Origin of the sequence: Methylobacterium sp. Leaf99, assembly GCF_001422375.1 — a bacterium.
GTDB lineage: Bacteria > Pseudomonadota > Alphaproteobacteria > Rhizobiales > Beijerinckiaceae > Methylobacterium.
In genome coordinates, this window is record NZ_LMMU01000009.1 from 108,859 (window position 1) to 165,446 (window position 56,588).

Here is a 56,588-nt window from a genome sequence, read left to right on the forward strand (position 1 = left end):
CCTGCACGGATGCCGTCACGCCTTCGGACGTCTCCAGGGCTACTGGGGTCACCAGGACTTCTGGCGTCTCCAGGATTTGGGGCGCCTCCGGAACGTCCGGCGTGTCCGAGGGTTCGGGCGTCGCCGACAGGTCGAGGATGTCCCGGTGTCCGGTGATCGCCGCGGTCTCCGCCAGTGTCTGGCTCAGGGCTGCCGCGTGGCGAGGCACCGCCCTGGGGGCTTCGTCACGAGGAGCTTGCCGCTTCGCCTCGCGCCACTCGGCGTCGAGGATCTCCGCCGCCACCGCGACGGCCTCCGCCTCGGGAAACGCTTCGGTCGTCGGCGCCGCCAGGGCCGGCTGCGCCGCCATCGCCCGGGTCACGGTCCTGGCGGCATCGCGGGCGGCCTCGGCCTCGAACCGGGCGAGCAGGGCCATGACGCCCTGAGCGTCGGCGAACGGCATAGTCTCGCAGGCGGTGAGCGCCCGCTCGATCATCAGGCGCGACAGGGCCGCACCCCGCGCGGTGCTCTCGCCCCGGCCGGCCTCGCGCCAGGCCGAGAGGGCGGCGGTGAAGGCCGGCAGCAGCATGGCCGGCAGGCCCGCCTTGCGGTGGAGGGCGGCGTAGGCGGCGCTCGATCCCTCGTGCATCAGGCCGGCGACGCGGGCCGGGGCGAGGCCGGCGAGGTCGGCCAGGGCGGTCTCGGCGAACGGCATGTGGCCCGACAGGATCGCCCGCAGGATCAGGCCGGCATTGAGCTGGCCGTGGGTGCGGAGGTGGGCGACGAAGCGGGCGAGGTCGATGGGATGCGCCCCGGTGCTGAATTCCAGGGTCGCCCGCTCGCGCGCCTCCCGGCCGGCCCGTTCGCCCCGGGCCGGGGTGAGCCATCCGGACGCGACGGCATGGCGCGACAGGACCTCGGCGAGCCGATCCGTGCAGGCCTGGCGCACTTCGAGGGGCAGGTGGGGCCGGGCCAGCACCGCCTCGCGCAGGGACGCGTCGTCGCCGTGGCGCGCGACGAGGCGCAGGAGGCTGCCGGCGGTGATGCGGGCGCTGCGGTTCCGCACCATCGCGGCGAGGGCCTCCGGTCCGGCGATCTCCGCCATGGCGCCCGCCACCGCGTGCGACAGGTCGCGCCGCTCGGCGATGGCGACGCGCGCCGCCTCGCAGCCGATGGCGATGCCGTCGACGAGGTCGGCATCCGTGAGCACGGGCGAGCGCCTGAGGACGAGGCAGGCGATGTCCGGCAGGTCGCCGGCCAGGGCCACCACGAGGGAGCGCGGCGTCGCGGGGCTGGTCGCGCAGGCCACGGCCAGGGCGCGCCGCACCATCGGGGCCGGGTCGTCGAGGAGCGCGAGGATCGTGGCCTCCGCCTGCCCCGCCGTGTCGGGGGCGAGGCCCCCGTGCAGGATGGCCTGGACCAGGGCGCCGGCCGCCTCCGCCCGGCGCTCGGCCGAGGCGTGCTGCGTCCAGGCGAGGAACTGGCGGATGATCATGGGCCGCTCCGGGCGGTGAGGAGGGAGGGATCGAGGGCTGTGCCGGTCCGGGCCGCCAACGTCGTGGTGAATTCGGCCGGCCGGCGCGGCGGCAGCGGCGCCCCGACGAGGGCGGGGGAGGCCGCCGTCGCCGTGCCGGAGGCCTCCGCGGCGGTGGCTTGCGCCGGAGCAGGCTGCGCCGGGGTGGTGGTTTGCACCGCCGCCAGGACGGTGTCCGCCGTCCCGTCCGAGCGCGGGAAGTAGGTGGGGGCGCTGCGGACCGTGTCCGTGGCCGCCCGGCCCTGCCAGAGCTTGGCGACCCCGTCCGAGACCGCGCCCTGGCGCTTGTCGGTCTGGAACAGGGAGCGCAGGCCACCGTCGAGGGAGGCGTAGGCGGTGGTCCCCTCCGGCGGCACGAGGGGGCTGGCAGCGGCCGTCGGGGCCGCCGCCGGGGCACCCGTGGAGCGGGCCGTCGACAGGAGGGCGTAGAGTTCGGCGGCCCCCCGCGCCCGGCCGGTCTTGTCGTAGAACAGGTTGCGGTTGGCCGCGGCCGCCTCCGGCATGTCGAGGGCGGCGGCGCGGGCCGGGCTCGCCTGGGCGGTGTTGATGAGGGCGGCGGCCCCGCGGGCCCCGAGGACGTGGGCGGCGTAGAGGTCGCCCCCCGTGGGTTCGCGGCCCAAAGCCGCCGTCAGGGCCTCGCCGTTGCGCTGGGTCAGGGCGCCGGCGAGGGTCGCGGCGGTCTTAGGATCGCGGCGGAGATCCAAGATCGTTTGGCGCGCGTCGGGGTCGGTGACGGCGTAGGTGCCGTCGGGGCGCGCCGTGATGGCGTCGGCATAGGTCTGGAGGCCGAGCTTCGGCCCGGCGTTCTTCATGGTGCCGAGCCAGGTCTGCTCGATGAACTGGAACAGGCCCGTGGCCGAGGAGGTGCCGGCCTTCGCCGTGGGATCGAGGGCGGATTCGCGCCGGGCCGTCGCCAGGAGGTAGTCGAAGCCCACGCCCGAACTCTGCGCCCCGTCGCGGATCGCCGCGACGACGGCCGAGCCCGAATTCGTCCCCGAAGTCGTGCCCGAAACCGCGCGCGTCCCCGCATCCCGGGCGGCGCCGGTGTCGCGGGTGGTGGCGGGGGGCGTGGTGAACAGGAACATGCGCCGTCCGGCTGAAGGCACGGCGCCATGATGGCGGCCTGTCCTTCGGGCCTGACTTTGCTCAACTATGGTAAAGGAAGCTTAAAGAGCCGGGGACCGCGCCCCTGTTCAGTCCGGAGCAAGATAGCGTCGGCGCGCCCAGCCGAGGATCGGGCCGGCCTTGACCCGGCACCAGGTCAGGCCGCTCGGGGTGTCGCTGGTGCAGCCGAAGCCCCGGATGCGCGCGCCGGCCGGCACCTGCCCGAGGGCGGGCGCGGCGGCGTCCGGCGTCTCGCGGAGGGTCAGGCCCTCGCCGCGGGGCAGGCCGTCGACGCGAAACGCCTCCACGGCGAAAGCCGGGCCCGCCAGGGCGAGGACGGCGAGGGCGAGGGGAAGGCGCATGGCGGGTCTCGGGAGCGCGGATCTCGGGAGCGCGGGTCTCAGGAGCGGTGCACGCCCATCATCGCAGTGAGGCCGCCGTCCACGGGGAGGACCGCGCCGGTGATGTAGGCCGCCCCCTCCCCCATGAGGAAGGCGGCCAGCGCCGCGACCTCCTCCGGCCGGGCAAAGCGTCCGGCGGGGATCTGGCGCTCCATGCCGGCCCGGTGGGCGGCGTAGGGCGCCATCATGTCCGTGTCGATGAAGCCCGGGGCGATGACGTTCACGGTGACCCCGCGCTTGGCCGACTCGATGGCGAGCGTCCGGCAATAGGCGATGAGCGCGCCCTTGCTCGCCGCGTAGGCGGCGTTGCCGGGGTTCGCCCGAAGGGCCGCCACCGAGCCGATGGCGACGATGCGCCCCGAGCGCGCGCGGATCATGCCCCGCACCAGGGATTTGGCGAGGCGGGTCAGGGACCAGAAGTTCACCTGCATGGCCGCCTCGGCCCGGTCCTGGTCGAGCATCGCCGCGAGCGCGTCGGAGGACTGGCCGGCATTGTGGACGAGGCCGTAGAAGGCCTCGTCCTCCAGGGACTCGCAGAAGGCGTCGAGGGCGGCGCGGTCGGCGAGGTCGAGGGCGTGGGCCGTCACCATCCGCGCCGGATGGGCGGCGGCGAGCTCGGCCACCAGGGCCTCGGCGGCCTCGCCCGACGAGCGGTAGGTGAAGGCGACGTCGTGGCCGGCGCCGACGAGGGCCCGCACCAGGGCGGCGCCGAGGCCGGAGGCGCCCCCGGTGACGAGGATGCGGGTGCTCATGCGGGCTCGTCCCCGAGCACGAGGCAGGTGTTCTGCCCGCCGAAGCCGAAGGAGTTCGAGAGCACGCGGGAGACCCGGGCGTCGCGGGCGGTGGCGACGACGTCCAGCGGGATCGCCGGGTCCGGCACGGCGTAGTTGATGGTTGGCGGGATGCGCCCGTGGGCGATGGTCAGCAGCGAGACCACCGCCTCGATGGCCCCGGCCGCCGTCAGGGTGTGGCCGATCATCGACTTGTTGGACGAGATCGGCAGGCGGCCGATGCGGTCGCCGAACACCGCGGCGCAGCCCATGGCCTCCATCTTGTCGTTCTCCGGCGTCGAGGTGCCGTGGGCGTTGACGGTGTCGATGGCGTCGGGGCCCGTGCCGGCATCGTCCAGGGCCGCGCGGATCGCCGCGATGCCGGGGGCGCCGTCGGGGCTGGAGCGGGTGCGGTGGAAGCCGTCGCCCTTCTCGCCGCAGCCGAGCACGTAGCCGAGGATTTTTGCCCCCCGCGCCCGTGCGGCCCCGGCCTCCTCCAGCACGAGGGCGCCGGCGCCCTCGCCCATGACGAAGCCGTCGCGATTCTTCGAGAACGGCTTCGAGGCGGCCTCCGGCGGGTCGTTCTGGGTCGAGAGGGCCGAGAGCAGGGAGAACCGGATCAGGGATTCGGGGTTCACCGAGCCGTCGGTGCCGATGCAGAGGGCGGCGCTCACCTCGCCCCGGCGGATGGCTTCGACGCCGAGCTGGATCGCCGTCGCCCCCGACGAGCAGGCGGTGGAGAGCGAGATCGGCGAGCCCTTCGTGCCGAAGCGGTCGGCGATGTTTTCGGCCACGGTGCCGAAGATGAACAGGTCGTGCCAGGCGTCGAACCGGCGGCTGGCGGCGGCGCGCTGGAGGTCCGAATAGGTGATCGGCCCGTCCTGGCCCGACGCCTCGGCCATGGCCCGGCGCTGGGGCCATTCCATCTCGACGGGGGGCACGGCGATGAACAGGGCGCCGGGAAAATCGCCCCGCGCGCCGAGGCCCGATTGCGCGATGGCTTCCTCGGCGGCGGCTTCGGCGAAGCGCTGCGACAGGGCCGGGGCCACCAGCGGATCGGTGTCGAGGAAGTCGACGGTGCCGGCGATGCGCGTGCGCAGGCCCTCCGTCGGGAAGCGCTTGATGGCGTGGATGCCCGAGCGCCCGGCGGTCAGGGCCGCCCAGTTGTCGGCCTGGCCCTGGCCCAGGGAGGTGACGATGCCGAGGCCCGTGACCGCCACCAGGGGGCGGCCCTTGCTGTCGCGAAAGGAATCGTTGGTCATCGCGCCGTTCTACACCGTTTCACGGGGTCCGCCCGGTCAGGCCGCGCAGACGCGGATCACGCCCTCGCCGCGGCGGTGGCCGACCGTGGTGATCGCGACCTCGCGGGCCCGGCCCTCCGCCACGAGGCCGGCGGCCAGGGCGGCGCCGAAGGGGGCCGTCACCTCCAGGGTGTGGCCGATGATGTCGCCCAGAGCCGTCACGGGCACGCCGCCCGCGAGGCGGGCCAGGGCCGCGCCTTCCTCCGCCGTGATGCCGGTGACGCCCGTGGCGCCCGAGATCACTTGGTCGGGCGTCTCCGCCCCCGAGGCCCGCCACAGGGCTTCGACGCTCCGCGCCGTGGCGCCGGGCTCGCGCCGGGTGCGGTCGCTCCGGACCGGCATGAGCCGGGCGAGGGCTTTCGCGCCGCGGGCGCGGGCGTGGTCCGCCGATTCGAGGACGAGGAAGGCGGCGCCGCTGCCGAGGATGAACCCGGCCTCGGCCTCGGGCTCCCGCGAAAACACCGGCCGGAACGGTTTGGCGCGCAGGTATCCGCCCATCTCGTGGATCACCATCACGTCCGGGCGCTCGGCGCTGTAGGAGCCGCCCACCAGCATGCAGTCGACCTGACCCGAGGCGATGCGACCTTGCGCGATGCGCAGGGCGTCGGTGCCGGCGGCCTCCTCGCCCATGAAGGTGCGGGACGCCCCCGTGACCCCGTGGACGATGGCGATGTTGCCGGCGAGCAGGTTCGAGAGCTGGGCGAGGAACAGGGTCGGGCGCAGGTCGTTGAGCAGGCGCTCGTTGAGGTAGGCGCCGGCATCCTCCGCGCCGCGAAGCCCCGTGAGGATCGCCCCGTCCACCGCCGTGTCGCGCTCGCCGCCGCCGCAGGCGACGACGAGGTGCATGGCGCCCTTCAGGGCCGCGTCGCCCTTCAGCCCGGCGGAGTCGAGGGCGAGGCCGGCGGCGTAGACCCCGAGCCGCTGCCACGGCTCCATCTGGCGCTGGTCGGATTTTTTGGGGATCTGCCCGTCGAGGGCCAGGGGCGCCACGGGATGCACCGTGTAGGGCGCGAAGCGCTCCGTGTCGGTCCGCGCCGGCGCGCCCGCCGCGAGGGCGTCGAGATGGGCCGCGATGCCCTCCCCCGCGCAGGAGACGAGGCCGAGGCCGGTGACGACGACGTCGTTCATGCTGGCTCCGGTTCCGTCGTGATCCCCGCGAGATCCAGGAGGCCGATCCGCCGCGCCCGTGCCCGCATGGGCCCGTCGAGGCCGTCGGGGAACGGCATGGTGCGGAAGCGCAGTTCGGCGTTGCAGAGCGGCTTGCCGTCGTGGCGGATGGCCGCCTTGGTCACGGCGTAGCCCGAGCCGTCATGCTCGAGGGTCGCCTCGACCGCGAGCTCGGCGCCGGGGCCGACGAAGGACCGGAACCGCGCCTTGTCCACCCCCATGAGGAACGGCATCTGCCGGAAGCCGAGATGGGCCAGGATGAGGTAGCCCGAGGCCTGGGCCATGGTCTCGGTGAGCAGCACGCCCGGCACCAGGGGATGGCCGGGAAAGTGCCCCTCGAAGACCGGGCTCTCCATCGGCACGCGGGCCACGGCCTCGATCCGGCCGGCGGCCCGGTCCAGGACCGTCACCGCGTCGATCATCTCGAAATATTCGAGCCGCATGGCTGGGGTTCCGGCGGCTTTAAGAGGCTTTGGCGGCCTTCTCGGCGACGAGGGCGTCGATGCGGGCGCAGAGGTTCTTGAGGACGAAGTACTCCTCGGCCGGGACCTTGCCCTCGTTGACCTCCTGGGTCCAGCGCTCCAGGGGCAGCTTGATCCCGAAGGCCTTGTCCACCGCGAAGGCGATGTCGAGGAAGGCGAGGGAATCGATGCCGAGATCGTCGATGGCGTGGCTTTCCGGCGTGATGGTGTCGCGCGGAATGTCGGCGGTGTCGGCGATGATCTCGGCGACGCGGTCGAAGGTGGCGGTCTGGGTCAGGTCGGACATGCGTTCTCGCCGTGTTTGCTGGATATCCCGCCACCCCGGCCCGCGCCGGCGATGGCCGGACCTTGAGGCCGGCCCACGATGCCCGGCGCCCCCCGGTCGCGCAGCATGTCCCGCCGGACGACGCCGCGCGCCGTCCTCGAAAGATGAAGGCGGTCCCTTACACGAGGGGGGTAGGCCGGGCAACCGTGCGGGTTTTTCGGTGGTGTCTCAGTCAGGATTTGGTTCGCCTTCAGGGGCGGGATTTCCACGTCTCCATGAAAGTGCAGGACGCTTCAGCATAAGCATGAGTGCCCGGACACATCGCAGCTACTGCGCGCTGGAGGTCACGGTGTCGTTGCTCCAACGGCAGATGAAAAATTGGTTCGTGATGGGCAATACGATTCCGCAAAGAAAGGAGTTCGTCTGAGATGGTCCAGGCGGATCGCGCATCGAGAGCGTTGTCATGCGGAAAGATGCGCGTGAGATTGTGTCTCCAAGCATAGGGGATGTCGTAGCTTTTCGAGAGTTGTGACACCCAGAACCCTGCAGACAAATCCGCCACGATCGCGGGTAGCGGGGCGGGCTTTATGTCGCGAGATTTCTCTTGACGATCAAGCGCATCTAGCAGTCGCACCTGATCCATCCGCGTTAACTGCCTGCGCGCCCTTTTCTCGTCATATGGCCAATTGCTGTTATACTTCCAGCACAGAAACTCGTTCAGGCGGTTTCGAAAGCAAATCTCCCATGCCTGCAAATAAGTGTAAAGCGACTGCGAAAGCCTTGCGTTCCAATGATAAATTTCTATCGCCCTTAAGTCATCGCCTTTGGCTTCAGCGCTATACCTAGCGAACCTGGCAGGACTTAGGGATGCCTTAAAAGACTGCTTAAGCAGCGGGGTTTTGGAGAAAACCTCTTGCATGACCCTGGCTGCTGCCCTATGTTGGCCGAGTGAGCCTCGGGAAACGGTCACTGCGACTTGTCGCACACCCCCCTTGGACGGGATTAAGGCGAGGGCGGGCTCATCAGAGTCCGCCCTTTGCTTTATGCACTTATAAACTTTGAAATGAAAACTTCATTCCGGTAGAATCTCAAGACGAAGTTTTACGCGCGATGCGGGCACGCCATTAAAGTCGCTCTTCTTAGTTCAGCTAACCTAATTGTCTCAGCCGGCGCTTGGTCTGGCTGTTGCTCGTAGAAGAACTGCCGTTTAAAATATAGTCTTGTTAAAATATAGTCGTGGCTGACCCCAAGAACTCTTGCAATCTCCCGAAGAACATTTTTACGAGGCCTCGAGTCGTTTTCTTCCCAGTTCCAAACCGCCGTCGGTGATACGCCCACAGCCTTTGCCAAGTCGGTTTTAGACAGGTCGAGTTCTTCTCTTTTTAGCTTAATTCCCGCGGCCATTTTTGCGGCCATAACGATCTCCATAAGTCGATGAAACATACAGGGAGGTTGGCCGAAGGCCCGTCAAGCGAGAACTACAAAAACTTTGGCTTGGGTGCGTGATGTGTACGGGCCACGTTTCCCTGGTCTGGGCGCGGAGGCTTCAACGCGGCTTGCCCCGTCTTTCTTGCCCCGGAGCCGATCCAAGATGCCGGCGGCCATTGCCGGGCTCACCTGGTGCCTCTTGTGCATTTCTACGAAGCTGTACCAGAACGTGTCGAGAGCGACCATGTGGGCGTGGTTCTCGAACGTCTTCGAAAAGGCGTTTGAAAGGCGGATGGGCCGCTTTCATCCGCATCCGTATCGTGAGGTTCTGACGCTCCACGTCAAAGTCGAGCTGAGACACTACCGCTTTTTCCGGAGGTGCCCCGATCGTGAGCGCGAGGTCATTCCGCACGCGCTCACGGAAGCCTACATGGATGATTTTCGGGCCTCGGCCGTGCTGGCCGCCGCCGCCCCTCATCGAGGCTTCCGTACCCATGGCCCTGCCCCCCCGCGCCGCCGATCCGGCCGCGCCGCCCCCGCCCGGTGCCCTGACGCCGCGCGCCCAGGGCGTCGCCCGCATCCTCCTCGTGGCCGGGCTCGCCGCCCTCGGGCTCTGGGTGCTGCACCCGTTCCTGCCGGCTTTGGCCTGGGCGGTGATCCTCGCCATCGCCCTGGGTCCCCTCTACGCCCGGGCCGAACGGCGCTGGCCGCCGGGCCGGCACAACCTGCTGCTGCCGAGCCTGTTCACCCTCGCCGTCGCCCTGGTGTTCCTGCTGCCCCTGGTGGTGCTCGGCATCCAGGCGGCGCGGGAGGCCCACGACGTTGTCGCCCTGGCGCGCGCGGCCGAGGAAACCGGCCTGCCGGTGCCGGAGGTGTTTTCGCGGCTGCCGTTCGGCGGTGCGCAGGCGAGCGCGTGGTGGGCCGAGAACCTGAGCCACCCGAAGGCGGGCGTCGACCTCCTGCACCACCTCGACAATTCCACCGCCATCGGCCTGTCGCGCAGCCTCGGGGCGCAGATCGTCCGGCGCAGCGTGCTGTTCGGCTTCAGCCTCGTCGCCCTGTTCTTCCTGTTCCGGGACGGGAAGCTGGTAGCCGCCCAGGTGCTGACGGCGAGCGCCCGCCTGTTCGGCCCGCGCGGCGAGCGCGTCGCCCGCCAGATGGTGGCCTCGGTCCACGGCACCGTCGACGGCCTCGTCCTCGTCGGCCTCGGCGAGGGCGTGCTGCTCGGGATCGTCTACTACTTCGCCGGGGTGCCGCACCCGGTGCTCCTCGGTGCCTTGACCGCGGTGGCGGCCATGATCCCGTTCGGCGCGCCCCTGGTCTTCGGCGCCGCCGCCCTGGTGCTCCTCGCCGCGGGCTCCGTGGTTCCGGCGGCGGTCGTCGTCGCGGCGGGCTTCGTCGTGACGTTCGTGGCCGACCACTTCGTCCGCCCCGCCCTCATCGGCGGCACCACGCAGCTGCCCTTCCTCTGGGTGCTTTTGGGAATTCTGGGGGGCGTCGAGACGTTCGGGCTGCTCGGCCTGTTCCTCGGTCCCGCCGTGATGGCGGCGCTGATCCTGCTGTGGCGGGAGTTTACGGGCGGGGCGGGTGCGGCACCGGTGGCGTGAACAGCCTTCCTGCGTCCCAGCCGGCCACGCAGGGGCCGCGAAGCAGACTTCCTGGTCGCGTTGCGGAGCCGGGCGTTCTCCTTCAAGGCGGCCGCAGGGCACCTGCACCGCGAGGAGGAGGTCGCCCGGTGGACGTCCGGCCCCATGATCGAAAAAGCTCTGCCACTGATGGTTCGGAGACCGATGCATCGTGCCCACTCACGCCGATAGAGATGCCGTCATCGGTGTCGGGCTCGCCTTCGTCGCGGGCTTCGTCGACACCGCCGCCTTCATCACCCTGACCGGCCTCTTCACGGCCCACGTCACCGGCAACTTCGTCCTGATCGGTGCGGAGTTGATCTCGACCTCGACCGGCGTCCTCGCCAAGCTGCTTGCCCTTCCGGTGTTCATCCTGGCCGTGGCTGTCACGCGCCTGATCGCCCTGGCCCTGGAGCGGCGAGGCTCGCCGCCCCTGCGCCCTCTGCTGGCCCTCGAAGCCGCCGTCCTCATCGCCTTCGCGATGGCGGGCGCCGCCATGTCGCCCCTCGGCTCACCGGATGGCGCGAGGGCGATCGGCGTGGGCATGCTCGGGGTTGCCGCGATGGGTATCCAGAACGGCATCGGGCGTCTGGTGATCGGCCACTTGGCGGCGACGACCGTGATGACCGTGAACGTCACGCAGGCCGTGATCGACCTGACCGACCGTCTGTGCGGGGCGAAGCTCAGTGAGCAGGTCGGCACCCGCCTGCGGCGCACCCTGTCCGCCGTGCTGGCGTTCGCGACGGGCGCACTGGCCGGGGCATTCGGGGTTGCGGCCGTGTCGTTCTGGTGCGTGCTCGTGCCCGCCTTCATCCTCGTCGGATTGCTGTTCGTTCCCGACCGGAAATCGCATCCGTGACCCGCCGCCCTGGGTCGGAGACGAACCCAGGGCGAGGGTCCATCCCTCCGACCTTGGCCCCTAGACCTGGAACACCGGATCGTTGGCGGAAGCCTTGTTGAGCTTGATGCCGTTTTCGCAATCGGACCTGGCGACGTAGCTCTCGCTGCTCTTCGAGATCTCTTCGCCGTTCTTGGCATAGTAGACCCAGTACCACTGGCCCCGGACGTCCTTCTTCAGCTTGTAGCAGGGATAGGTTACGGCGCTCATCGTTCTCTCCATGACCATAGGCTCCGCAGCCGTGCGGCGCCTCTCACTATCCAAACCTAAGATTGGATAGTGAGATATTTATTAACTTGAACGATGGTTTTCAAGGCATCCGAAACGGAAAAGGCCCCGCCCTTTCGGGCGGAGCCTTTCGTCATCGCAGGGCCGCCGGTGTTACGCCGCGAGGGAGCGCAGCACGTAGGGCAGAATGCCGCCGTTCCGATAATACTCGAGCTCGTCGAGGGTATCGATCCGGCAGGTGAGCGGCACGTCCTGTACGGTGCCGTCGGCCGATTTGATCTGCGCCACCATGGTCTGGCGGGGTTTCAGATCACCCGACAGGCCCAGCAGGGTCACGGTCTCGTCGCCCTTCAGGCCGAGGGAGGCCCAGGACGTCTCGCCCTGGAACACCAGGGGCACGATGCCCATGCCGACGAGGTTCGAGCGGTGGATGCGCTCGAAGCTCTCGGCCACCACGGCGCGGACGCCGAGCAGCTTGGTGCCCTTGGCCGCCCAGTCGCGCGACGAGCCGGTGCCGTATTCCTTGCCGGCGAAGACGACGAGGGGCGTGCCCTCGGCCTGATACTTCTGCGCGGCGTCGTAGATGAACATCCGCTCGCCGGAGGGCTGGAACAGGGTCCAGCCGCCCTCGACCACGGCGCCGGATTCGTCGCGGACCATCTGGTTCTTGATGCGGATGTTGGCGAAGGTGCCGCGCATCATGACTTCGTGGTTGCCGCGGCGGGTGCCGTACTGGTTGAAGTCCTGCACCCGGACCTGATGCTCCTGCAGGTAGGCGCCCGCCGGGGAATTCGCCCGGATGTTGCCCGCCGGCGAGATGTGGTCGGTGGTGATGGAATCGAGGAACAGGCCGAGGATGCGGGCATCGACCACGTCCTCGACGGGGGCCGGAACCTTGGTCATGCCCTCGAAATAGGGCGGGTTCTGCACGTAGGTCGACGTCGAATCCCAGGCGAAGGTCTCGGCCTCGGTGACCTCGACGGCCTTCCAGTAATCGTCGCCGCCGAACACGTCGGCGTAGCGCGACTTGAACAGGGCCGAGGTGATGTTGGCCTCGATGAACTCCGCCACCTCCGCCGTCGAGGGCCAGATGTCCTTGAGGTAGACGGGCTGGCCGTCCGAGCCGGTGCCGAGGGGCTCCGTGGCGAGGTCGATCTGCATGGAGCCGGCCAGGGCGTAGGCCACCACCAGGGGCGGCGAGGCGAGGTAGTTCGCCCGGACATCCGGGTTCACCCGGCCCTCGAAGTTGCGGTTGCCCGAGAGCACGGCGGCGGCGACCACGTCGTTGTCGTTGATGGCCTTCGAGATCGCCGCCGGCAGCGGGCCGGAATTGCCGATGCAGGTGGTGCAGCCGAAGCCGACGAGGTTGAAGCCCAGGGCATCGAGGGGCTGCTGCAGGCCGGCGCTTTCGAGGTACTCGGCCACCACCTGGGAGCCGGGGGCGAGGGACGTCTTCACCCACGGCTTCGAGCGCAGGCCCTTGGCCACGGCGTTGCGGGCGAGGAGGCCGGCGCCGATCATCACGCTCGGGTTCGAGGTGTTGGTGCAGCTCGTGATGGCGGCGATGACCACGTCGCCGTGGCCGATGTCGAAGTTGGCGCCCTCCACCGGGTAGCGCCGGGCGATGTCGGCGGCGCGCTTGAACTCGGTCTCCATGGAGCCGGCGAAGCCGGGTTTGGCCGCATCGAGGAGCACCCGGTCCTGCGGGCGCTTGGGGCCAGCCAGCGACGGGCGCACGTCGCTCATGTCGAGCTCCAGGGTGTCGGTGAAGACCGGGTCGGGGGTCTGGGCGTCGCGCCACATGCCCTGCGCCTTGGCGTAGGCCTCCACCAGGGCGATGCGCTCGTCCGTGCGGCTCGTGACCGTGAGGAAGTCGATGGTCTTCCGGTCGATGGGGAAGAAGCCGCAGGTGGCGCCGTATTCCGGGGCCATGTTGGAGATGGTGGCGCGGTCGGCCACCGCCATGTCGTCGAGGCCGGGGCCGTAGAATTCCACGAACTTGCCGACCACGCCCTTCTTGCGCAGCATCTGCGTGACCGTGAGCACGAGGTCGGTGGCCGTGGTGCCCTCGGGCAGCTTGCCCGACAGCTTGAAGCCGACGACCTCGGGGATCAGCATGGACAGGGGCTGGCCGAGCATGGCGGCCTCGGCCTCGATGCCGCCGACGCCCCAGCCGAGCACGGCCAGACCGTTGACCATGGTGGTGTGCGAATCGGTGCCGACGAGGCTGTCCGGATAGGCGATTTCGGTGCCGTCTTCGGCCTTGGTCCACACGGTCTGCGACAGGTACTCGAGGTTGACCTGGTGGCAGATGCCGGTGCCGGGGGGGACGACGGAGAAATTGTCGAAGGCCGACTGGCCCCATTTCAGGAAGGTGTAGCGCTCGCCATTGCGCGAATATTCGAGCGCCACGTTGTCGGCCAGGGCCTTCGGGGTGCCGAACTCGTCGACGATGACCGAGTGGTCGATGACGAGGTCGACGGGCACCAGGGGGTTGATCTTTTGGGGGTCACCCCCGAGGGCGACCATGGCGTCGCGCATGGCGGCGAGATCCACGACCGCCGGCACGCCCGTAAAATCCTGCATGAGGACGCGGGCGGGGCGGAAGGCGATCTCGGTCTCGGTCTTGCCGCGGTTGTCCAGCCACGCGACGGTGGCGGAGATGTCGGCCTTCTTCACCGAACGGTCGTCCTCGAACCGCAGGAGGTTCTCGAGGATCACCTTCATGGAGAACGGCAGGGCGGTGGCGTCGGCCAGGCCCGCCTTCTCCGCATGGGCGATCGAGTAGTAGGTGTAGGACTTGTCCCCGACGGTGAGGGTCTGGCGGGACTGGAAGCTGTCGAGCGATGCCACGGCGTTATTGATCCTCGCGAGCGGTTGGTCGAACACGCGCAGGCATAACCTGCGCCACGAAATTCGTGCTCGGCTGGGTGCGCTGGTGAGCGCGCGCCGCTCCGGGGGTGCCCGGACAGGTTGTTGCGCGAAGGGCGATTTGGACGCCCTGAGACTCGCGCGGCGCAGCCTGGGCTCGGTATAGAACACTTCGAAACTGGCCGCTACGGGTGGGCCGTGACACGGCCGTGGGTCTGTCGCCGGCGGGAGGGGCTATGCTGCGACGAGGTGCGCGAAATCCGCGCCTTCGGCCACGTGTTCGGAGGCATCGAGGATTTCGATCCCGACGACCCGTCCGGCCGCATCGAAATCGAGCATGATGCCCGGGCGCACCTCCTCGCTCCCGACGATCGTGGCGTCGGCGAGCTGCACGTAGAGTGCGTCCGCCTCACGGTCATACCAGGATTTCATGCGTGCCGGGTCTCCGCCCACGATCGAGGAAGGCTGTGATCCCGTGAAAGGTCGCGGCCGAGCGTACCACATAAACCACGCGAAGCACGCGGCCGTCCCGTTCCGGCAGGGCGCGGAAGGCCCGCCTTCGATCCGGATGCCGGGGATCGGGCTCCACGGCATCCGGGGCCAGGATCGTGCGCTCCACCCAGGCCTGGTCGAGAGAACGCAGCGCGATCTGGTCCCGCGCGTGTTGCGTGTAGGTGAAGATCGGGACCAGCATGAGACCCGCCCGGCGCAGCCTGAACCCGGCATAGAACACGTCGAACCTGGCCGCTACCGGCGGCCCGACAGAGCGCCGCGTCTGTTGGCTGTGGGGGGCGCCCACCTGCCGGCTGCGTGGACGTCATGGGTGGAAGCGCGCTAGATTGGGCTCTGGACCGGAGATGCCGATGATCGCCCTTCGCCTGCCGCATGAGATCGAGGATCGCCTCGCAGCCCTGGCACGGCGCACGGGCCGCAGCACGGACGACTACGCTCGGGACGCGATCCTCGATCACCTGAAGGATATCGAGCAAGATATCGAGGATGTGGAATTGGCCGAAAGCCGGCTCGAAGCCATTCAGCGCGGAGAAGCTGGTACGATTCCGCTTTCCGAGGCGATGGCCCGGTATGGCCTGGCGGATTGAGTTCGACCGTTCGGCCGAACGGGAACTCGCCAAACTCGATCCCGCCTCGGCCGAACGGATCCTCAGGTTCCTACGCCACCGGATTTCGCCCCTCGACAATCCCCGGGTGATCGGCAGTGCCCTCACGGGCACCCGGCTCGGGCACCTCTGGCGGTATCGCGTGGGTGATCGTCGGTATCGAGGACCACGCCTTGCGAATCCTCGTGGTGAACGTCGGAAATCGCCGCTCGGTCTATCGCTGAGATCGTTTTGCGGTAGACGCGTCTTCGACGACGCGTGATAGCGCGGTCACACCTTCCCTGAAGGCTTACGGACAGGCGCTTGATCCAGACAATCCCGTGCGGCTGACCGCCCAAAACCTCACCGTCCGCCGCTCCGGCCGCCGCATCTTTTCGGACGTGTCGTTCACCGTCGATGCCGGCGAGGCCCTGATGGTCACCGGGCGCAACGGCGCCGGCAAGTCGACCTTGCTCGCCGTGCTCGCCGGCCGCCTCAAGCCCGAGGCCGGGACCCTCACGGTGGCGGGGGTCGGCGAGGCGACCCTGCCCGAATGCCTGCACGTAGTCGGCCACCGCGACGGGCTGAAGAGCCCGCTCACGGCGGAAGAGAACCTCGCCTTCGCCCGTGACCTCCTGGGGATGCCCACCGCGAGCCCGCGCGCGGCCCTGGAGGAACTCGGCCTCGGCCACGCGTTGAAGCTGCCGGTGGCCTACCTGTCCGCCGGGCAGCGCCGGCGGGTGGCGCTCGCCCGCCTCCTGGTGTGCCGGCGGCCGCTCTGGCTCCTCGACGAGCCGACGGCGGCCCTCGACGTCGCCTCGCAGGGGGTGCTCTCCGGCATGATGGCGCGCCACCGGGCGGAAGGCGGCCTCGTCATCGCGGCGACTCACCAGGCCCTCGGCCTCGACGGCGCCCGCGAGCTCCGCATCGAGCCGGCCCGACCCGACGCACGGGCGTCCCAAGCCGCCGCGGCCGGAGACGTGTGGTGGTGATGCGCGCCCTGAAAGCCCTCGTCGCCCGCGACTTGGCACTCGCCGCCCGGGTCGGCGGCTCGGGGGCCCTGTCCCTGGTGTTCTTCCTCATGATCGTGGCCGTGGTGCCGTTCGCCCTCGGGCCCGACCTCAACCTGCTGTCGCGGATCGGCCCCGCCATCCTGTGGCTGGCGGCGGTGCTCGCCACCCTCATCGGCCTCGACCGCCTGTTCCAGGCCGACGAAGAGGACGGCTCCCTGGACCTCATGACCGGCGCGCCGGTGCCCATGGAGCTCGTGGTTCTGGCCAAGGTCCTGGCCCACTGGCTGACCACCGGCCTGCCCCTCGCGCTGGCCGCCCCCCTGTTCGGCCTGCTCGTGGCGCTCGACGGCACGGCCATGGCCGCCACCAGCCTGACCCTGCTGGTGGGCACCCCGGCCCTGACCTTCATCGGCGCCGTCGGCTCGGCCCTCACCGCCTCGATCCGGCGCGGCGGGCTGATTCTGGCCGTGGTGGTGCTGCCCCTGATGATCCCGACCCTGATCTTCGGCGTCTCGGCGAGCGAGGCGGCCCTCGGCGGCACGGTGCCGTTCACGACGCCGCTCGCCATCCTCGCCGGCCTCACCCTCATCGCCGGGGTGGTCGGCACCGTGGCGGCGGCGGCGGCCCTGCGCTGGAGCGAATGACGGGTCTGTGACCTTCGGTCCGGCGAACCGGGCCGGGGCCCGGCGCTTGTCCCGTCGAAGGCCCCCGACGGGGGCCGCCCGACGGAGTTCCCATGGTCGATTACCCCAAGCCCCCGTTCCCGCAGCCGCCGATTCCCTATCCGGGCCGGTCCGGTGAGATGAATCCGAAGCCGGACCACGGCGAGGACAGCTACCGGGGCTCGGGCAAGCTCACCGGCAAGGTCGCACTCATCACCGGCGGCGACAGCGGCATCGGCCGGGCGGTGGCCATCGCCTATGCCCGCGAGGGCGCCGACATCGCGCTCAGCTACCTCGACGAGCACGACGACGCCAAGGACACCGCCGCCTGGGTCGAGCGCGCCGGCCGCCGCGTCGTCCTGCTGCCCGGCGACGTCGCCGATCACCGCCACTGCGCGAGCCTCGTCGAGAAGACCGTCGCGGAATTCGGCCGCCTCGACATCGTGGTGAACAACGCGGCGTTCCAGAAGCTCGCCGACACCCTGGAGGACATTGAGATCGCCGACTGGGACCGGCACTACGCCGTCAACGTCCACGCGATGTTCTACATCCTCAAGGCCGCCTCGCCGCACCTGAAGCCGGGGGCGTCCATCATCAACACCTCGTCGGTGAACGCCAAGAACCCGGTGGAGCAGCAGCTCGCCTACTCGTCCACCAAGGCGGCCATCGCCAACATGACCACCAACCTCGCCAAGACCCTCGGGCCGCGCGGCATCCGCGCCAACGCGGTGCTGCCGGGGCCGATCTGGACGCCCCTGATCCCCGCGACCATGTACACGGAGCAGGTCGAGACCTTCGGCTCGAAGACGCCGCTCGGCCGCCCCGGCCAGCCGGCCGAACTCGCCGGCGCCTACGTGCTCCTGGCCTCGGACGAAGGCAGCTACATGAGCGGCGCGATGATCGCCGTGACGGGCGGCATGGTCACGATCTGATGTCCCTCCGGTGCCTCCCCGGCCGGGGAGGCACCGTCGACGGCGTCACACCACGGGGTCGGCGTCGATCCGAATCTTCAGGATGGCGTAGGGCGGCGTCTGCGCGTCGGTTCCGCCATTGTATTCCGGCCGGCGGTTCACCTGGGCCGACGAGATGTGGAGCCAGCGGTCGGGGGTGATCCAGAACGTGTCGGCCCAGATCAGGCGCGGGTCGGAGGCCAGGATCTCGACGGTGCCGTCGGGGTTGCGCCGGCCCACCGCGTTGAACTCCTGCAGGGCGAGGTAGACCCGGTCCTTGGAATCCGTGGTGAGGCCGCCGGTCATGCCCTTCTCGCCGAGGTCCTCGACGCTGGCCGCCACCGCGGCGTCGGTGGCCTGCGGATCAAGGAGGGTGGCGGTGTCCACGGCGTAGAGGTGCCGGCCGATGAGGGGGGCGTAGTACAGGCGCCGTCCGTCGGGGCTGAGGGCGATGCCGTTGGCGCCGCCCTGGACCGGGCGGGGCGGGCTGTTCGCCTTGCGCTGGACCACGGCCCGGCCTTCAACGAACTTCGTCAGCCCCTTCTGCGACTTGGTGCTGGCATGGCCGTGGAGGCGCCGCACCACCCGCCCGGTGGCGAGGTCGACGGCGAGGATCGCGCCCTCCCCGTCCTGGCCCTGGTCGGTGATGTAGGCGCGGGCATACCCGTCGCGGATGTCGATGCGCAGGTCGTTGAGGGACGAGGTCGGAGCGATGCCGGATTCGAGCGGCACCATCCGGAGGATGCGGTTCTGCACGATGTCCATCTGCACCAGCTTGGCGCCGCCCTTCACCGGCGGCCCGGAGCCGTCGGGCAGGCCGGCATCGAGGAGCCACAGGGTGTCGTCCCGATCGAACACGCCGTTGGGCACGTGGAACAGGCTCGCCTGGGGTTTGGTCGTATCGGGCTGGTTGGTCGCCAGGTCGGGATAGGCCCGCACGGCCCCGCCCGGAAGCACCTCGCCGAGGGTGTAGGGCACCTTGGCGTCGAAGCGCGGCATCATGATGAAGGCCCGGCCCCCGCGCGCGATGGCGAGGCCCGTCGGCGTCGAGGGCGCGTCGGCGGTGAAGGCGAGTTCGAGGCCGCCGGGCGTGCGATCCGTCGTGACGGGCCCAGGGGCCATCGCGGCAGGTTCGGATTTCGCCGTCGCGCCGGAGGCGGACAGCACGGCGGCCCCGGTGAGGCCGGCGGCACCGCCGAAGCCGGCGGCGAGGAGGTCGCGTCGGGCAAGCGTCATGATGGATCTCGGATGTTCGAACGAAACAAAAATCACCCGTGGGCCGCGCCGCGGACCTTGAGGTCGATGGCCAGGATGGCGGGGCCGGAGGCGATGAAGAGGCGGCGCCCGTCGGGGCCGCCGAAGGTGACGTTGGCGGCATCCATGGCCGTGGCGATCCGGCCGAGGCGCCGGCCGTCCGGTGCGTAGACCCGCACGCCGTCGCCGCAGGCGGCGTAGACCCGCCCGTCGGCGTCGACGGTGAGCCCATCGGGCACGCCCGCCTCCACGGTGGCGAAGGGGCGCGGGGTCCCGAGGGTGCGCCCGTTCTCCACGGGGAAGGCCATGACGGCGCGGGCACCCTCGGGATTGAGGGAGCCGCCGGTGTCGGTGACGTAGAGGAGGCGCCCGTCCGGGCTGAAGGCGAGGCCGTTGGGCTGGTCGAGGGCGTCGCTCATGCCCGTGAGCGTGCCGTCGGGGTCGATGCGGTAGACCCGCCGGGCGGCCTGTGCCGGCGTGCGCACGATCCCCTCGTCCGGCATGGCGATGCCGAAGATCGGATCGGTGAACCAGATCGCGCCGTCGGGGGCCAGGACCGCGTCGTTGGGCGAGTTCAGGGGCTGACCGCCGTAGCGGTCGGCCAGGACGGTGAGCGACCCGTCGGCCTCGGCCCGCACCACCCGCCGGCCCCGGTGCTCGCAGGTGACGAGGCGGCCCCCGGCGTCGAGGGTGTTGCCGTTGGCGTTGGCCGACGGGTCGCGGACGGTTTCGACCCGGCCGTCGTCGCCGATGACGAGCATGCGATTGGCCCTGACGTCGCTGAAGACGAGGCCGCCGAGGGCGGGCGCGTAGCACGGACCCTCGCACCAGCGCCCCCCGGAATACAGGGTGGCGAGGCGCGCCTCCGCATCGACCACGGCGGCGAAGGCCGGATCGTCGGCCCGCAGGGCTTCGGCGAGGGCGCCCCGCGGGGCGGCCGCGAGGGCGAGGCCGAGGCCGGCCCGGCGGAGGAAGCTGCGTCGGAGCATCGTCGCCCAGAATTCGAGGAATGAGATTCGAGGAATGGGGTTCGGGGACCGGGCGGCCCGCGGCCGCCCGGTCCGTCGGGTCAGCGCGCCGGCTTGGTCGAGCCGGTGGCGTCCCCGGTCGGCTTGAAGCTCCACAGGTCGGTGGGCAGGGCCGCCGGGGCGTCGGGCTTGTAGAAGGCCGAATCCTGGATGCGCGAGGTGGTGACGTAGAGCGTCCCGTCCGGGCCCTCGCCGAAGGTGTCGGGCCAGCGCAGGCGCGCGTCCTTGATCACGGTGGCGGTCGCCGAGCCCTTGGCCGAGAGGTCGCGCACCTTGATGGAATCGTCCTGGGGCGAGGTGATGTACATCCGCCCGTCGTGCCGCGAGATGATGAGCCCGTCCGCCGGGCCGTTCTCGCCCACGACGGCGATCTTGCCCGCCAGGCTCTTGTCGGCGAGCCCCGTCGGCATCAGGGCCGTGGCGACGCCGTCGGCCAGGGCCTCCGTCGGCAGGCTGTAGAGGGTCTTGCCCTTGATCGCCTGCCAGTAGAGGGTCTTGCCGTCCGGCGAGAGGGCGAGGCCGTCGGCGGCGAACTCGACGCCGCGCCCGTCGGGCCGGCGCAGGGGCTTGCCGTCATAGGTCACGGTCACGCCCTTGTCGGGCTGCGTCGAGGGATCGCCGTCGAGGACGCGGCGGGACACGCCGCTGTCGAGGTCCACCACCACCAGGGCCCCCCGTGCGCCCGAATCCGTGAGGTAGGCGGTCTTGCCGTCGGGCGAGAAGCGCACGTCGTTGAGGTAGGAGCCCTGGGGCGCCACCGTGTCGTCGAACGCGATGGTCCGGCCCGGCTGGTTGGTCTTCAGGTCGATCTCGACGAGCTTGGCGCCGCCCGGCACCAGCGCCCCCATGGCGGGGGCGGCGGGATCGAGCACCCAGACGTTGCCGTCGGGGCTCGCGACCACGCTCTGGACGCAGATCCAGTGATCCTTGGCCGAGACCTCGTCCTTCTTCGCGTTGCGCCAGGAATTCCACGCGGCGTCGGGGAAGGGCATGACCTTGCCGTCCTTCACCTCGGCGACGGACACCTCCGTGTCCTCGGTCCAGCGCGGAAAATTGACGAAGATCCGGCCGTCCTTCGACACGGTGACGCCGGTGACCTGATGCTCGAAGCTCGCGACCTTGGTCAGCGCCGCCCCGGCGGGGGCCGGCTGCGCCACCGCGGGGGCGCCCCCCGGAACGGTGCCGGCGACGAGGGCCGCCAGGAGGGGGACGGCCAGGGAGACGAGCGGGGTGGCGGTGCGGGCCGAAGTTGCGGTGCGGGCCGAAGGAGATGTCATGTGTTGAGGCATCGCGATCTCATGGACGAGGATCTGACGAACGGGACGTTCGGGGTTCGGGCGGACAACGCACGGACCCGCGGCCAAGCTTCATCGGATTTCCCGGGCCGGTTCGACGCATGTTCGACGCATGGCAAACCGGCGCCGCGACGGCGCGAACCGCCGCGATCCCGTCGGATCGTCGGCGAAGCATGATGTGCGGAACCGGAATTCCAGTAACGGATCCGTGATGAGTTTCGCTTGCCGGGCACGGTGTTTGAAATACCAAATCCAGATCTCCCTTTATTTCCATATTAGGGGATTATTAGGGATGTTCGTCATACTGGTTCGGAAACGCGATGGAGCAAGTCCGGCGTGGGGGGATCTATGTTGTTTGATTCGGGCGCACGCGCGACACTGGACGCCATCGATCGATCGCAGGCCCGGATTGAATTCGATCTCGACGGCACAGTCCTCGACGCGAACGCCCTCTTTCTCGGAGTCGTCGACTACGGCCTCGACGAGGTGAAGGGCCGGCATCACAGCCTCTTCGTCACCCCCGAGGAGCGGGAGAGCGCGGCCTACAAGACCTTCTGGGCGGACCTGCGCGCCGGCCGGCATCAGGCGCGGGAGTTCATGCGGATCGCCAAGGGCGGTCGCGAGGTCTGGATCCAGGGCTCGTACAACCCGGTCCTGAACCGGAGCGGCAAGGTCGTGCGGGTCGTCAAGTTCGCCACCGACATCACCGCGCAGAAGCTGCGCGCCGTCCTCGACGCCGGCCAGATCGCGGCGATCCACCGGTCCCAGGCCGTCATCCACTTCACCCTCGACGGCGTCGTCACCGACGCCAACGCGAACTTCCTCGCCGCCCTCGGCTACCGCCTCGACGAGATCAAGGGGCGGCACCACAGCCTGTTCGTGGCGCCGGACGAGCGCGACGGTTCGGCCTATGCCGGATTCTGGCGCGCCCTGGCCGACGGCGAGCACCAGTCGGGCGAGTTCAAGCGCTTCGCCAAGGGCGGGCGCGAGGTCTGGATCTACGGGGCCTACAATCCGGTCCTCGGGGCGGACGGCAAGCCCTACGCGGTGGTGAAGTTCGCCACCGACGTCACGGCCCGGGTCAACGAACGCAACCGGCGTCTCCAGGGTCAGCGCGCCATCGACCGCGACCTCGGCCAGATCACGCAAGCCATCTCCGACGTGAGCCAGCGGGCGGCGACCACGGCGGAGGCCGCGGCGCAGACCTCCGGCAACGTCCAGGCCGTGGCGGCGGGCGCCGAGGAATTCTCGTCCTCCATCGAGGAACTGAGCCGGCACGCCGTCGAGGCCAAGGGCGCGGCCGACGAGGCCGTGGCCCGGGCGGGCGAGGCCGGGACGATCATCTCCGGGCTCACCGCCTCGGCCGAGAAGATCGGCGAGGTCATCGGGGTGATCCGCTCCATCGCCGACCAGACCAACCTGCTGGCGCTGAACGCCACCATCGAGGCGGCGCGCGCCGGCGAGGCGGGCCGGGGCTTCGCCGTGGTGGCGGCGGAGGTGAAGGCGCTGGCCAACCAGTCGTCCCGCGCCACGGAGGAGATCGGCACGCAGATCGCTGCGGTGCAGAATTCGACCAACCAGGCCGTGCGCGCCATCGAGGCCATCGGCCGGACCATCGGGCATCTCAGCGAGATCTCCCTCAGCGTCTCCTCGGCGGTGACGGAGCAGGCGGCGGTGACCCGCGACATGTCGGTGAACATGCACAACGCCGCCCAGAGCGTCGAACTCGTCCGCCAGACCATGGACGGCATCGCCCGGGCGGCCCACGACGTCGACGCCTCGGTCCAGGCGGTGAGCGGAGCGGCCCGCGCCCTGGCGTGACGCCGCGAGGGGGCTGCCCGACACCGTGCGGCAGCCTTCTCATCCGATCCTCCGGAGTGCCCATGTCGCTTGCGGGATGTGTCGCTTGCGGGATGTGGTGAAGCGCGGGTCCCCTCTCCTGGAAGGAGAGGGACAGGGTGAGGTGTGTGGATTCTCCGGACAGTTCACGACCCTCACCCCAACCCTCTCCCAAACAGGCGAGGGAGTTCTGGTGCGATCACTCGATCCGAAGCGATCCGTTGAAGTTCCGTCCTATTCCAGGTCCTGCAGGTGGCGGGCGGCGATGAGGGAGGCCGCCGTGCGGTTCTCGACGCCGAGCTTGGCGTAGATGCCCTCCAGGTGCTTCGTCACCGTGCGGGGGCTCAGGCCCAGGATCTCGCCGATGTCGCGGCTGGCCTTGCCGCGGGACAGCCACAGCAGCACCTCGGCCTCGCGCCCGGTGATGGGCAGGCGCGTGCGCAGGCGTTCGAGCCCGGCCTCCGTCGGGTCCCGGGCGAGGCGCAGGAGGATCTCGTCGCCGGTCCCGCCGATGAAGCTCACGGTGTGGGCGACCCCGCCCCGGTCGGTCAGGGCCAGGGGGGGCGAGGCCGTGCCGGCGAGGCAGGCCCGCAGCCAGGACAGACCCCGGGGCGGAAGGCCGTCCGGGTCGGTGAGCCCCGCGAGCAGGCGCGCGGCCTGGGGCGTCGACCACAGGACCGCGCCCCGCCCGTCCACGGCGAACAAGGTGCGGCCGGTGGTGTCGAGGGCGGCCCGCGCGCTCTGGGCCGCCCGGGCCCCGGCGAGGTGGACCCGGATGCGCGCCAAAATCTCGTCCGGCGCGATGGGCTTCGTGACGTAGTCGACCCCGCCCGCTTCCAGGCCCTTCACGATGTGCTCGGTCTCCGACAGGCCGGTCATGAAGATCACCGGCACGTGGGCGAGGTGGCCCCTGGCCTTGAGGCGCCGGCAGGTCTCGAACCCGTCCATGCCGGGCATCACCGCGTCGAGCAGGATGATGTCGGGGGTGATCTCGTCGACGAGCGCCAGGGCGAGGTCGCCGGCCACCGCCACCAGCACCGTGGCGCCCGAGCGCTCGATGGCCTCGGTGAGGAAGCTCAGGGTGTCGGGGGAATCGTCGACCACGAGGACGATGTCGCGGTGGGGCTCACGCATCGGCGGCGGGCTCCGCCACCGCCTGCGCGTCGCGCAGGGCTTCGAGCACGCTCAAGACGCGGCGCAGGTCGTAGGCCTCCACGAGGCCGCGCAGCTGCACCAGAAAGGCCGTCGGCGGGTCGGGTTCGTCCGCCAGGGCGGCGAGCTTCGCCGACAGGCCGCGGACGTGGCCGATCCGGGCGAGGCGCAGGAGATCGGCCACGGCCTCGGGCCGGGGGGGCGGCCCCGCGGCCGTGGCGGGGGCGCGCGCCGGCTCCGGCGCGCTCCAGGCGAGGCCGAGCAGACCGGTGACGACCTCGAGGAAATCGCGCAGGTCGAACGGTTTCGCGATGATGGCGTCGTGGGGGGCGTCGTGCCCCCGCGACGGGCTGATCTCGTGGACGTTGGCCGACATCATGGCGATCCGGGCGGTCTGGCCGGCCTCACGCAAGGCCCTGGCCAGGACCCAGCCGGTCATGCCCGGCATGGCGATGTCGAGGAGGAACAGGTCGGGGGGATGCGCGGCGGCGAGCGCCAGGCAGGCCGGGCCGTCTTCGGCTTCGAGGACCACGAGGCCGAGGGGTTCGAGGATGTCGCGCATGAGGCCGCGATGGGCGGCGTCGTCGTCGGCGACCAGGATGGTGCGGCGGGCGCCCGAATAGGTCCGGGCCGCGTCGGGCGCCTGGGCCGGCAGCCGCACGGGCTTCGGCCGGGCCACGGAGGCGAGCATGAGGCGCAGGCGAAAGCAGGTGCCCTGCCCCACCGTGCTCTCCACGGTGATCTCGCCGCCCATGATCTGCGCCAGGAGATGCGCGATGGTGAGCCCGAGCCCGGTGCCGGGGGTGGTCAGCGCCGCCGCCATGGAGCCGCGCTCGAACGGCTCGAACACCCGCTGCAGGTCGGCCTCCGGGATGCCGAGGCCGGTGTCGCGGATGGTGAACACGGCGATCTGGCTGCGATAGGCGAGATCGAGGGCGATGTGCCCGCGCGGCGTGAACTTCACGGCGTTGGAGAGAAGGTTGAGCAGGATCTGGCGCAGGCGCTTCTCGTCGGTGGCCACCACCGTGGGCAGGGTGGCCGGCCGGGTGAAGCGGAACTCGAGGCCGGCGCCCTCGGCCTGCAGGCGGATCATGTCGCCGATCTGGTCGAGGAAGTCGGACAGCCGGATCTCGTCGCGGTGGATCTGCAGGCGCCCGGCCTCCATGCGGGAGATGTCGAGCAAGCCGTCGATGAGGCCGGACAGGTGCTGGGCCGAGCGCCGGATCACCCGGATGCCGTTCCGGCGCGGCGCCGGGATGGAAGGGTCGCCCTCTAGCAGCTGGGCGTAGCCCAGCACGGCGTTGAGGGGCGTGCGCAATTCGTGGCTGATGCCGACGACGTAGCGGCTTTTCGCGAGGTTCGCCGCCTCCGCCGTCTCCTTCGCCTCCTGGAGCTTGCGGTCCGTGACCTTATGGGCGGCGATCTCGGCCTGGTAGAGCCCGGTCTGGCGGGCGGTCTCCTCCAGGGCGACGTGCCGGCTCTCCTGGGCCAGCACGAACAGCCACGCGACGATGCCGAGGATCACGATGAGGATGAGGAACACGGAGGTCAGCGCGGCGGCCAGCATCTCGCGGTGTTCGGGGTGTTCGGCCACTGCGCCCGCATGGACGATGCCGAGGATCAGCGCCACGGCGCCGACCAGGGTGAGCATCAGGGCGAGGTAGCGCCCGAGGGGCGCGCCGATCCAGATCGCCGTGCGCGCCGGCAGGATTCCGGCCAGAACGCCCTGGGCCTGGGCCTCGAGGCGGCCGTGCGGCTTGCACAGGTCGCCGCAGCGGGCGTCCAGGGAGCAGCAGAGCGAGCAGATCGCCCCGCCATAGGCCGGGCACTGGGCCATGTCCTCGGGCTCGAACGGGTGCTCGCACACCCGGCAGGTGATGGCGGTCCCGGTCCAGTCGGTTTTGGGCGTCCGGGCGAGGTAGTAGCGGCCGCCCGTGGCCCACGCGATGGCGGGGGCGGCCACGAAGGCGACGACCAGGGCCAGCATCGGGCCGAACGGGGTGAGGGTGACGCCGAGCCAGCCGAGATGGGCGGAGAAGCCCGACAGCATCGACAGGGCCATGGCGCCGGTGCCGACGGGGTTGATGGCGTAGAGGTGGGCCCGCTTGAACTCGATGCCGGGGGGCGACAGGCCGAGCGGCTTGTTGACGGCGAGATCGGCACTGAGCGCCCCGACCCAGGCCGAGACCACCACGGCGTAGAGGCTGAGCGTGCTCGCCAGGGTCTTGTCGATGCCGAGCTCCATGAGCAGGAGCGCGATGGCGACGTTGAACACCAGCCAGACGACGCGGCCCGGATGGCTGTGGGTGAGGCGGGAGAAGAAGTTCGACCAGGCGATGGAGCCCGCATAGGCGTTGGTGACGTTGATCTTGATCTGCGAGACCACGACGAACACGGTCATCAGGGCGATGGCGGCGGGGCCGGGCGCGACCACGTAGCCGAAGGCGATCGTGTACATCTGCGTCGGCTCGGCCGCCCGGTCGGCCGGCACGCCGTGGCGCAGGGCCAGGATGGCGAGGAACGAGCCGAGCAGGATCTTGAGGAAGCCCGGGACGATCCAGCCCGCCCCCGCCCCGAGGACGGCGGCCCACCAGCGGCGCTCCCTTCCGGGTTCCATCGCGGGGACAAATCGCAAAAAGTCGACCTGCTCGCCGACCTGCGCCAGGAGGGCGAGGAGGATGCCGGTGGCGAGGCCGAAGCGGGCGAGGTCGAACCCGCCGCCCGAATCGCCGGGGTAGCCGAGCCAGTCGTCCACCGGCGCCCCGCCCTGCCAGACGATGCAGGCCAGCGGCAGCAGGTTGAGGACGATCCACAGGGGCTGGGTCCAGATCTGGAACCGGCTGATCAGGGTGATGCCGTAGACGACGAGGGGAATCACCGCCACGGCGCTGACGAGGTAGCCCAGCGCCAGGGGCAGGCCGAAGCACAGGTGCAGGGCCATCGCCATGATGGCCGCCTCGATGGCGAAGAATAGGAAGGTGAAGCTCGCATAGACCAGGGAGGTCACCGTCGAGCCGATGTAGCCGAAGCCGGCGCCGCGGGTGAGCAGGTCGATGTCGACGCCGTAGCGGGCGGCGTAGGCGCAGATCGGCACCGCCGTGGCGAAGATGATGAGGGCCACCACCACGAGGGCGGCGAGGGTGTTGGTGAAGCCGAGGCCCAGCACCAGGGTGCCGCCGATGGCCTCCAGCGCCAGGAACGACACGGAGCCCAGCGCCGTCTGCGCCACCCGCAGGCCCGACCACCGCCGCGCCGATTTGGCGGTGAAGCGCAGGGCGTAGTCCTCCAGCGTCTCGTCGGCGACGAAGCGGTTGTAGTCGCGCCGGATCGGCAGGATGCGCTGGTGCTGGGGCATGGCTCGGCAGAGGGGTAGCACGTGCGGGCCGCGCCGCCGAAAGGTCCCGCATGACAGGGTCGTGGTCCAAGCCCCTTGGACGAAGGGTTTCGGACGATGCGCCTCCGTCCGGGTCCGCTCCATACGCAAGACTGCGTATCGACCGCATCGCAATCCACGGCCTAGCCTTTGCGTATCGATCCACGGCTCTTCCGACGGGCCATGCGACGGCGATCAGGGATTTTGGGCACGATGGCAGACAGCAAGGGCAACGGCCTGCAATCGGCGCTGCGGCGCAGGCTTCTCATGGGGCTGGCCGGCGTGCCGGCCATGGCCCTGATGCCGCGCATGAGCTTCGCGGCGGGGCCGGCGACGGCCACCGTGAACACCACCGGCCTCGCGGTGACCGACACCGAGGTCACGGTGGGCATCCTGCATTCGGCCACCGGCACCATGGCGATCTCCGAGACCGGCTCGATCCAGGCGGAAAAGCTCGCGATCTCGCAGATCAACGAGGCCGGCGGCGTGCTCGGCCGCAAGATCAAGATCATCCAGGAGGACGGCGCCTCCGACTGGCCGACCTTCGCCGAGAAGGCCAAGAAGCTCCTGGTCAACGACCATTGCGCCGCCGTGATGGGCTGCTGGACCTCGGCCTCCCGCAAGGCCGCCCTGCCGGTGTTCGAGCAGTACAACGGGCTCCTCTACTACCCGACCTTCTACGAGGGCCTGGAGCAGTCGAAGAACGTCATCTACACCGGCCAGGAGGCCACCCAGCAGATCCTCGAATCCCTGAACTGGGTCGCCAAGGAGAAGGGCGCCAAGACGTACTTCTTCATCGGCTCCGACTACATCTGGCCCCGCACCTCGAACAAGATCGCCCGCAAGCACATCGAGAACGTGCTCAAGACCAAGGTCGTGGGCGAGGAATATTTCCCCCTCGGCCACACCCAGTTCAACTCGGTGATCAACAAGCTCAAGCTCACCAAGCCCGACGTGATCTTCACCGACGTCGTCGGCGGTTCGAACGTGGCGTTCTACAAGCAGCTCAAGGCGGCGGGCATCGACCTCTCGAAGCAGACCCTGCTGACCATCTCGGTGACCGAGGACGAGATCGACGGCATCGGCGGCGACAATATCGCGGGCGCCTATTCCTGCATGAAGTACTTCCAGTCGCTCAAGAATCCCAACAACGAAAAGTTCGTCGCCGCCTTCCACAAGATGTGGGGCGAGAAGACCGTCATCGGCGACGTGACCCAGGCGGCCTATCTCGGGCCGTTCCTGTGGAAGATGGCCGTGGAGAAGGCCGGCTCCTTCGACGTCGACAAGGTGGCCGCCGCCTCCGCCGACATCGAGTTCAAGGAGGCCCCCGAGGGCTACGTCAAGATCCACCCGAACCATCACCTCTGGTCGAAGACCCGCGTCGCCAAGGCGCTCCCGTCCGGCCAGTTCGAGGTGGTCTACGAGAGCCCCGCGCTCATCGAGCCGAACCCCTTCCCGAAGGGCTACCAGTAGGCCCCCCCCGCGCGCGCGCTGGATCGGGTCCAGCGGGCGCGGGTCCCCTCTCCTGGAAGGAGAGGGACAGGGTGAGGTGTGAGACCTTTTCGGAGAGTTCGCACACCTCACCCCAACCCTCTCCTTTCAGGAGAGGGAGCGCGTCGCGGCCCTTCAGCGGAGGGCCGCGTCCGCTCCGAACGGCCTGATGCTTGCAGAGCCGTCGCTGAATCCTTCGGAAGGTCGAAAAGAATGCTCGGCGACTATTCCCTCACGGACCTCAGCTCGATCTTCGTGATGCAGGGCTTCGCCGGGCTGATCCTGTTCTCGGTCTACACCCTGATGGCCCTGGGGCTGGCGATCATCTTCGGCCAGATGGGGGTGATCAACATGGCGCACGGGGAGTTCATGATCCTCGGCGCCTACATGACCTACTTGTGCTCGGGCTTCTTCCAGACCTACCTGCCGGCCCTGTTCCCGGCCTACTTCTTCGTTGCCATGGGGCTGGCCTTCGTGGCGTCCGGGGCGCTCGGCATGCTGGTGGAATGGACGCTGATCCGCCACCTCTACAAGCGGCCGCTGGACACCCTGCTCGCCACCTGGGGCCTGTCGCTGATCCTGCAGCAGGCCTACCGGACGATCTTCGGCGCCCGCGAGGTCGGCGTCGAGCTGCCGTCCTGGCTCATCGGCTCAGTGCAGGTCACCGACACCATCGAGATCCCCATCAACGGCATGTTCGTGATGGCGATCACCCTGCTCATCACCGCCGGCGTCGCGCTCCTGATGTACCGCTCGCGCTTCGGCGCCCAGGTCCGCGCCGTGGTGCAGAACCGGCCCATGGCGGGGGCGGTGGGCATCGACACCGAGCGGGTCGACCGCCTGACCTTCGGCCTCGGCTGCGGCATTGCCGGCGTCGCCGGGTCGGCCTTCACCATGGTGGGCTCGACGGGGCCGACCTCGGGCCAGCTCTACATCGTCGACACCTTCCTCATCGTGGTCTTCGGCGGCGCCGCCTCCCTGCTCGGCACCATCGCGTCGGCCTTCTCGATCTCGCAGACCCAGTCGACCCTCGAATTCTTCCTGTCGGGCTCCACCGCCAAGGTGATCACGCTGCTGGCCGTCGTCGGCATCCTGATGCTGCGGCCGCAGGGCCTCTTCACCCTCAAAGTCCGGCGCTGAGGAGCTCTTTGCCATGACCCGCGCCCCATCCCAGAGCGTCCACGACAACCCGTTCATGAAGCCCATGGAGTGGGTGAGCCTCGCGCTCCTGGCCGCCGTGATCTTCCTCGTGCTGCCGATGCTCCTCGACGCCTTCCGCCTCAACCTGGTGGGCAAGTACCTCACCTACTCGTTCGTGGCTCTGGGCCTCGTCATCTGCTGGGGCTTCGGCGGCATCCTGTCCCTCGGGCAGGGCGTGTTCTTCGGCCTCGGCGGCTACCTCATGGCCATGTACCTGAAGCTCGAAGCCTCCAGCGTCGCGAACACCAAGATCCAGTCGACGCCGGGCATCCCCGACTTCATGGACTGGAACCAGATCACCGAACTGCCGTGGTTCTGGAAGCCGTTCACCAGCCTGCCGTTCACGATCCTGGCCGTCCTCGTGGTGCCGGCGTTCTTCGCCTTCGTCATCGGCTCGGCCATGTTCCGCCGCCGCGTCGGCGGCACCTACTTCGCCATCATCACCCAGGCCATCGCCGCCATCCTGACCATCCTCATCGTCGGCCAGCAGGGCTATACCGGCGGCATCAACGGCATCACGGACCTGCGCACCCTGAACGGCTGGGACATCCGCACGGACCGCGCCCACAACATCCTCTACTTCCTCAACGGCGGCCTGCTCGTCGCCTGCATCCTGTTCGCCCAGTACGTGAAGCGCTCGAAGCTCGGGCGCATCCTCGTCGCCATGCGCGACAAGGAGGACCGGGTCCGCTTCTCCGGCTACCAGGTCGCCAGCTTCAAGACCTTCGCGTTCTGCCTCGCGGCGGTGTTCGCCGCCATCGGCGGGGCGATGTTCACCCTGCAGGTCGGGTTCATGTCGCCGTCCTTCGTCGGCATCGTGCCCTCCATCGAGATGGTGATCTACGCCGCCGTCGGCGGGCGCCTGTCCCTGTTCGGCGCCGTCTGGGGCACGCTCCTGGTCAACTGGGCCAAGACCAGCTTCTCGGAGAGCTTTCCGGAGCTGTGGCTGTTCGGCCTCGGCGGCCTGTTCATCCTCGTGGTCCTGGCCTTCCCCAACGGATTGGCCGGCATCTACCGGACCTACGTCGAGCCCCGCCTGACCCGGCGCGTGAAGGCCCTCGCGCCCGCGCCCGCCGTCGCCCTCCCCCACGCGGCCGAGTAGGATTTTTTCGGAATGAACGCCGCGCTCCTCCCCTCGCACATCATCGGTGCCGCCCCGGCGGAAAAGGACTTCCTGCTGGCGGTGGAGGCGCTCACTGTCTCCTTCGACGGGTTCAAGGCGGTGAACGACGTCTCGTTCTACGTCGACCCGAACGAGATCCGCGTCATCATCGGCCCCAACGGCGCCGGCAAGACCACGGTGCTCGATCTCATCTGCGGGCGGACCAAGGCCAGCTCCGGCTCCATCAAGTACAAGGGCCAGGAACTCACCAAGCTGTCCGAGAGCGCCATCGTCCAGGCCGGCGTCGGGCGGAAATTCCAGACGCCGTCGATCTACGACGACCTCACGGTGTTCGAGAACCTGGAGATCTCGTTCCCGCGCGGCCGCTCAGTGTTCGGGGCGCTGACCTTCAAGCGCGACGCCGAGGTCCGCGACCGCATCGAGGAGGTCGCCCACATGATCTTCCTCAAGGACCAGCTCTTGGAGCGGGCCGAGTTCCTCAGCCACGGCCAGAAGCAGTGGCTCGAGATCGGCATGCTGCTGATCCAGGACCCGGAGCTGCTCATGCTCGACGAGCCCGTGGCCGGCATGAGCGTCGGCGAGCGCATCAAGACCGCCGAATTGCTCAACCAGATCATCGTCGGCCGCTCGGTGCTGGTCATCGAGCACGACATGAAGTTCGTCGAGGACATCGCCCACCGGGTCACCGTGCTGCACCAGGGCAAGGTTCTGTCGGAGGGCTCGATGGAGCGGGTCAAGAACGACCCGAAGGTCATCGAAGTCTATCTCGGCCACTGAGGGGGAACGGGTTCATGCTCCAGACCACGCCTGCCCCCTCCCCTGCACCCCATCTTCAGGGCGGCGTCCAGCCGATGCTGGCGATTACCGATCTCCACGCCGCCTACGGCCAGAGCGAGGTGCTGCACGGCCTCGATATCGCCATCGCGCCCGGCGAAATCGTCGCCGTCATGGGCCGCAACGGCATGGGCAAGACCACCCTGATGAAGACCCTGATGGGCATCGTGCCGGTGAAATCCGGGTCGATCCGGGTCGACGGCACCGAGGTCGCGGCCCTGAAGAGCCACCAGCGCGTGGCGCGCGGCCTCGCCTACGTGCCCCAGGGCCGCATGATCTTCTCGGCCATGACCGTGCAGGAGAACATCGAGACGGGCTTAACCGTCACCAACGAGCGCCGGGTGCCGGGGGAACTCTACGAGATGTTCCCGGTGCTCCTCGAGATGAAGGGCCGGCGCGGCGGCAACCTGTCCGGCGGCCAGCAGCAGCAGCTCGCCATCGCCCGCGCCCTCGCCAGCCGGCCGAAAGTGCTGCTGCTGGACGAGCCGACGGAAGGCATCCAGCCCTCGATCATCCGCGAGATGGGCCGGACCCTGAAGAAGATCCGCGACGCGCGCGGCCTGTCCATCGTGGTCTCCGAGCAGGTGCTGAGCTTCGCCCTCGACGTCGCCGACCGGGTGCTGGTCATCGAGAACGGCCACATCGTCCACGAGTCGCTCCGCGCCGACATCGACGAGGCCCAGGTCGCCCGCTTCCTCTCGGTGTGAGTTTTTCGCGAGGGGTCACGAAGCCCCTCGCCGACCTCGAAACATCATCGCTTGCGCAAGGCCGTCCCACCGGCCTCCGCGAAACGGGGACGCCTGTCCTCACGTCCAGGGAAGGGAGCAGAGACCCATGGCAGAGACCCTGATCAAGGTCGATCTCACGCAGTCGGCCTACGACAACGACATGGTCCACAACCGCTGGCACCCCGACATCCCCATGGTGGCGATGGTCAAGCCCGGCGACGACTTCATCGTCGAGACCTACGACTGGACCGGCGGCTTCATCAAGAACAACGATTCCGCCGACGATGTGCGCGACATCGACCTGTCCATCGTCCACTTCCTGTCCGGCCCCATCGGCGTCGAGGGCGCCGAGCCCGGCGACCTCCTGGTGGTCGATCTCCTCGACATCGGCGCCAAGCCCGAGAGCCAGTGGGGCTTCAACGGGTTCTTCTCCAAGAAGAACGGCGGCGGCTTCCTCGACGAGCACTTCCCCCAGGCCCAGAAGTCGATCTGGGACTTCGAGGGCATGTTCACGAAATCCCGGCACATCCCCGGCGTGCGCTTCCCCGGCCTGATCCATCCCGGCCTCATCGGCTGCCTGCCCGATCCGAAGATGCTGGAGACCTGGAACACCCGCGAAAAAGCCCTGTTCGACACCGACCCCAACCGGGTGCCGGCGCTCGCCACCTTGCCCTTCGGGCCCACCGCCCATATGGGCCGGCTCAAGGGCGAGGCGAAGGACAAGGCGGCGGCCACGGGCGCCCGCACGGTGCCGGGGCGCGAGCACGGCGGCAATTGCGACATCAAGGACCTGTCGCGCGGCTCAAAGATCTACTTCCCGGTCTACGTGCCGGGGGCCGGCCTCTCCATGGGCGACCTGCATTTCAGCCAGGGCGACGGCGAGATCACCTTCTGCGGCGCCATCGAGATGGCGGGCTGGGTCCACCTCAAGGTGAGTCTCATCAAGGACGGGATGTCGAAGTACGGGATCAGGAACCCGATCTTCAAGCCGTCGCCGGTCACGCCGCAATTCGACGACCACCTCATCTTCGAGGGCATCTCCGTCGACGAGTACGGCAAGCAGCATTACCTCGACGTGACGGTGGCCTACCGGCAGGCCTGCCTCAACGCCATCGAGTACCTGAAGAAGTTCGGCTATTCGGGCGCCCAGGCCTACTCGATCCTCGGCACGGCGCCGGTGCAGGGCCACATCTCGGGCGTCGTCGACATCCCCAACGCTTGCGCGACCCTGTGGATTCCGACGAAGATCTTCGAGTTCGACATCAATCCGGGGGCGGACGGGCCGACGAAGTTCCTGGACGGCTCGATCCAGATGCCGCTCTCGCCCGACTTGTGAGAGCGACCCCGCGCCTCCGGCCCGGCGCGGGTCCCCTCTCCTGGAAGGAGAGGGACAGGGTGAGGTGTGGGACCTTTTCGGAGATGTCCCACACCTCACCCCAACCCTCTCCTTTCAGGAGAGGGAGCACGGTGCGCCCGCACGCCGCGCGGCGGGCCGCCTTCATGCTTCGAGCTTCGAGAGGCCCCCATGCCGGTCTACGATTATGCCTGCGCCGCCTGCGGGCCGTTCACGGTCCTGCGGCCCATGGCGCAGTTTCAGGACCCGCACGACTGCCCCGATTGCGGGGCGGAATGCGGCCGCGCCTTCCTCACCGCGCCGAACCTCGCCTCCATGGATGCGGGGCGACGAAAGGCCTTCGCCACGAACGAGCGGAGCCAGCACGCGCCCCGCAAGTCGTCCGGTCACGGCCCCGGCTGCGGCTGCTGCTCGGGCGCCAAGGCGAAATCCAACCCACCGGCCGCCAAGAGTTTTCCCAATGCGCGGCCCTGGATGATCAGCCACTGATCCACTTTACCCTCTCCCCGCTTGCGGGGAGAGGGCCACGGACCCCTTGCCGGGTCCGTGGCAAGCGGAGGCGAAGCCGCAGCGAGGGTGAGGGGGCGCGAACCGATGAGACTCCCTCGGTGGCGCCCCCTCACCTTCGGCTGCCGCCTCGCCGCGCTCCCCGACGAGGGGGAGACGCGGCCCTCTCCCCGCAAGCGGGGCGAGGGGATGCACACATCCGCCAGGGTCCATAAGGGAAACATCACGCCATGATGCACGGAGACATTTCGTCCAGCGCCGACAGCGTCGGCGTCGCGGTGGTGAACTACAAGATGCCTCGCCTCCACACCAAGATGGAGGTGCTGGAGAACGCCCAGAAGATCGCCGACATGGTGGTGGGCATGAAGTCCGGCCTGCCGGGCCTCGACCTCGTGATCTTCCCCGAATACTCGACCCACGGGATCATGTACGACGCCGCCGAGATGTACGCGACGGCGACCACGATTCCGGGGGCCGAGACCGAGATCTTCGCCGCCGCCTGCCGCAAGGCGAAGGTGTGGGGCGTGTTCTCGCTGACCGGCGAGCGCCACGCGGAGCACCCCAACAAGGCGCCCTACAACACCCTGATCCTGATGAACGACCAGGGCGAGATCGTGCAGAAGTACCGCAAGATCATGCCGTGGACGCCCATCGAGGGCTGGTATCCGGGCGACCGCACCTACGTGTCCGATGGCCCCAAGGGCCTCAAGGTCAGCCTCATCATCTGCGACGACGGCAACTATCCCGAGATCTGGCGCGACTGCGCCATGCGGGGGGCCGAACTCATCGTCCGCTGCCAGGGCTACATGTATCCGGCGAAAGAGCAGCAGATCCTGATGTCGAAGGCGATGGCGTTCGCCAACAACACCTACGTGGCGGTGGCCAACGCGGCGGGGTTCGACGGCGTCTACAGCTACTTCGGCCACTCGGCCATCGTCGGCTTCGACGGGCGCACGCTGGGCGAATGCGGCGAGGAGGAGATGGGCATCCAGTACGCCGCCCTGTCGAAGTTCCTGATCCGCGATGCCCGCGCCCACGGGCAATCCGAGAACCACCTCTTCAAGCTGCTCCACCGCGGCTACACGGGCATGATCAACTCCAAGGAGAACCATCACGGGCTGTCGGAATGCCCCTACGACTTCTACCGCCGCTGGATCGAGGACCCCGACGGCACCCGCGACGCCGTGCGGGCCATCACCCGGCCCGGCGTCGGCACCGAGGAATGCCCCATCGAGGGCATCCCTTTCGTCGGCAAGGCCTTCGTTGACAAGGGCGAGGGCCCGCCCGACCCGCCCTGAGCGTCGCGTGACGCGCTCCGAGCGGGGTCACCGCGACCCGGCCGAACAGGTCTCGACGGGCACCGGGACCGGTCCGGCGACGACAGGGCCGACGGCGCCCGCGCCGACATCCCCGCGGCGGGCCGTCAGGACGAGGCCGAGGGCGAGGGCGGCGATGCCGGCGCCGAGCCAGGGCAGGCTGCCGTAGCCCATCCCCAGGGTGAGGGCGCCGCCGCCGAGCGCCGCGCCGGTGGCGTTGCCGAGGTTGAACGCGCCCTGGTTCAGGGTCGAGGCGAGGTTGGGCGCGTCGGTCGCCGCCTCCACCACCCAGACCTGCAGGGGCGAGACCAGGGCGAAGACCAGGGCGCCCCAGACCGGCAGGGTCAGCACGGCGGGGATCGCCGACCGGCTGGTGAAGGCGAACAGCACCAGCACGGCGACGAGGGCGGAGAAGCTCCCGATCACCGTCGCCATGAGGCGCCGGTCGGCGAGGCGCCCGCCCGCGAGGTTGCCGAGGGTGAGGCCGATGCCGAACAGCAGCAGGGCCCCGGTCACCTCCCGCGGGGTCAGGCCGCTCACCTCCGTGAGCAGGGGCGCGATGTAGGTGAACACCGTGAACAGGCTGACGGAGGCGAGCGTGCTCACCAGCATGGGCAGCAGCACCGCCCAGCGCCGCAGGGAGCGGAACTCCCCGGCGAGCCCGCCGCGCGAGCCCGGCAGGCCGCCGGGCACGAACGCCGCGATGGCGGCCGCCGCGATCACGCCGAGGCCCAGCACCGCCCAGAACGTCGCCCGCCAGCCCGCGACCTGGCCGAGCGCCGTGCCGAACGGCACGCCCAGCACGTTGGCGAGGGTGAGGCCCGTGAACATCAGCGCCACGGCCTGCGCCCGCTGCGCCCGCGGGACGAGGCCGCTCGCCACCACGGCGCCGATGCCGAAGAACGCCCCGTGGGCGAAGGCCGTCACCACGCGGGCCAGCATGAGGAATCCGTAGCTCGGCGCGAGGGCGCAGCCGAGATTGCCCGCGAGGAACACCCCCATGAGCACGAGCAGCGCGACTTTTCGCGGCAGCCGGGCCGTGGCGATGGCGACGAGGGGGGCGCCGACGGCGACGCCGAGGGCATAGCCCGACACCAGGAGGCCGGCCCGGGGGACGCTGACCCCGAAACTCTCGGCCACCTCCGGCAACAGGCCCATGATCACGAATTCCGTGGTGCCGATCCCGAAGGAGGCGGCGGCCAGGGCCAGGATCGGACGGGACAACATGGCGACGCCTCGCGCTCGGGGCCCCGGCCCGGACGGCGCGCGGCGATCACGCTGCAATGCAGCATGGGCCCGGGCTATCACGCGTCGCCGCCGGCACCGATGCCGCAGGTTCGCGGGTCTCCTGCGCGCGGAACATGGAACGCACGGGGGATCGGACGGACGTTCGCCAAACTCCGTCCCTCGCCGAAACGACGAAGGCCACCCCCGCCCTGCGGGGATGGCCTCGGTTGCATCGGCTTCCGGACGTCGGAGCGACTCAGGCGTCGACCTTCTTGCGGGGACCGCGGCGCTTCTTCTCGGGCGCGGCGGGGGCCTCTTCCTCCTGCGGCTCCGGCTCGGGGGCGCTGACCACCTCCTCGGGGGCGGCCTTGGCGAGGCCCTTGCGGCGCTGCTGGCCGAGCCCGAGGGCGCGGGCGAGTTCGGAGCGCTGCTCGGAATAGCTGGCCGAGGTCATCGGATAGTCGGGCGCCAGGCCCCACTTGGCGCGGTACTGCTCGGGGGTCAGGCCGCGCAGGGTGAGGTGCCGGCGCAGGGTCTTGTACTGCTTGCCGTCCTCGAAGCTGATCAAGTAGTCGGCGGTGATCGAGCGGCGGATTTCCTGGGGGGTGGCCTTGGGCGGGCCGGTCTCGACGGCCGGGGCGCCACTCGCCGTCACGCCCCGGATCGCCTCGTGGACATCGCTGAGCAGCTTCGGCAGCTCGGCGCTCTGCACGTGATTGTTACTGACATAGGCGGAAACGATATCTGCCGCGAGCGTGATCAGGCGGGCAGCATCGGACTCTGTTTCGGTCATGATCTCATCACCATTCTCAACTTAAGTCATAAGTCGCTTTGATCGTAGGCTCAAATCTTTCCGCAAGCAATATTTTACCGTACTGACCTGCGCGTTTTTCACGAGTAGTTGTGGATTAAGGGCCGTTTCTCGCGCTGCATAGGTAGCCTGGCGCGTTGACCCGCAGGGGTTGTTCGCGCGGGCGGCGGCGTCTCGGCTCGGCTTCGCCGGATTCGGCGTTGCGGCGAGGGTGATCTTGTCGATTGCCGTCGTGACCGACGGCTCCGCTGAGAAAGCCTTTCGCGGGTGCTGATCTGGACGGACGCGATACTGTCCCGTTGCGGGTCGACCATCCTGCCCTGCGACCGGCACGGACGAATCCGCCCGGATCACAACGCACCAACGATCATGCCTTGTAAAAGTTTCAATACTGGCATTGCCACGACTAAAACGTCTTGGCAATGGCGTATCGGGGCAGACGCCGCATCGAAGCGAAGATCAGCGGTGGGAAATTTTCGTTGATCCTCCGGTGGGGGCGACGGAACCCCTGCGCTGCTCCAGAGAAGCCGGAGTTTGCGGACCGCTTTCTCGCTGTACGGGTCGGTTCTTCGTTGTCCGGAAGGAGCCGTTGCCTGAGCGGGCCGGTCAGACCCCCGTCGGGATTATCCCGCGGCCGGACGCTCGCGTCGCGAACCGGGACCGGCACCGGGTTTTGCTGGCGGCGCGGCGCCCGAATCGGATCGTTAACGGTCCGCTAACCATGGGGGCGGCAAATCTTGCCGGGTCCGACTGGACGGGTCCGACTTGGCGGCCCCCGATCCGGCGGATTACGAGGTTGACGATGAGCGAGACGGCCGCCGCCGCGCCGGCTCCCGGTCCGGGTTCGGGAATGACTGTCGGTCAGTTCGCGAGCTTCGCGATCCCCAACCGCGCCAATCTCCACGCCCTGTCCAAGCGCACGGACCTGTTCTTCGCCACCGCCGTGATGGGCATCCTCACGGTGCTCATCTTTCCCCTGCCGGCGTTTCTCCTCGACCTGCTGCTGGCCGTCTCGATCATCATCTCGGTGCTGATCATGATGACGGGTCTGTTCATCGACAACCCCCTCGAATTCACCGTCTTCCCGACCCTGCTCCTGGTCGCGACCCTGCTGCGCCTCGCCCTCAACCTCGCCTCGACCCGCCTCATCCTCGGCCACGGCCACGAGGGCACGGCGGCGGCCGGTCACGTCATCGAGGCGTTCGGCAATTTCGTCATGGGCGGAAACTTCGTCATCGGGATCATCGTGTTCGCGATCCTGATCATCGTGAACTTCGTCGTCATCACCAAGGGTTCGGGCCGCATCGCCGAAGTCGCGGCGCGCTTCACCCTCGACGCCATGCCGGGCAAGCAGATGGCCATCGACGCCGACCTCTCGGCCGGCCTCATCGACGAGAAGGTGGCCAAAGCCCGCCGCTCCGCCCTGGAGGAGGAATCCTCGTTCTTCGGCGCCATGGACGGTGCCTCGAAGTTCGTGCGCGGCGACGCCATCGCGGCCCTGCTCATCACCTTCATCAACGTCATCGGCGGCATCATCATCGGCGTCGCCCAGCAGGGCATGCCCTTCGGCGCGGCGGCGAAGACCTACACCCTGCTCACCATCGGCGACGGCCTCGCGAGCCAGGTGCCGGCCCTCATCGTCTCGGCGGCGGCCGGCATCCTCGTCTCGAAGGCGGGCGTGAAGGGCTCGGCCGACAAGGCCCTGGGCAAGCAGCTCGCAAACTACCCCAAGGCGCTCGGCATGTCGTCGGGCGTCATGGTGCTGATCTCGCTCCTGCCCGGCATGCCGATGCTCCCGTTCCTGGCGCTCGCCGGCGCCTCCGGCTACGCCGCCTGGCACTTCGCCAAGGTCGCCCGCGAGGCCCCGCCGCTGGATTCCGACGGCGCGCCCATGGACGCCACGGCCGTGGCCGCCGCCCAGGCCGCCAAGGAGGAGACCGTCACCGACCTCCTGAAGCTCGACGACCTCAAGCTCGAGATGGGCTACGCGCTCCTGGCCCTCGTCAACGGGCCGGAGGGCCAGGACCGGCTCACCGACCAAATTAAAGCCCTGCGCCGCCAGCTCGCGGCGGAGCTCGGCTTCGTGATGCCGTCCGTGCGCATCCTCGACAACGTCCAGCTCGACGCCAACGCCTACGTGGTGCGGGTCAAGGAGATCGAGGCCGGCACCGGCCAGATCTTCCCGGGCCAGTTCATGGCCATGGACCCCATGGGCGGCCAGGTGCAGCTCCCCGGCCAGCACATGCTGGAGCCGACCTTCGGCCTGCCCGCCACCTGGATCGACGCGAGCCTGCGCGATCAGGCCCAGCTCAAGGGCTACACCGTGGTGGATGCCGCCACCGTGGTCTCGACGCACCTCACCGAGATCATCAAGGCCCACGTCTCGGAACTGCTCAGCCACGTCGAGGTGCAGAAGCTCCTGCGCGAGGTCTCGAAGGACCATTCGGACTTGCTGAAGGAGGTGATGCCGAGTCAGATCGCCTCCACGGGCATCCAGCGGGTGCTGCAGTTCCTCCTGGCCGAGCGGGTCTCGATCCGCGACCTCGGCGCCATCATCGAGGGCGTGGCGGAGGTCGCCGGCCACGTGAAGAACCCGCGCGACATCGTCGAGCACGTCCGCGCCCGCCTCGGGCGCCAGATCTGCGCCCAGTACCAGGGGCCGGACGGCATGCTGCCGATCATCACCCTGTCGCCGGCCTGGGAGCAGGCCTTCCTCGAATCCATCGCCGGCGAGCGCGACGAGCGCTACCTCGCCATGCAGCCCTCGAAGCTGTCGGAATTCGTCAACACCGTGCGCGACCGCTTCGAGACCGCCGCCCGCATGGGCGAGATGCCGGTGCTGGTGACCTCGGTCCAGGCCCGGCCGTTCGTGCGCTCCATCATCGAGCGCTTCCGCCGCGAGACCCCGGTGATGAGCCAGGCCGAGATCCACCCCCGCGCCCGCCTGCGGACGGTGGGGTCGGTCTAGGGATTTTTTTGGGGGTCGCGATCGCCCTCGCCCCGCACGCGGCGACAGGCTTCAAAGATCTCGTGGGACGCGCGGGTGCCCTCTCCTGGAAGGCAGGGCGATCGCAGATGATGGTCGCGGTCTGAAGCCGCCGCCGAATGGCGTCGGCGAAGAAGCAGAGTCCTCAGTGCGCAACCCCTCGCCCCGCTTGGCTGGGGAGAGGGACGCGTCTCCCCCTTGCCGGGGAGCGCGTCGAGGCGGCAGCCGAAGGTGAGGGGGCGATTCCGAGTGAGGCTCCTCCGACGAAGCCCCCTCACCGTCGCTGCGGCTCCGCCTTCGCTCGCCGCAGGCACGACGGGGTGCCTGCGGCCCTCTCCCCGCAGGCGGGGAGAGGGGGATGCGCGCACACGCTCTGCGCGAACGGGCAAGGGCCGGCCCAAACGCATGCACCCCTCTGCCATCGCCCTGCCCCGCAAGCGGGGCGAGGGAATGCGCGACCGACTCGATTCATTCCTCAAAGCGCCCTGCCCGATGGTGCAAGGTGCCCGAGTTCGACGGGCCGTCTTTCAGCCCGAAACGATCACACCCGGTTCTTGCGCACCCGCGCGTCGATGGCCTTCGGGTCGAGGCCCGGCGCCGCGAGCGGCGCGGCGGGCGCCGCCTCGGCCGGTTCGCCCTTGATGGCGCTGGCGAGGCGGTTGCGCTCGTAGAGCAGCACCACGACCACGGAGATGAGGAACGGCACCCAGAAGTAGAACAGCCGGAACACCAGCAGGGCGGCGATGATGGACGGGCGGGCGACATCCGGCATCGCCACCACGAAGACGAGCTCGAACACGCCGAGGCCGCCGGGGGCGTTCGACACCAGGGCGGCGGAGAACGAGGCGAGGAACACCGCGAGCACCACGAGGAAGCCGGGGTTCCCGGCCTCCGGCAGGGCGAAGTAGATGATCCCGGCGGCGCCCAGCAATTCCAGCGGCGCGGCGATGATCTGCCGGACCATGATCTGCGGGCGCGGGTATTGCAGCTTGAAGGTGCGGATGGTCAGGGGCTTCAGGCGCAGGAGCGAGCCGACGACGTAGAGGGCGACGAACCCGAGCAGGGCGGCGCCGAGGATGCGGGCGGTGGCCGGATCGGTGAGCACCGACGGCAGGTAGCCGTTGAGCCGGGTCAGGGTGTCGGGCAGGGCGACGAGGACGATACCGCCGAGCAGGATCGTGCCGAGGCCGAAGGTGAACGAGCACAGGGCCACCAGCACGGCGACCTGGGCCGCCGACAGGCCCTTGGCGGTGTAGGCGCGGTAGCGCACCACGGCGCCGGAGAACACCGAGGCGCCGATGTTGTGCGACAGGGCGTAGGTGGTGAACGAGCAGACCGAGACGAAGAACCACGAGATGTGGCGGACGCCGAGATGCAGCAGGGCGATGCGGTCGTACCAGGCCAGCGCCGCGTAGGCCACGAGGGTGGCGAGGCCCGCCAGCAGGAAGCGGTGGACCGGAATCTCCGCAAAACTGCTCTTGATCTCGGCGAGGGAGATGCCGGCGAGCTCGCGGTAGAGCAGGTAGCCGGAGACGATGACGGCGGCGAGGCCGATGATCGGCCAGATGAAATCGTTGATCTTCTTCATGATCGACAGGTCGAGCCCCACTAAGCGGGCCCTCCCTGCACGACGATGCCCGGCGCCGCAAGCGAACGCCGCGGGCGAACACAGGGGGGTGGGCCGAGCCCGGGAGGACACCGGCAGGATCGGGTGATGTCACCCGATCATGACGGTTTCGTGCCGGAGCCGCGGATGCCACGCCCCCGCGAGGTCATGGAAAGCCCCTGCGAGGTCAGGGGAAGTCCCGGCGGGGTGTGTGTCGGGTCAGGCGCGGACGCGGGACAGGCCGATGCCGTCCATGGCGGCCTGGTCGCGGGCGGCTTCGGCGGCGCGCTCGGCGGTGCGCTCGCGGTCGTCGAGGATCTCGATCTTCTTCAGGTCCTCGAAGGCCTCGCCGAGCTCGGCCTTGGCCTCGGAGAGCTGGCCTTCGAGGGCGGCGGCGGATTGGCGCATGTTGTCCCGGCGGGCGGCGGCCGCGCGGGCATAGGTCGGATAGGCGAAGTGGGCGGTGTCGGTGATGCCGGCGCGGCCCTCCTCGTGGGCGACCTCGCGGTCGAGCTCGAGGGCCATGCGGGTGAAGTCGGCCATCATCATCTCGATCTGCGTCACGCGCCGACGCTTCTCGTCGACCTGGAAGCGTCGCAGCCGGATCAGCGTGTCACGCGATTTCATCTGATGGTCCACTCCACGCAACGCACGCATGTCCCGGGTCGTCCGCACCGAGGTCCGGGGACCGCGCCGCGTCGATCAGGGGCCGCCGACGATCTCGGCGAGGCGTGAGTAACCCTGGCCGATCGAAGTTGCTTCTTCCTTACCCTGACCTAGAAAAGCCTCCAGAGCGGGCATCAAAGCCACCGCTTCGTCCACTTCCGGCGAGGCGCCGGCGCGATAGGCGCCGAGGCGGATGAGTTCCTCCATGTCGGCGTAGGTCGAGAGGATGCGCCGGGCCCGCCGCACCGTCGGCAGGTGCGCCGGATCGCAGGCCTTCGGCATGGTCCGCGACACCGAGCGCAGGACGTTGATGGCCGGGTAGCGCCCGCGCTCGGCGATGCCGCGCTCCATGACGATGTGGCCGTCGAGGATGCCGCGGACGGCGTCGGCCACGGGCTCGTTGTGGTCGTCGCCCTCCACCAGCACGGTGAACAGGCCGGAGATCGCCCCCTGCCCCGTGCCCGGCCCGGCCCGCTCGAGCAGGCGCGGCAATTCGCTGAACACCGTGGGGGTGTAGCCCTTGGCCGTGGGCGGCTCGCCGGCGGCCAGGCCGATGTCGCGCTGGGCCATGGCGAAGCGGGTGATCGAATCGATCATGCACAGGACCTGGGCGCCCTGATCGCGAAAGTATTCGGCCACCGCCAGGGTGACGTAGGCGGCGTTGCGGCGCATGAGGGCCGGCTCGTCGGAGGTCGCCACCACCACGACGGAGCGGGCGAGGCCCGCCGGGCCGAGGTCGTCCTGCAAAAATTCCTGGACCTCGCGGCCGCGCTCGCCGACGAGGCCGATCACGGCGACGTCGGCGGCGGTGTAGCGGGCGAGCATCGACAGGAGCACCGACTTGCCGACGCCGGAGCCGGCGAAGATGCCCATGCGCTGGCCGGCGCACATGGTGAGGAAGGTGTTGATGCAGCGGATGCCGAGATCGAGGGGCGGCCCGACCCGGCGCCGGGCATGGGCGGGCGGCGGATCGGCCCGCAGGGGATAGATCACCGGCCCGTGGTCGAGGGGGCCGAGGCCGTCGATGGGCCGCCCGAGGGCGTCGATGGTGCGTCCGAGCCAGGCCGGCGACGGGCGGATGGCCCCGGCGGCCTCGTCGCGGACATAGGCCGGGCAGCCCCGGCGCACGCCCTCGAGGGAGCCGAACGGCATGGCCAGCGCCCGGTCGCCCTGGAAGCCGATGATCTCGCAGGGCACGGCGCCCAAAGCGTTCTCCACGGCGATGTCGAGGCGCCCGCCGAGCCGCATGGCGGCCACGGGGCCGGCGACCTCGACGAGGAGGCCGCGGATCGCCACGACCCGGCCGTAGATCTCCAGGGCCTCGACCCGGTCGAGGGCGGCGCGCGCCCCGGCCAAGCGCAGGCGCGTGCCGCGCGGGTCGCTCACGGCTGATGCCGTCCGGTCATCGGCGTTCCCTCAACCCTTCGTTTACCGCTCTCCTTAACACTGCGGCTGTCGGGCCGGTAGCGGGCCCCGGCTTCCGGGCCGGGACGTGGCGATTTCGCAAGCGGCGGCATGCGTCATCGCGGGATCGTGTCCCCGGAGCGACAGCACGCGGCCCGATGGGGTCGGGACAGGGCTTGGGGAGGGTTCTTCAGGTGGTGCATGAAGCGGAGAGCCCGCCCGTCGAGAACAGAGCGCCAACGGTTGCGGGCGTTGCCGGACGACGTGTCCAAATCGCCGCTTGCGCCCGTGAATCAGGTTTTGTTAACGATTAACCAATAGCGTTTCACGTCAATGACGAGGGAGCGTCCGCCGCGGGCCGGTGGCGGACGAAGGCGGGGGTGTGCCCGTACGCTTGCACACGGCCGGCCGGGCTGGGGACCGACGATGCGGGTACTTCTGATCGAGGACGACAGCGCGACGGCGCAGAGCATCGAACTGATGCTCAAATCCGAGAGCTTCAATACCTACACCACCGATCTCGGTGAGGAGGGGATCGATCTCGGCAAGCTCTACGATTACGACATCATCCTCCTCGACCTGAACCTGCCCGACATGTCGGGCTACGAGGTCCTGCGGAATCTTCGCGTCGCCAAGGTGAAGACCCCGATCCTCATCCTGTCGGGCATGGCCGGCATCGAGGACAAGGTGAAGGGCCTCGGCTTCGGCGCCGACGACTACCTGACGAAGCCCTTCCACAAGGACGAGCTCGTCGCCCGCATCCACGCCATCGTCCGCCGCTCCAAGGGCCACGCCCAGTCGGTGATCACCACCGGCGACCTCATCGTCAACCTCGACCAGAAGACCGTGGAGGTCTCGGGCAGCCGCGTGCACCTGACCGGCAAGGAGTACCAGATGCTGGAACTCCTCTCGCTCCGCAAAGGCACGACGCTCACGAAGGAGATGTTCCTCAACCACCTCTACGGCGGCATGGACGAGCCCGAGCTGAAGATCATCGACGTGTTCATCTGCAAGCTGCGCAAGAAGCTGGCGAACGCGTCGTCGGGCAAGAACTACATCGAGACCGTCTGGGGCCGCGGCTACGTCCTACGCGAACCCAACGAATCCGAGGAGCGCATCGCCGTCTAGGCGACCGGCGCGTCCCGACGAAAAAGGCCCCGCTCGCGCGGGGCTTTTTTCGTTTCGGCCCGGTCGCATCCCGTCCGGATCGCGCACCCGCCGATGCCGCGTTCCGCGAATCCCGGACACGGGCCGGCGGCGTCGGAGCGGGGCGATCCGGTCCGACGCCGCCCGCACCTGCGCCGCAGCCCTACAGCCCCACCACCCGGCGCAGGGGCGGTTGGAGGGCGGAGGCCATGGCCGCCGCCGGCAGGCCCGTGGAGGCCCGCGCCGGGGCCGCCGCCTGGTTGTACAGGCCGCGATGCTGGGCGTTGGGTGCGAGGCGGTCGGTGAGGCCGATCACCGTCTCGGCCGCCCCGAGGAGGACCGCGCCGTCGGGTGCCAGGCTGGCGCTGATCCGGGCGAGGACGTCGCCCTTGGTGGCCGCATCGAAGTAGATCAGCACGTTGCGGCAGTAGACGATGTCGAAGGTGCCGAGCTGATCGAAGGGCTGGAGCAGGTTCAGGGGCCGAAAATCCACCATCTGGCGGAGGTTGGCGGCGATGCGCCACTGCTCGCCGACCTGCTCGAAATGCTTGATCAGGAGCTGGACCGGCAGGCCGCGCTGCACCTCGAAATGGCTGTAGAGCCCGGCCCGCGCCCGCTCGAGGACCTCCGTCGACAGGTCGGTGGCGACGAGGTCGACGGTCCAGCCGGCCAGGCGCAGGGCGGCCTCGTGCAGCATCATCGCCAGGGAATACGGCTCCTGGCCGGTGGAGGCGGCGGCGCACCAGATCCGCAGGCGGCGCTGGGCGGCCCGCCGGGCCATGGCCTCGGGCAGCAGCACGTCGCGGAACAGGTCGAAGGGCGCCCGGTCGCGGAAGAAGAACGTCTCGTTGGTGGTCATGGCCTCCACCACCGCCTTCTCCATGGCGGCCTCGCGCCCGCCCTTGAGGGCGTTGACGAGGTCGTGGAGGGTGGCGAGGTTGAAGCGCCGGCAGACCGGGCCGAGGCGGCTCTCGACGAGGTAGCGCTTCTCGCCGCTGAGGGCCAGGCCCGAGCGGGCCTTGAGGTAGGTGCGCAGGAAGTCGAACTCGACGTCGGTCATGAGCCCTGCCCGTTGAGGAGGTTGCGGAGCGCGCCGCCGATTTCGGAGAGCGGCAGGATCGCCTGGGCGAGGCCGGCCTTGGCGACGCTGCCGGGCATGCCCCAGACCGTGCTGGTGGCCTCGTCCTGGGCGAGGACGGCGGCGCCCGCCTCGGTGAGGGCCCGGGCCCCGCCGGTGCCGTCGGCGCCCATGCCCGTCAGCACCACGGCGAGGGCCGCGGCGCCGAAGATCGCGGCCGCGTCCTGGAACAGGACGTCGACGGCCGGCCGGCAGAAATTGACCACGGGCCCGTCGTGGAGGCGGATCGCCACGTCGGGGCGTCCGGGCGTGCCGGCGAGGCCCATGTGGCGCCCGCCCGGCGCCACGTAGATCCGGCCGGGCTGGAGCCGCTCGTCGGCCTTGCCCTCGGCGGCCGGCAGGCCGGTGCGGGCGCCGAGATGCTCGGCGAACACCGCCGTGAACACCGGCGGCATGTGCTGGACGATGAGGACGGGGACCTGGCGCAGGGTCGCGCTGCCGATCTTCTCCAGGACCTCGCCGACGGCCCGGGGGCCGCCCGTGGAGGCGCCGATGAGCAGGACGCGGGGGGCGATTCCCGAGCGGGCCTTGGGCCGGAGAACCAGGGGGGCGGCGGGCTTCGGCGCCGGCGCCGCCACGTGGGCGAACGCCCCGGCCCCGGTGCCCGGAGCCGGTCCGCGCTTGCGCGCCCGGGCCGATCCGAACAGGCGGACCCGCTCGATGAGGTCCTGGCGGAACACGTCCGAGGTGGTGACGCCGCGGTTGCTCTCGGGCTTGGCGAGGTAGTCGACGGCGCCGAGGGCGAGGCAGCGCAGGGAGATGTCGGCGTTGCGCGTCGTCAGGGTCGACATCATCACGATCTGCACGCCCGGGCTCTTGGCGAGCAGCAGGGGCAGGGCCTGGGTGCCGTCGAGTTCCGGCATGTCGATGTCGAGGAGGATCACGTCGGGGTCGTGGCGGGACATGGCCTCGACGGCGATGCGGCCGTTGGAGGCCGTGGCGACCACGTCGAAGCCGGCCTCGGCGATCCAGCGGGCGACGAGGCCGCGCACCACGGCCGAATCGTCGGCGATCATGACGCGGATGCGCGGGCCCGGTGCGGCGGTCACGGCCGGACTCGGGGCGGCGGAGAGGGGTTTGAGAGCCAGCATGGGTCCTTGACGCTTCGGCTGAGCGGGACGGGGTCGGGTCGCGTCCGGCCGGGCGAACCCGACGGGGAAGGGCTCAGGACACCCTCAGGCGGTCCCGACGTCGCCGGCGAAGCCGCCATCGCTGGGAAAACCGACCTGGGCGAGCTTGGCGGTGACGATCTCGCGGTCGAACGGCTTCATGATGTACTCGTCGGCGCCGGCGTGGAGGGCGCGGGCGATGGCCCCGACGTCGTTCTCGGTGGTGCAGAACAGCACCTTGGGCTTCTCGCCGCCGGGGGTCTGCCGCAGGGCCTTGAGGAAGTCGTAGCCGTCCATGGTCGGCATGTTCCAGTCGAGGAGAATGGCGTCCGGCATGGCCTCGCCGCAGGCGGCGAGCGCCATCTGGCCGTCCTCGGCCTCGCCGACCTGGAAGTTCATGGTCTCGAAGATCCGGCGGGCCACCTTCCGGATCACGGCGGAATCGTCGACGACGAGGCAGGTCTTCATCGGTGTGTCCCCGAGGAATGCGACAGGATCGGGCGGCGCCGCGTAGGCCGCGCCGCGGACGGGGTCAGGCCGCGCCGGCGACGAGGCGGGGGGCGCCGAAGGCCAGGAGGGCGTCGACGTCGAGGATCACCAGGAGGTGCGCCTGGAGGCGGTGGACGCCGAGCGACAGGTCGCGCCAGCGCGCGTCGAGGTTGATCGGCACCGGCTCGTGGGTGTCGGCCCCGAGCTTCAGCACCTCGCCGACGCCGTCGACGATGAGGGCGAAGGTCTCGCCGCCCTGCTCCAGGCCGATGGCCATGCGGTTGGCGTCGCCGGCCCGGTCGGGCAGGCTGAGCCGGCGGCGCAGGCACAGGGCCGTCACCACCCGCCCGCGCAGGTTGAGCAGGCCGACGATCTCCGGCGGCGCGAGGGGCACCGGCGTCACGCCGGCGGGGATGAAGACGTCGTGGACCCGGTTGATGGCGAGGCCGAACATGGTCTCGCCGACGAACACCGTGACGAAGTCGTTGGTGCCGCCCGCCTCGGCGTTGCTGTTTGCGGCCTGCATCATGGACGTGGGCTCCGATCGTGCGCGAGGGCCGGCATCAGGCGGCATGGGATTGGGCGGGGGCGGCGACGTCGATCTCGGCCAGCGCCGCGATGAGGCCGCTGCGGTCGAACTTCGCCACGAGGTCGAGGATGGAGAGGGTGCGGGCCCGGGCGATGGCCTCGGGGCCGATGGTGCCCGAGAGGCCGATCACCGGCAGGCCGGCGACGCGCCCCTCGACCTTGCGCATGGCGCCGACGAGGTCGAAGCCGTTGCGGCCGGGCATTTCGAGATCGCAGACCACGACGTCGATGCGGGGGTTGGAGAGCAGGGCCGCCACCGCCTCGTCGGCGCTGGCCGCCGTGATCACGTGGTAGCCCGCCGCCTTGAGGACCGGGGACAGCATGTCCCGGAAGAAGGCCGAATCGTCCACGAGCAGCAGGGTCGAGGACCGCTTGGCGGTCTTCTTCGGGCCGCGGGCCCAGTCGTCGTAGGCCAGCGGCAGGAAGTGGGCGATGTTGATGATCTCGGTGGCGCGGCCGCGCAGGACCGCCGAGCCGATGAGGTCGGAGCGGTCGGCCGAGATCTCCACGTCGAGGCGCTCCTCGACGATGTCGACGATCTCGTCGACCACGAGGCCCATGGCCCGCTCGCCGTCGGAGAACACCACCAGGGCCTGGGTGCCGGTCTTGCGGATCTCGATGGAGGGATCGGCGGGAACCAGCGGCATCAGGCGGCCGCGATACTGGATGAGCGGACGTCCGCCGACCCACTCGACCTTGGCGGCGTCGATCTCCTCGAGGCGGGTGACGAGGGAGAGGGGCACCGCCTTGTAGCTGCCGGCCCCGCCCTTGAACACCAGGAGGGTCGCCTTGGCGTCGGCGGCCTCGGTCTCCTCGGCCTCGGCCTCGACGGGGATCGCGCCGGACTGGGTGCTCTGGCTGACCTGCTGGGCGATGCCGTTGGGATCGACGATGAGCACCACGGCGCCGTCGCCCAGGATGGTGTTGCCGGCGAACAGCGGCAGGTGGCGCAGCTTCGAGGACATCGGCTTCACGACGATCTCCTCCGTGTGGAAGACCTCGTCGACGAAGATGCCGAAGCGCTGGCGCCCGACCTGGGCCACCACCACGAAGCCGGAATCGATGTCGGTGGCGGCGGGCGCCTGGCCGAGGACGCCCGTGAGGGTGACGATGGGCAGGAGCCGCTCGCGGAGGCGCAGGACCGGCGAGCCGTTGATGCGCTCGACCTGCTGCGCCGTGGACTTGTCGACGCGCACCAGCTCCAGCACCGCCACCTGCGGCACGGCGTAGCGCAGGTCGCCCGCCTTGACGATGAGGGCGGCGATGATCGCCAGGGTGAGGGGGATCTTGATGGTGAAGGTGGTGCCGCGCCCGAGCTGGGTGTTGATGTCGATGACGCCGCCGATGAGCTCGATGTTCGTCTTGACCACGTCCATGCCGACGCCACGGCCCGAGACCGAGGTGACCGCCGCCGCCGTGGAGAAGCCGGGGTGGAAGATGAACTTCGCCACCTGGGCATCGGTCATGCGCTCGACCTCGGCCTGGGAGGCGACCTTGCGCTCCACGGCCTTGCGGCGGATGGCGGCGAGATCGAGGCCCTTGCCGTCGTCGGCGATCTCGATCGTGATGGTGCCGCCCTCGTGGTAGGCGGACAGGCGGATGGTGCCGCGTGCCGGCTTGCCGGCGGCCTTGCGGTCAGCGGCGCCCTCGATGCCGTGGTCGGCGGAGTTGCGCACCATGTGGGTGAGCGGGTCCTTGATCACCTCCAGGACCTGGCGGTCGAGCTCGGTCTCGGCGCCGCTCATGACGAGCTCGATCTGCTTGCCGAGTTCCGACGACAGGTCGCGCACCACCCGGGGCAGCTTCTGCCAGGCGTTGCCGATGGGCTGCATCCGCGTCTTCATCACGCCTTCCTGCAGCTCGGCCGTCACGTGGCTGAGGCGCTGCAGGGGGACCTTGTAGGTCGAATCGTCGTGGCGGCGGGCGATCTCGAGGAGCTGGTTGCGGGTCAGGACCAGCTCGGACACCATCGTCATGAGGTGTTCGAGGGTGTCGACGTTGACCCGGATGGTCTGGACCTTGGCGACGCCGCCCTCGGTCGCCTCCGACGGGCCGTCCTTGGCCGGGGCCTTGGCCGCGGGCTCGTCGTGGACGGGAGCCTCGACCACGGGGGCGGGGGCGGCTGCCTGGGGGGCCACGGCCACCGGCGCGGGGGCCGTCACCGGCGGCGGGGCCGGCGCGTCGAACGGGTCGGGACCCTCCGCCTCGAGGAAGGCGCGCTCGAGGTCGTCGAGGGTGACCTCGCCGGGCTTCAGCTCGCGGACGACGGGATCGGGCAGCCTGATCTCGGGCGAGGGTGCCGGCAAGGGGGCCGGGATTGGCGCCGGAAGCGGGGGCGCGGCATCGGGCGCCTGCATCGGTCCGGCGGACATGACGTCGAGGGCGTCGATGAGGTCGTCGTCGCTGCCCGTCGGCTCCGTGCCGGTGTTCTCGAGCTCGCCGAGGATCGCCTTGAGCCGGTCCAGGGTGACGAGGATCAGGCTCACGGCGGGGCCGGTCACCGGCATGCCGTCGCGGAACTGGCCCATGAGGGTCTCGGCGGCGTGCGCCAGGGCTTCGAGGCGCGGCAGGCCGAGGAACCCGCAGGTGCCCTTGATGGTGTGGACGAGGCGGAAGATGTTCCGGAGGATCGTCTGGTTGTTCGGGTCCTGCTCGAACCGCACGAGCTCGGCATCGACGGTGTCGAGATGCTCGGCGCTCTCGGTCAGGAACTCACGCAACAAGTCGTCCATGAGAGGCACTCGGTCCAGATACGCACTACGGTCTGTGCAGTCGGACCTTGCGGCTAAATGGGTTAGTGAAGAGTTTCCCCTGGCGTGACGCTTGAACGAATGGGGGCAGTATTTGTTATTGTGCCGCTGAGGGCGTCACTATGGTTAATCGACTTTTCCGCCGCCGGATGGTGCCGGTCCCGGGATGACGCGATTCCGTCGCGCCCGGCGGGCGCGATCGGGGGTTCCCGGGACGCGGCCGACCCGTCCCCGCCGAGCGGATCAGGCCAGGGCGGTTTCCGGCGGCTCGTCGTCGGCCGGGGGAACGTCGTGCGGCGCCGCCACGGGCGACGGCGCCGCCTCCGGCGTCGGCACCGCCCCGATGGTCACCCTGTCGCCGGTGATGGCGAAGGTGACGTCCATCTCGGCCGCCCGCGCCACGAGGCCGGCATAGAACGGCAGGATCGCGTGGGCGTCGACGGTGCCGCCCTCCGGCGTGCCGGCCATGAGCGCCTCGACATGGGGCGGGATGCGCGCGTGCGAGCCCTTGGCGGTGATGACGATGGTCGGCGCCTCGCCGTCCCCCTTCACGGTGACGTCGATGAGGCCGCCGCGGGGGATGGCGCTCTGGGCGATCACCACGAGGTTGAGGATGAGCTTGACCTTGTTCTTCGGGTACAGCGCCTGGGGGGCGCTCCAGGCGAGCTGGGTCTTGTCGTCCGTGAACATGCCGCGCGAGACCTTCTCGGCGTCGGCGAGGTCGATGGAGGCCCCGGCCGAGCCCGCCGCCCCGAAGGCGATGCGGGCGAACTGGAGCCGGGCCGAGGCCTGGCGCGCGCTCTTGGCGATGAGTTCGAGGGCGAACTCGCGCATGGAGGCGTCGGATTCGTCCTCCAGGACCTCGAGACCGTTCACGATGGCGCCCACCGGGCTGATCACGTCGTGGCAGACCCGGGAGCACAGCAGCGCCGAGAGGTCGAGGGCATCGAGTTGGACGAGGGTCATCTTGCGCTCCGCGCGAGGCACGTATCGGGGGCCGCGGGCGACGGGGCCGGAACCGAATGGCCGGTCGCCACCGGAACCGATAGACGCCGCCCGTTGCTTTGAAAAGGACCAGCACCGGCGGAGCGCCGGTTCGGAAAAGGACCAGCACCGGCACGTTGCCGGTCGGAAAAGGATCGGCACCGGCACGTGGCCGGTCGGAAAAGCGCCGGGCGGGGCCGTCCTCCGCCTCGACAACCCGTCCGGACCGGGGCATGACGTTAGGGATCATGTCACTCGACGCGCCGACGCGCGACCGTATCGCGGCAACATTGACGGAGATCGCCTGCCAGGCGGGCGAGATCCTCCGGGGCTATCACGGCGGCGACTGTCCGCACGTGCTCAAGCCCGACGGCTCCCCGGCGAGCCTCGCCGACACGGCCTCCGAAGCCCTGATCCTCGCCGCCCTCAGGCGGCACTGGCCCGACATCCCCGTGGTGGCCGAGGAATCCTCCGCCGACCATCCGCCGGCCGACCTGTTCTTCCTCGTCGATCCCCTCGACGGGACGAAGGACTTTCTCGCCGGCAACCGGGAATACAGCGTCAACATCGGCCTGGTGCAGGGCGACCGCCCGGTGGCGGCGGCCCTGGCCGCGCCCGGCCTGGCGCGGGTCTGGGGCGCGGGCGCCACGGCCTTCGAGGCCGCCATCGTCGACGGCCGGCCGGGGCCGCACCGGGCCATCGGCGTGCGCCCCGCGCCCGCCGGCGGCCTCGTCGCCCTGGTGAGCAGCCGCCACGGCGACGCCGAGACGGAGGCCTGCCTGTCGCTCCTGCCCGTGGGCGGCCGGCGCGGGGCCGCCTCGGCCCTCAAGTTCTGCCTCATCGCCTCGGGCGAGGCCGACATCTACGTCCGCTGCGGCCCGACCATGGAATGGGACACGGCGGCCGGCGACCACGTGCTCACCAGCGCCGGCGGCTGCGTCGTGGTGCCGTCGGGCCAGCCGATCACCTACGGGCATCACGGCCGCCACTACCGCAACGGCCCGTTCGCGGCGCTCGGCGACCGCACCTATGCGGCCCGCCTCGACCTGCCGATGTCGAGCCCGGCGCCGCGCCGGTCCGTCGGCGCCACCGCCGGGCACCACGCCTGAGGGCGCGGCGTCCGCGGGTGTTTTCTGACAGGCCCTTAACCTTATCTTGACCCTGTTTCGCGTCATGATCGGGGCGAACCGGGCGCGGGAGCGTGGCCCGGGGCCTTTGCCGGGACGCCACCCGGCACCGCACGCCGCCCCCGCACGCGACGAGGCACGATGTTGAAATCTCCCTCCCCCCGCCCCGCCCCGGCCCGGTTCGGCGCCCGCCTCGCCCTGGCCGCCGCCCTCCTCGCCACGGCGTTCGCCGCCCCCGTCCTGGCCGGTCCGGCCCGGACGGCGCCGTCCGGCCCGGACGAGGCCGGGCCCGGCACCTTCCGGCCCGCCGAGATCGTCGACAACGGCCACCGCTTCTTCGGCTCCATGTCGCGCGGCCTTGCGCTCACTGTGGAGGAGGCGACCCGGCGCTGGGGCGAGCCCAACGGCTACATCCTCGGCCAGGAGGCGTCCGGCGCCATCGTCGGCGGCGTGCGCTTCGGCGAGGGCACCCTCTACACCCGCAACGCCGGCAAGCGCCGGATCTACTGGCAGGGCCCGTCCATCGGCTTCGACGTCGGCGGCGACGGCGACCGCACCATGATGCTGGTCTACAACCTGCCGGCGGTGCAGGGGCTCTACCGCCGCTTCGTCGGCGTCGACGGCTCGGCCTACTTCATCGGCGGCTTCGGCATGACGGCGGTCACCGCCGACTACGTCGTGGTGGTGCCGATCCGCACGGGCGTCGGCGCCCGCCTCGGCATCAACATCGGCTACCTCAAGTTCACCGACAAGCCGACCTGGAACCCGTTCTGAGGCCGGGTCCGGGGACGGGCGTCACGCCCCTTCCCCCTCCCCTTGCCCCTCCCCTTGCCCGTCCCCGCCCTACCCCCTCGCCCCGCCCCGCCGAATTGGGCTAAGGACGCACGGGGCGGTCCGGACGACGGTCGCCGCCGACCTTTTCCGGCGTCAGGGATGAGCGTGCCCGCGTGATCGAAACCGTGATGATCTTCGCGCTCGGCTTCCTCGCCGCCGCGTTGTGCGCCCTGCTGGTGCTGCCGGCCGTGAACGCGCGGGCCCTGCGCCTGTCGCGCCGGCGGATCGAGGCGCGCCTGCCCCTATCCGTGGCCGAGGTCGCCGCCGAGAAGGACCACCTGCGGGCCGAGTTCGCCGTGGCGCGCCGGCGCCTGGAGCGCCGGGTCGAGGCCGTGCACGCCGTGCGCCACGCCGACATGGCGGCCATCGGCGCCCGCACCCTGGAGGCCGCCGCCCTGTCGCGCCAGGTCGAGGCGAAGGATGCGACCCTTGAGGAACGTCGCGCCGAGATCGCCGAGACCCGCGCCACCCTGGCGGACGTCACCCGAGACCTGACGTCGGCGCGGACCGAGGGCGCGGTCGGGCTCGCCACCCTGCGGGTCCTGGAGGACGCCCATCGCGACCTCCTCGACGACCTCGTCCGGCGTCACCATGCCGGGCCCCTGAATCGGCTCGATGCCGAGACCCTTGCCGAGACCCTTGCCGAGACCTTTGCCGACCCCGATGCCGCGCCCGGCGGCCCCGGTGCGGACGCCCCCGACCTCGCGGCCCGCTGCGCCGCCCTCGTCGCCGAGCGCGAGAGCCTGCGGGCGAGCCTCGCCGCCGCCGAGGACGCCCTGGCGCAGGCCGAAGACGCCCTGGCGCAGGCGAAAGCCCGCCTCGGCGCCGAGGACGCCGCCACCGCCGCCCTGCGGGTGCGGATCGCGGACGTGGCCGACGGCCTCCTGCGCCGCGACCGCCTTCCCGCCGTCGACGCCTACCCGCTCGCGCCCTCCTGAGCACACGGTCCGGTGCGCCGTTGCCTCCGGTTCAGGCAACGGGGTAGATAAGCGAACTTTCCATGCGTTGACCATGCATGTGCCTTGTTTCGACCACGCAAGCCCATCATCCGGTCGCCCATTCCCCCTGACTTCGAGACGGACCGCGCCCCTATGGCCAAGACACTGACATCGCTCGTCCTCGCCCTGGCCGCCACGGCGGCCCTGACCGCCGCTCCGGCCCTGGCGCAGACGGCCCCGCAGACCAAGCGCGGCAACGAGACCCTGAAGAAGTACTGCACCGGCGATTACCTGACCTATTGCGGCAACCTGTCCCCCGACGATCCGGCCATGGACAAGTGCTTCCAGACCAACTGGGCCAAGCTGTCCGAGAATTGCCGCCGGGCCATCGACGCCTACGAGAAGAACCCCGCCAACAAGAAGGGCTGAGGCCGCTCCCGGGGCGGGTTCCGTATGGGACCCGCCTCGGGACCCGTGGGAGACGGCCTTGGGATAAGCGCGGCCGTTTCCCTCGCG

Annotated in this window: 51 protein-coding genes (1 of these 51 running past the window's edge); 21 read left to right on the forward strand and 30 right to left on the reverse strand. The window is 69.9% G+C overall.

Annotated features, from left to right (window positions below):
- The 10 genes from ASF28_RS17305 to ASF28_RS23740 form a co-directional block, all read right to left on the reverse strand.
- Positions 1-1,474: the 5' portion of a DUF2336 domain-containing protein gene (locus ASF28_RS17305; RefSeq protein WP_056095463.1), read on the reverse strand. It extends 341 nt beyond the left edge of the window; the window shows 1,474 of its 1,815 coding nt (coding positions 1-1,474); it begins with the start codon at positions 1,472-1,474; the stop codon falls past the left edge of the window.
- Positions 1,471-2,598: a lytic transglycosylase gene (locus ASF28_RS17310; RefSeq protein WP_056095465.1), complete on the reverse strand. Its 1,128-nt coding sequence runs from the start codon at positions 2,596-2,598 to the stop codon at positions 1,471-1,473. The genes ASF28_RS17305 and ASF28_RS17310 overlap by 4 nt, the downstream gene beginning before the upstream one ends.
- 108 nt (positions 2,599-2,706) lie before the next feature.
- Positions 2,707-2,979: an SH3 domain-containing protein gene (locus tag ASF28_RS17315; protein ID WP_056095468.1), complete on the reverse strand. Its 273-nt coding sequence runs from the start codon at positions 2,977-2,979 to the stop codon at positions 2,707-2,709.
- Between the two features lie 38 nt (positions 2,980-3,017).
- Complete coding sequence (locus ASF28_RS17320; protein WP_056095471.1) at positions 3,018-3,770, reverse strand: SDR family NAD(P)-dependent oxidoreductase; 753 nt, start codon at positions 3,768-3,770, stop codon at positions 3,018-3,020.
- Positions 3,767-5,050, reverse strand: a complete 1,284-nt coding sequence (locus ASF28_RS17325) for a beta-ketoacyl-ACP synthase (protein WP_056095473.1) — start codon at positions 5,048-5,050, stop codon at positions 3,767-3,769. The genes ASF28_RS17320 and ASF28_RS17325 overlap by 4 nt, the downstream gene beginning before the upstream one ends.
- A gap of 36 nt (positions 5,051-5,086) precedes the next feature.
- The gene (locus ASF28_RS17330; RefSeq protein ID WP_056095476.1) at positions 5,087-6,217 is read right to left on the reverse strand and encodes a beta-ketoacyl-ACP synthase; all 1,131 of its coding nucleotides are present in this window, start codon (positions 6,215-6,217) and stop codon (positions 5,087-5,089) included.
- On the reverse strand, positions 6,214-6,699 hold the full coding sequence (locus tag ASF28_RS17335) for a 3-hydroxyacyl-ACP dehydratase FabZ family protein (protein WP_056095479.1): 486 nt from the start codon (positions 6,697-6,699) through the stop codon (positions 6,214-6,216). Before ASF28_RS17335 ends, ASF28_RS17330 begins: the two co-directional genes overlap by 4 nt.
- Positions 6,700-6,718: 19 nt before the next feature.
- Positions 6,719-7,024 (reverse strand): acyl carrier protein, encoded by a 306-nt coding sequence (locus ASF28_RS17340; RefSeq protein ID WP_056095482.1) that lies wholly within the window; start codon positions 7,022-7,024, stop codon positions 6,719-6,721.
- Positions 7,025-7,253: 229 nt separating this feature from the next.
- Complete coding sequence (locus ASF28_RS22625; protein WP_157085636.1) at positions 7,254-7,922, reverse strand: Abi family protein; 669 nt, start codon at positions 7,920-7,922, stop codon at positions 7,254-7,256.
- Between the two features lie 182 nt (positions 7,923-8,104).
- Positions 8,105-8,446, reverse strand: coding sequence for a helix-turn-helix domain-containing protein (locus tag ASF28_RS23740; protein ID WP_082476629.1), 342 nt, complete (start codon positions 8,444-8,446; stop codon positions 8,105-8,107).
- Positions 8,447-8,925: 479 nt separating this feature from the next.
- Here ASF28_RS23740 and ASF28_RS17345 point away from each other — a divergent pair, with 479 nt between their 5' ends.
- Entirely contained in the window at positions 8,926-10,038 is a 1,113-nt protein-coding gene (locus ASF28_RS17345) for an AI-2E family transporter (protein WP_082476630.1), read from the forward strand.
- Positions 10,039-10,225: 187 nt separating this feature from the next.
- A complete protein-coding gene (locus ASF28_RS17350) occupies positions 10,226-10,915 on the forward strand; it encodes a YoaK family protein (protein WP_056095485.1) in 690 nt (229 codons plus the stop codon).
- Between the two features lie 60 nt (positions 10,916-10,975).
- On the opposite strand, the gene ASF28_RS17355 is transcribed toward ASF28_RS17350, so the two are convergent.
- From ASF28_RS17355 to ASF28_RS17370, 4 genes are all read right to left on the reverse strand, one after another.
- Complete coding sequence (locus ASF28_RS17355) at positions 10,976-11,164, reverse strand: YegP family protein (RefSeq protein ID WP_056095817.1); 189 nt, start codon at positions 11,162-11,164, stop codon at positions 10,976-10,978.
- 171 nt (positions 11,165-11,335) lie between these two features.
- On the reverse strand, positions 11,336-14,035 hold the full coding sequence (gene acnA / locus ASF28_RS17360) for an aconitate hydratase AcnA (protein ID WP_056095819.1): 2,700 nt from the start codon (positions 14,033-14,035) through the stop codon (positions 11,336-11,338).
- Between the two features lie 252 nt (positions 14,036-14,287).
- Complete coding sequence (locus ASF28_RS17365) at positions 14,288-14,446, reverse strand: DUF2283 domain-containing protein (RefSeq protein ID WP_244029737.1); 159 nt, start codon at positions 14,444-14,446, stop codon at positions 14,288-14,290.
- 22 nt (positions 14,447-14,468) lie between these two features.
- The gene (locus tag ASF28_RS17370; RefSeq protein WP_056095821.1) at positions 14,469-14,747 is read right to left on the reverse strand and encodes a DUF4258 domain-containing protein; all 279 of its coding nucleotides are present in this window, start codon (positions 14,745-14,747) and stop codon (positions 14,469-14,471) included.
- Between the two features lie 169 nt (positions 14,748-14,916).
- Here ASF28_RS17370 and relB point away from each other — a divergent pair, with 169 nt between their 5' ends.
- The 4 genes from relB (at position 14,917) to ASF28_RS17390 (ending at position 17,757) form a co-directional block, all read left to right on the forward strand.
- Positions 14,917-15,153, forward strand: a complete 237-nt coding sequence (gene relB / locus ASF28_RS17375) for a type II toxin-antitoxin system RelB family antitoxin (protein ID WP_056095489.1) — start codon at positions 14,917-14,919, stop codon at positions 15,151-15,153.
- 338 nt (positions 15,154-15,491) lie between these two features.
- Positions 15,492-16,142, forward strand: a complete 651-nt coding sequence (ccmA, locus tag ASF28_RS17380; protein WP_056095494.1) for a heme ABC exporter ATP-binding protein CcmA — start codon at positions 15,492-15,494, stop codon at positions 16,140-16,142.
- Entirely contained in the window at positions 16,142-16,807 is a 666-nt protein-coding gene (gene ccmB, locus ASF28_RS17385; protein WP_187273033.1) for a heme exporter protein CcmB, read from the forward strand. The genes ccmA and ccmB overlap by 1 nt, the downstream gene beginning before the upstream one ends.
- A 92-nt stretch (positions 16,808-16,899) precedes the next feature.
- Positions 16,900-17,757, forward strand: coding sequence for an SDR family oxidoreductase (locus tag ASF28_RS17390; protein ID WP_056095496.1), 858 nt, complete (start codon positions 16,900-16,902; stop codon positions 17,755-17,757).
- Positions 17,758-17,802: 45 nt separating this feature from the next.
- On the opposite strand, the gene ASF28_RS17395 is transcribed toward ASF28_RS17390, so the two are convergent.
- The 3 genes from ASF28_RS17395 to ASF28_RS17405 form a co-directional block, all read right to left on the reverse strand.
- A complete protein-coding gene (locus ASF28_RS17395) occupies positions 17,803-19,011 on the reverse strand; it encodes an L-dopachrome tautomerase-related protein (protein WP_056095499.1) in 1,209 nt (402 codons plus the stop codon).
- Between the two features lie 32 nt (positions 19,012-19,043).
- Complete coding sequence (locus ASF28_RS17400; protein WP_056095502.1) at positions 19,044-20,018, reverse strand: SMP-30/gluconolactonase/LRE family protein; 975 nt, start codon at positions 20,016-20,018, stop codon at positions 19,044-19,046.
- An 80-nt stretch (positions 20,019-20,098) separates the two neighbouring features.
- Positions 20,099-21,334: an SMP-30/gluconolactonase/LRE family protein gene (locus ASF28_RS17405; RefSeq protein ID WP_082476631.1), complete on the reverse strand. Its 1,236-nt coding sequence runs from the start codon at positions 21,332-21,334 to the stop codon at positions 20,099-20,101.
- Between the two features lie 366 nt (positions 21,335-21,700).
- On the opposite strand from ASF28_RS17405, the gene ASF28_RS17410 reads away from it, so the two are divergent.
- A complete protein-coding gene (locus tag ASF28_RS17410) occupies positions 21,701-23,173 on the forward strand; it encodes a methyl-accepting chemotaxis protein (protein ID WP_056095505.1) in 1,473 nt (490 codons plus the stop codon).
- Positions 23,174-23,425: 252 nt separating this feature from the next.
- On the opposite strand, the gene ASF28_RS17415 is transcribed toward ASF28_RS17410, so the two are convergent.
- Together ASF28_RS17415 and ASF28_RS17420 are read right to left on the reverse strand one after the other, a co-directional pair.
- A complete protein-coding gene (locus ASF28_RS17415; protein WP_056095507.1) occupies positions 23,426-24,325 on the reverse strand; it encodes a response regulator transcription factor in 900 nt (299 codons plus the stop codon).
- Positions 24,318-27,698 (reverse strand): hybrid sensor histidine kinase/response regulator, encoded by a 3,381-nt coding sequence (locus tag ASF28_RS17420; protein ID WP_056095509.1) that lies wholly within the window; start codon positions 27,696-27,698, stop codon positions 24,318-24,320. Before ASF28_RS17420 ends, ASF28_RS17415 begins: the two co-directional genes overlap by 8 nt.
- A gap of 231 nt (positions 27,699-27,929) precedes the next feature.
- Here ASF28_RS17420 and urtA point away from each other — a divergent pair, with 231 nt between their 5' ends.
- From urtA to ASF28_RS17460, 8 genes are all read left to right on the forward strand, one after another.
- The gene (gene urtA, locus ASF28_RS17425; protein WP_056095511.1) at positions 27,930-29,189 is read left to right on the forward strand and encodes an urea ABC transporter substrate-binding protein; all 1,260 of its coding nucleotides are present in this window, start codon (positions 27,930-27,932) and stop codon (positions 29,187-29,189) included.
- 231 nt (positions 29,190-29,420) lie between these two features.
- Positions 29,421-30,347 carry an urea ABC transporter permease subunit UrtB gene (gene urtB / locus ASF28_RS17430; protein ID WP_056095513.1) on the forward strand — a complete coding sequence of 309 codons (927 nt, stop codon included), beginning with the start codon at positions 29,421-29,423 and terminating at the stop codon, positions 30,345-30,347.
- 13 nt (positions 30,348-30,360) lie between these two features.
- Complete coding sequence (urtC, locus tag ASF28_RS17435; RefSeq protein WP_056095516.1) at positions 30,361-31,509, forward strand: urea ABC transporter permease subunit UrtC; 1,149 nt, start codon at positions 30,361-30,363, stop codon at positions 31,507-31,509.
- Positions 31,510-31,521: 12 nt separating this feature from the next.
- The gene (urtD, locus tag ASF28_RS17440; RefSeq protein ID WP_056095519.1) at positions 31,522-32,307 is read left to right on the forward strand and encodes an urea ABC transporter ATP-binding protein UrtD; all 786 of its coding nucleotides are present in this window, start codon (positions 31,522-31,524) and stop codon (positions 32,305-32,307) included.
- A 74-nt stretch (positions 32,308-32,381) separates the two neighbouring features.
- Positions 32,382-33,071 (forward strand): urea ABC transporter ATP-binding subunit UrtE, encoded by a 690-nt coding sequence (gene urtE, locus ASF28_RS17445; protein WP_056095522.1) that lies wholly within the window; start codon positions 32,382-32,384, stop codon positions 33,069-33,071.
- Positions 33,072-33,198: 127 nt separating this feature from the next.
- The gene (gene fmdA, locus ASF28_RS17450) at positions 33,199-34,428 is read left to right on the forward strand and encodes a formamidase (RefSeq protein ID WP_056095525.1); all 1,230 of its coding nucleotides are present in this window, start codon (positions 33,199-33,201) and stop codon (positions 34,426-34,428) included.
- A 189-nt stretch (positions 34,429-34,617) separates the two neighbouring features.
- Positions 34,618-34,935 carry an FmdB family zinc ribbon protein gene (locus ASF28_RS17455; RefSeq protein ID WP_056095529.1) on the forward strand — a complete coding sequence of 106 codons (318 nt, stop codon included), beginning with the start codon at positions 34,618-34,620 and terminating at the stop codon, positions 34,933-34,935.
- A gap of 248 nt (positions 34,936-35,183) precedes the next feature.
- Complete coding sequence (locus ASF28_RS17460) at positions 35,184-36,251, forward strand: aliphatic amidase (protein WP_056095533.1); 1,068 nt, start codon at positions 35,184-35,186, stop codon at positions 36,249-36,251.
- 27 nt (positions 36,252-36,278) lie between these two features.
- Here the strand turns inward: ASF28_RS17460 and ASF28_RS17465 are convergent, their stop codons facing one another.
- Positions 36,279-37,496 carry an MFS transporter gene (locus ASF28_RS17465; RefSeq protein WP_056095536.1) on the reverse strand — a complete coding sequence of 406 codons (1,218 nt, stop codon included), beginning with the start codon at positions 37,494-37,496 and terminating at the stop codon, positions 36,279-36,281.
- A gap of 256 nt (positions 37,497-37,752) precedes the next feature.
- Positions 37,753-38,289 (reverse strand): MucR family transcriptional regulator, encoded by a 537-nt coding sequence (locus tag ASF28_RS17470; RefSeq protein WP_056095539.1) that lies wholly within the window; start codon positions 38,287-38,289, stop codon positions 37,753-37,755.
- 820 nt (positions 38,290-39,109) lie between these two features.
- On the opposite strand from ASF28_RS17470, the gene flhA reads away from it, so the two are divergent.
- The gene (flhA, locus tag ASF28_RS17475; protein ID WP_056095543.1) at positions 39,110-41,275 is read left to right on the forward strand and encodes a flagellar biosynthesis protein FlhA; all 2,166 of its coding nucleotides are present in this window, start codon (positions 39,110-39,112) and stop codon (positions 41,273-41,275) included.
- Between the two features lie 559 nt (positions 41,276-41,834).
- On the opposite strand, the gene ASF28_RS17480 is transcribed toward flhA, so the two are convergent.
- The 3 genes from ASF28_RS17480 to fliI all read right to left on the reverse strand — a co-directional run bounded on the left by ASF28_RS17480 (position 41,835) and on the right by fliI (position 44,951).
- Positions 41,835-42,881, reverse strand: a complete 1,047-nt coding sequence (locus ASF28_RS17480) for a lysylphosphatidylglycerol synthase domain-containing protein (RefSeq protein ID WP_056095830.1) — start codon at positions 42,879-42,881, stop codon at positions 41,835-41,837.
- Positions 42,882-43,118: 237 nt separating this feature from the next.
- A complete protein-coding gene (fliJ, locus tag ASF28_RS17485; RefSeq protein WP_056095545.1) occupies positions 43,119-43,526 on the reverse strand; it encodes a flagellar export protein FliJ in 408 nt (135 codons plus the stop codon).
- A 75-nt stretch (positions 43,527-43,601) separates the two neighbouring features.
- Positions 43,602-44,951 carry a flagellar protein export ATPase FliI gene (gene fliI / locus ASF28_RS17490; RefSeq protein ID WP_056095548.1) on the reverse strand — a complete coding sequence of 450 codons (1,350 nt, stop codon included), beginning with the start codon at positions 44,949-44,951 and terminating at the stop codon, positions 43,602-43,604.
- Positions 44,952-45,395: 444 nt separating this feature from the next.
- On the opposite strand from fliI, the gene ctrA reads away from it, so the two are divergent.
- On the forward strand, positions 45,396-46,097 hold the full coding sequence (gene ctrA / locus ASF28_RS17495; RefSeq protein WP_056095551.1) for a response regulator transcription factor CtrA: 702 nt from the start codon (positions 45,396-45,398) through the stop codon (positions 46,095-46,097).
- Between the two features lie 181 nt (positions 46,098-46,278).
- Here ctrA and ASF28_RS17500 read toward each other — a convergent pair whose 3' ends face one another.
- The 6 genes from ASF28_RS17500 to chpT all read right to left on the reverse strand — a co-directional run bounded on the left by ASF28_RS17500 (position 46,279) and on the right by chpT (position 53,155).
- Positions 46,279-47,175 (reverse strand): CheR family methyltransferase, encoded by an 897-nt coding sequence (locus tag ASF28_RS17500; RefSeq protein ID WP_056095554.1) that lies wholly within the window; start codon positions 47,173-47,175, stop codon positions 46,279-46,281.
- Positions 47,172-48,344 carry a chemotaxis-specific protein-glutamate methyltransferase CheB gene (gene cheB, locus ASF28_RS17505; RefSeq protein ID WP_056095557.1) on the reverse strand — a complete coding sequence of 391 codons (1,173 nt, stop codon included), beginning with the start codon at positions 48,342-48,344 and terminating at the stop codon, positions 47,172-47,174. Before cheB ends, ASF28_RS17500 begins: the two co-directional genes overlap by 4 nt.
- A gap of 84 nt (positions 48,345-48,428) precedes the next feature.
- The gene (locus tag ASF28_RS17510) at positions 48,429-48,830 is read right to left on the reverse strand and encodes a response regulator (protein WP_056095559.1); all 402 of its coding nucleotides are present in this window, start codon (positions 48,828-48,830) and stop codon (positions 48,429-48,431) included.
- 64 nt (positions 48,831-48,894) lie between these two features.
- Positions 48,895-49,377: a chemotaxis protein CheW gene (locus tag ASF28_RS17515; RefSeq protein WP_056095833.1), complete on the reverse strand. Its 483-nt coding sequence runs from the start codon at positions 49,375-49,377 to the stop codon at positions 48,895-48,897.
- Positions 49,378-49,414: 37 nt separating this feature from the next.
- Entirely contained in the window at positions 49,415-52,171 is a 2,757-nt protein-coding gene (locus tag ASF28_RS17520) for a hybrid sensor histidine kinase/response regulator (RefSeq protein WP_056095563.1), read from the reverse strand.
- Between the two features lie 261 nt (positions 52,172-52,432).
- Positions 52,433-53,155: a histidine phosphotransferase ChpT gene (chpT, locus tag ASF28_RS17525; protein WP_056095566.1), complete on the reverse strand. Its 723-nt coding sequence runs from the start codon at positions 53,153-53,155 to the stop codon at positions 52,433-52,435.
- A 266-nt stretch (positions 53,156-53,421) separates the two neighbouring features.
- Here chpT and ASF28_RS17530 point away from each other — a divergent pair, with 266 nt between their 5' ends.
- The 4 genes from ASF28_RS17530 (at position 53,422) to ASF28_RS17545 (ending at position 56,501) form a co-directional block, all read left to right on the forward strand.
- Complete coding sequence (locus ASF28_RS17530) at positions 53,422-54,282, forward strand: 3'(2'),5'-bisphosphate nucleotidase CysQ family protein (RefSeq protein WP_082476633.1); 861 nt, start codon at positions 53,422-53,424, stop codon at positions 54,280-54,282.
- Positions 54,283-54,441: 159 nt separating this feature from the next.
- Positions 54,442-55,074: a DUF1134 domain-containing protein gene (locus ASF28_RS17535; RefSeq protein ID WP_056095572.1), complete on the forward strand. Its 633-nt coding sequence runs from the start codon at positions 54,442-54,444 to the stop codon at positions 55,072-55,074.
- Between the two features lie 173 nt (positions 55,075-55,247).
- Positions 55,248-56,072 carry a hypothetical protein gene (locus ASF28_RS17540; protein WP_244475069.1) on the forward strand — a complete coding sequence of 275 codons (825 nt, stop codon included), beginning with the start codon at positions 55,248-55,250 and terminating at the stop codon, positions 56,070-56,072.
- A gap of 153 nt (positions 56,073-56,225) precedes the next feature.
- The gene (locus tag ASF28_RS17545; protein ID WP_056095575.1) at positions 56,226-56,501 is read left to right on the forward strand and encodes a hypothetical protein; all 276 of its coding nucleotides are present in this window, start codon (positions 56,226-56,228) and stop codon (positions 56,499-56,501) included.
- Positions 56,502-56,588: the final 87 nt, after the last annotated feature.

Coding starts and splice junctions, on each gene's coding strand:
- ASF28_RS17310 (WP_056095465.1), bottom strand. CDS start 2,598: ATGTTCCTGTTCACCACGCCCCCCGCCACCACCCGCGACACCGGCGCC.
- ASF28_RS17315 (WP_056095468.1), bottom strand. CDS start 2,979: ATGCGCCTTCCCCTCGCCCTCGCCGTCCTCGCCCTGGCGGGCCCGGCT.
- ASF28_RS17320 (WP_056095471.1), bottom strand. CDS start 3,770: ATGAGCACCCGCATCCTCGTCACCGGGGGCGCCTCCGGCCTCGGCGCC.
- ASF28_RS17325 (WP_056095473.1), bottom strand. CDS start 5,050: ATGACCAACGATTCCTTTCGCGACAGCAAGGGCCGCCCCCTGGTGGCG.
- ASF28_RS17330 (WP_056095476.1), bottom strand. CDS start 6,217: ATGAACGACGTCGTCGTCACCGGCCTCGGCCTCGTCTCCTGCGCGGGG.
- ASF28_RS17335 (WP_056095479.1), bottom strand. CDS start 6,699: ATGCGGCTCGAATATTTCGAGATGATCGACGCGGTGACGGTCCTGGAC.
- ASF28_RS17340 (WP_056095482.1), bottom strand. CDS start 7,024: ATGTCCGACCTGACCCAGACCGCCACCTTCGACCGCGTCGCCGAGATC.
- ASF28_RS22625 (WP_157085636.1), bottom strand. CDS start 7,922: ATGCAAGAGGTTTTCTCCAAAACCCCGCTGCTTAAGCAGTCTTTTAAG.
- ASF28_RS23740 (WP_082476629.1), bottom strand. CDS start 8,446: ATGTTTCATCGACTTATGGAGATCGTTATGGCCGCAAAAATGGCCGCG.
- ASF28_RS17345 (WP_082476630.1), top strand. CDS start 8,926: ATGGCCCTGCCCCCCCGCGCCGCCGATCCGGCCGCGCCGCCCCCGCCC.
- ASF28_RS17355 (WP_056095817.1), bottom strand. CDS start 11,164: ATGAGCGCCGTAACCTATCCCTGCTACAAGCTGAAGAAGGACGTCCGG.
- ASF28_RS17370 (WP_056095821.1), bottom strand. CDS start 14,747: ATGCTGGTCCCGATCTTCACCTACACGCAACACGCGCGGGACCAGATC.
- relB (WP_056095489.1), top strand. CDS start 14,917: ATGATCGCCCTTCGCCTGCCGCATGAGATCGAGGATCGCCTCGCAGCC.
- ccmB (WP_187273033.1), top strand. CDS start 16,142: ATGCGCGCCCTGAAAGCCCTCGTCGCCCGCGACTTGGCACTCGCCGCC.
- ASF28_RS17390 (WP_056095496.1), top strand. CDS start 16,900: ATGGTCGATTACCCCAAGCCCCCGTTCCCGCAGCCGCCGATTCCCTAT.
- ASF28_RS17395 (WP_056095499.1), bottom strand. CDS start 19,011: ATGACGCTTGCCCGACGCGACCTCCTCGCCGCCGGCTTCGGCGGTGCC.
- ASF28_RS17400 (WP_056095502.1), bottom strand. CDS start 20,018: ATGCTCCGACGCAGCTTCCTCCGCCGGGCCGGCCTCGGCCTCGCCCTC.
- ASF28_RS17405 (WP_082476631.1), bottom strand. CDS start 21,334: ATGACATCTCCTTCGGCCCGCACCGCAACTTCGGCCCGCACCGCCACC.
- ASF28_RS17410 (WP_056095505.1), top strand. CDS start 21,701: ATGTTGTTTGATTCGGGCGCACGCGCGACACTGGACGCCATCGATCGA.
- ASF28_RS17415 (WP_056095507.1), bottom strand. CDS start 24,325: ATGCGTGAGCCCCACCGCGACATCGTCCTCGTGGTCGACGATTCCCCC.
- ASF28_RS17420 (WP_056095509.1), bottom strand. CDS start 27,698: ATGCCCCAGCACCAGCGCATCCTGCCGATCCGGCGCGACTACAACCGC.
- urtA (WP_056095511.1), top strand. CDS start 27,930: ATGGCAGACAGCAAGGGCAACGGCCTGCAATCGGCGCTGCGGCGCAGG.
- urtB (WP_056095513.1), top strand. CDS start 29,421: ATGCTCGGCGACTATTCCCTCACGGACCTCAGCTCGATCTTCGTGATG.
- urtC (WP_056095516.1), top strand. CDS start 30,361: ATGACCCGCGCCCCATCCCAGAGCGTCCACGACAACCCGTTCATGAAG.
- urtD (WP_056095519.1), top strand. CDS start 31,522: ATGAACGCCGCGCTCCTCCCCTCGCACATCATCGGTGCCGCCCCGGCG.
- urtE (WP_056095522.1), top strand. CDS start 32,382: ATGCTGGCGATTACCGATCTCCACGCCGCCTACGGCCAGAGCGAGGTG.
- fmdA (WP_056095525.1), top strand. CDS start 33,199: ATGGCAGAGACCCTGATCAAGGTCGATCTCACGCAGTCGGCCTACGAC.
- ASF28_RS17455 (WP_056095529.1), top strand. CDS start 34,618: ATGCCGGTCTACGATTATGCCTGCGCCGCCTGCGGGCCGTTCACGGTC.
- ASF28_RS17460 (WP_056095533.1), top strand. CDS start 35,184: ATGATGCACGGAGACATTTCGTCCAGCGCCGACAGCGTCGGCGTCGCG.
- ASF28_RS17465 (WP_056095536.1), bottom strand. CDS start 37,496: ATGTTGTCCCGTCCGATCCTGGCCCTGGCCGCCGCCTCCTTCGGGATC.
- ASF28_RS17470 (WP_056095539.1), bottom strand. CDS start 38,289: ATGACCGAAACAGAGTCCGATGCTGCCCGCCTGATCACGCTCGCGGCA.
- flhA (WP_056095543.1), top strand. CDS start 39,110: ATGAGCGAGACGGCCGCCGCCGCGCCGGCTCCCGGTCCGGGTTCGGGA.
- ASF28_RS17480 (WP_056095830.1), bottom strand. CDS start 42,881: ATGAAGAAGATCAACGATTTCATCTGGCCGATCATCGGCCTCGCCGCC.
- fliJ (WP_056095545.1), bottom strand. CDS start 43,526: ATGAAATCGCGTGACACGCTGATCCGGCTGCGACGCTTCCAGGTCGAC.
- ctrA (WP_056095551.1), top strand. CDS start 45,396: ATGCGGGTACTTCTGATCGAGGACGACAGCGCGACGGCGCAGAGCATC.
- ASF28_RS17500 (WP_056095554.1), bottom strand. CDS start 47,175: ATGACCGACGTCGAGTTCGACTTCCTGCGCACCTACCTCAAGGCCCGC.
- cheB (WP_056095557.1), bottom strand. CDS start 48,344: ATGCTGGCTCTCAAACCCCTCTCCGCCGCCCCGAGTCCGGCCGTGACC.
- ASF28_RS17510 (WP_056095559.1), bottom strand. CDS start 48,830: ATGAAGACCTGCCTCGTCGTCGACGATTCCGCCGTGATCCGGAAGGTG.
- ASF28_RS17515 (WP_056095833.1), bottom strand. CDS start 49,377: ATGCAGGCCGCAAACAGCAACGCCGAGGCGGGCGGCACCAACGACTTC.
- ASF28_RS17520 (WP_056095563.1), bottom strand. CDS start 52,171: ATGGACGACTTGTTGCGTGAGTTCCTGACCGAGAGCGCCGAGCATCTC.
- chpT (WP_056095566.1), bottom strand. CDS start 53,155: ATGACCCTCGTCCAACTCGATGCCCTCGACCTCTCGGCGCTGCTGTGC.
- ASF28_RS17530 (WP_082476633.1), top strand. CDS start 53,422: ATGTCACTCGACGCGCCGACGCGCGACCGTATCGCGGCAACATTGACG.
- ASF28_RS17535 (WP_056095572.1), top strand. CDS start 54,442: ATGTTGAAATCTCCCTCCCCCCGCCCCGCCCCGGCCCGGTTCGGCGCC.
- ASF28_RS17545 (WP_056095575.1), top strand. CDS start 56,226: ATGGCCAAGACACTGACATCGCTCGTCCTCGCCCTGGCCGCCACGGCG.